The organism is Cupriavidus sp. UBA2010 (assembly GCF_002335265.1).
Lineage (GTDB): Bacteria > Pseudomonadota > Gammaproteobacteria > Burkholderiales > Burkholderiaceae > Cupriavidus > Cupriavidus metallidurans.
In genome coordinates this window covers 57,672-113,911 of record NZ_DDCI01000018.1, presented here as the reverse complement: position 1 = coordinate 113,911, position 56,240 = coordinate 57,672, and the positions used below count along the sequence as shown (strand labels likewise).

The following is a 56,240-nucleotide window of genomic DNA, read 5'->3' as shown; positions in this document are numbered from 1 at the left end:
TGTCGTGATCGATCTGCGGCACGATGCGCACCGCCCGCCCCTGCTGCTGCAGGCGCTCCGCAAGCAGCGACTGCCAGTGTTCCGGCATGTGATCGCGAAAGCCGGGAACGATCACGACCGTTGGCTGATTTCCGGATGTCATGGAATGCCCTTTTCTCTGTCTTCCAGCTCAGTACGGGATATCACCGACAATGCCGGCGCGTTCCATCTTGCGCGGTGCCGGATAGTAGTCGTTGACGGCGTAGTGCTGCGTGCTGCGGTTGTCCCACACCGCGACGTCACCCTCCTGCCAGGCCCAGCGCACCTGGTATTCCGGAATGGTGGCGCGGCTGGTCAGGTAGTTGAGCAGCAGCGAGGCGCCAGGCGATTTGTCGATGCCATGGCGCACGTTGGCTGGTGTGCTGTAGTTGGTGAAGTGCGTTGTGAACGAGGCGCCGACGAACAGGATTTTCTCCCCGGTCTCCGGATGGATGCGCACCACAGGATGCTCTACCGGTGGATGATCCTGCGCCAGCTTCGCGCGGTTCTCCGGTGTCATTACCGCCCCGAAGCTGTGTTCGATGCTGGCCCTCGCGCGCAAGCCGTCGATCTTCGACTTGATCTCATCGGGGAGTTCCTCGTACGCCTTCACCATGTTCACCCAGATGGTGTCGCCACCGATCTCGGGACATTCGAGGCAGCGCAGGACAGCCCCCATGGCGGGGTTGGGACGCCACAGACCGTCGCAGTGATAGCTGTTCTCGAAGCTGTGCGGGTTGTCGCTACGGTAGACCTTCACCAGGCCCGGGTAGTCCGGAACACTGCCAACCACGGGATGGTCTTCCAGCTTGCCGAAGCCGCTGGCGAAGGCCACGTGGTCTGCGCGCGTGATTTCCTGCTTGCGAAAGAAGAGGACCCGGTGCTTGAGCAGCGCCGCGCGGATCTCGGCGAAGACTGCCGGATCGCGCGCCGCCTCGCCGATGTTGACGCCGGAAATCTCGGCCCCGATGGCAGGGGTGATTTGCCTGATCTTCATTTCCATGTCTCCTGCTGTCTTGTAAGTGCCTGACAACGAGTATCTGGTGTTCCAGGCATCCATGCTTACTTCGGCAGGACATTCACTTTCCAATTCGCGACATTCCGGCCGTAGCAGCGGCCTGCGAAGGTCAAGTTCCGTAGCATGCGACATCGCACCGGGCAGTTCATTTTCGAGTGGAATAACGGAGGGCATCCACCATGGCAGCACCACAGAGCAAGGTGATCGTCACCTGCGCCGTGACAGGCAGTATTCACACCCCCACAATGTCGCCTTATCTCCCCATCACCGCGAGGGAGATCGAAGACGAGGCCGTTGCCGCGGCGGAGGCTGGCGCGGCCATTGTCCATCTCCATGCGCGAAACCCGGAGAATGGCCAGCCATCGCAAGACCCGGCCCTCTTTCGTGCGTTTCTCCCACGGATCGCGGCCCGTTCGGACGTCGTGATCAACCTCACGACTGGTGGCGCCCCCAACATGTCGGTGGAAGAACGCTTGCAGCCGGCGCTGCAACTCAAGCCCGAGGTTGCCTCGTTGAACATGGGGTCCATGAACTTCGGCCTCTATCCGATGCTCGCCCGGCACGCGACGTTCAAGCACGACTGGGAACGTCCGTACCTCGAAGGCTCCGAGGACCGCGTGTTCCGTAACACGTTCAAGGAAATCCGCTACATCCTCGAATCCTGCGCCGACAACGGCACACGCTTCGAGATCGAGTGCTACGACACGAGCCACCTCTACACGGCCGCGCACTTCATTGACCGCGGCATCCTCAAGCCGCCGTTCTTCATCCAGTCCGTGTTTGGCCTGTTGGGCGGGATCGGCACGCACGCCGACGATGTCATGCACATGCGCCGCACCGCGGAGCGCCTGTTCGGCAGGGACTACTACTGGTCCGTGCTCGGCGCCGGTCGCAGCCAGATGCCGATTGCGTCGATGGCGGCGGCCATGGGCGGAAACGTTCGCGTTGGCCTGGAGGATTCACTCTGGGAAGACCGCGGCAAGCTGTCGACCAGTAACGCCGAGCAGGTCAAACGCGTGGTTGGCATTCTGAAGTCGCTGAACCTTGACGTGGCATCGCCGGACGAGGCGCGCGACATGTTGCAGCTAAAGGGCCGCGATGCCGTCGCGTTCTGACCGGCCGATCTTCCCCAAGGGCTCACGAATAGTTTCTCCTGTCTTATCCAAGGAAACGCTCATGTCTCATCCTGTTGTCTTGATCACCGGCGCGACCGCCGGCATCGGCCGTGCGACGGCGCTGGCCTTTGCAGCCAAGGGCGCGCGACTGGTCTGTTCCGGGCGGAATGCCGCAGCCGGAGACGCCCTCATCTCCGAACTTCGGGAGATGGGTGCGGAAGCAGACTTCCTGGCGGCCGATGTCAGCCGTGAGGACGATGTCATGCGTCTTGTCAGTCATGCCATCGAGCGCTTTGGCGGCCTCGATATCGCAGTGAACAGTGCCGGGACGGAAGGCACACCGGGGTCGATCGTCGAGCAGACCGTCCAGTCGTACGCGACGACGTTCGATGCAAACGTTCTTGGGACGTTCCTTTGCATGAAGCACGAGCTGAAAGCGATGATCGCGCAACAGCGCGGAGTCGTTGTCAATCTGTCATCCACGATGGGCAGTCGTGGCAATCCGCGCAATCCGATGTATGTGGCGAGCAAGCACGCGATCGAGGGCCTGACCAAGTCCGCGGCCCTCGACGTCATCCAGGCGAATGTCCGCGTCAACGCCGTGGCGCCGGGCCCGATTGAAACGGCCATGCTCGGACGCATTGCCGGTGGCGCGGATCGGCTTGCCTCCGTCGCTGCGACGATCCCTGCCGGGCGCGTTGGCACGCCGGAAGAGGTCGCCGATGCAATTCTGTTCCTGGCATCCGATCAATCGACGTACATCACGGGGCAGATCCTTCATGTGAACGGCGGGAAGACCGCGGGGTAGGTCGGCGGTGTCCCGGGGCGCGGTCAAGGGCCCCGGGAATGCCGGGGCTTCGGCGCGCACTGCAGCGATCAGTAGCGATCAGTACCTGATGGTGCCAGGGCTCCCGCCAGCGACAGAAATGGCATCGCCATTGATCGCTACACTCACTGGCGATGCAAGGAATGCCACGACGGCCGCAACCTCGCGGGCTTCCACAATGCGGCCCAGCGAGTTCCTTGCCGCGGCCCAGGCTTCGAATGCCGCGTCGGTTGTCTCCGTCCGCGTCGCTCCGGGATGGACCGCCGTGACATTGATGCCCTTCGGCCCGAGTTCATCCGCCATATTCTTGGTGATCGCAGCCACGCCGACGTTGCGCAGCGTGGCAATGGGGCGGCCGGTGCGATAGATCGCCAAGCCACCAATGTTCACGATCCGTCCCCAGCCATTGGTGATCAGGTGTGGCGCGAGCGCTCGCGCGGTGCGCAGATAGCCGATCACCTTGATGTCGATATCTTCAATGGCTTGCGCATCGTCGATTTCATCGAGCCGGGAGGCCGATGAGATTCCACCAGGCAATGCCGCGGCGTTGACCAGGATGTCAATGCCGCCCAAGGCGGCGATCGCCTGCTTCACCATGCTATCCACGGACACCTTGCTGGAAGTGTCCACGGTGAGTGGCACGATCCGTCTTCCTGTCAGCGTCGCCAGCTCGGCAGCCGTCGCTTCCAACGCCGCGCGTCCACGGGCTGCCACTACCACGTCGACGCCTTCCTGCGCGAGCTGGAGTGCAATCGCCTTGCCGATCCCCCGGCTGCCACCAGTGACTATCGCTCGTTTGTCCTTCAGACCAAGATCCATGGTTCGCTCTCTCCAGTATGCGGACAACGTCAGTGAAGCCGGAAGTCGCCTCAAGTCGCCCCAAGTCGCATCAAGGCGCTTCCGGTCGAACGCTCAGAACACGTGTCGAATCCCCAATGCCGCGCCGAACATGGATTTCTGTCCGTTGGCCAGCGCATAGGAATTGCCCAACGCCAGGCTGGTCGCGAAGCCGCTCGCTGCCGATTCCATCGCCAGGCCGGCGTTCCTGCTGTATGCCGTGGTCAGATACACGTCGGTCCGCTTGGAGAAAGCATAGTCTGCGATCAGGGCAATCTGCCAGGGGTTGGCCACGCTGTTGTTGCCTCCCAGGTTCTTCACGTTCTGATAGTCATACTCGAGCGTGAAATCCAGCGCCGACGAGAACCGGTATTGGCCACCAATCCAGTAGAAGTCATCGCGCAAGATCGTCGTGCCGCCTGGATCCTTGTTCTGCCCCCATCGGTAGCCACCCATCAGTTTCGCCGTATCGTTGAACGCGTAGCTGGCCATGACAACGGCCTTCTTGAACGTGCCATTGCCCGTGCCGATGGTCGGATTCCACTGGTCGTAGCCAATACCCAGCCCGACCGGCCCAGCCAGATAGCTCAAGGCGGCACCATAGGCCGAATCGCGGCGGAACTGGCCCGGTACTTCACCGGCGCCACCCGCCGTCGGCACCGTGGGGTAGGTGGACGGCAGTGTCGTGCCAACCCCGAACGACCAGTCCGCCTGCGCGGTGAAGGGGCCGAACGTCCCGGAGTACTTGACCGTGTTGTCCTGGCGGAAGTTGGCTCCCGCCACCACGCCCGTCGGCTCATACTGCGTGGCATATCGCGCCGGGACGAAGTTGGCCATGGTGGAGAAAATCGATTGGTACTGCCGGCCGAACGTGAACACACCGAAGCGTGTGTCGAGGCCCACGAAGGCCTGGCGCCCAAACATGCGTCCACCCTGTTGCAGCGTGCCGGTATCGGCATTGAAGCCGTTTTCCAGCACGAAGATCGACTTCAGGCCGCCCCCGAGGTCTTCGACGCCGCGAAGACCCCAACGCGATCCGGAGTAGCCACCAGAATTCTCGCGAAACACCGTCTGGGGTGGGCCGGGGTTGTACCCGTTACCTGCCTGCGGCACGGCCCCGACGTGGTTGACGTACTCCACGTTCACATCGACCACACCGTACAAAGTCACGCTCGATTGCGCGTTGGCCGCACCACACGCACAAGCGGCAGCCAGGGCAAAAAGTCTCTTGTTCACCAGCACTCCTCCACGTTCATTGTTTTGGTTTCCAGGCTGGTGACGCGCGGGCGCCACCGGCATGGAACGTTGCCAGGGGTCCGAATCGAAGTCCGGTTCCCGTTCTTGCGCAGAACCCGCGCGTTTATCCATGGACGAGCACGGCTCTCGCCCTTTGTGTGAGCGATAGCGTTCGTCCTGTCTTGCGCTTGGATTTGCAGTAGGGCTACGGGCAAGGCAGATCAACGGCTTGCTCCGCTTTGCGTCGCGAATTCCACTCGCCGTCGACGCAAGACGCCGGGCACCGTGGGCGCCTGGCGGTCGTCAATCCACTAGTCGATCTGAATCCCCGCATCGGTGGCGATCTTCGACCAGACATCGAGGTCGTGGCTGACCGTCTCGCCGAATTGCACCGCTGTCTTCACAGGCGGGGGGCCAAAGTTCATGGCCTTCATCGTGGCTGCGAGATCCGGGGATGCCTGGGCCTTGTTGACCTCATCGGACAACCGTTTCACGATCGCCGGGTTGGTTCCGGCCGGTGCGAACATGCCGAACCAGCCCACCGCATCGAACGCGTAGCCCTGTTCCCCCATGGTCTTGACGTCCGGTAGCTGCGGCGCGCGAACGTTGCCGGCAATGGCAATGGCGCGGACCTTCCCGGAGCGCAGGAATGGGACTGGCGCGCCCGGGTCTGTCCAACCGATCTTCACGATTCCCGAGGACAGGTCGGTCAGCAACTGGGTCGAAGTCCGATACGGGACGTGATCGGTCTTCATGCCGGTCTGCTTCTTGAGCCATTCCATCATCAACTGGCCTGACGATCCCGTGGCCCAGGTTGCGTAGCCGTACTTGTCCGGGTTCGCCTTGAGCAGCTGGATGAGTTCCGGCAGGCTATGGACCGGCAGGTCGTTGCTCACCAGCAGTACCACGCCACCCGAGGCCGTCTCGGCGATGGGTACGAGGCTCTTCTTGGGGTTGTAGGGGATGGTCTTCAGTACGGCCGGGGCAACGACCATGTTCGATGCCGTGGTGTAAAGGATCGTGTATCCGTCAGCAGGCGCCTTGACGACCGCGTTGGTCCCGATGACGCCACTGCCGCCTGGCCGGTTATCGACAACGACAGGTTGCTTCAGCGCGATCGACAGGCGTTGCGCCATCAGGCGCGCCAGCGCATCGACTCCGGACCCCGCCGATGACGCCACGACCATCTGAATCGGGCGCGACGGCCAGACGTCCTCAGCCAGTGCCTGCGCTGAAGCGCACAGCGCCAGAAGCGCCGCGGTGCCCAGCACGACCGCAGCCGGTTTTTGCATGCGTAATGCCATTGTCTACCTCCATGTACTTGGTCTTTTGACGGTCGCTCAACCGATGCGTGAGGTCGATGCGTGAGGTCGACGCCAGCCCCGGGGGCAGGGGCTGGCGTCCGGCCCGGCTGGCTGACTTCAGGACGGCAGGTTCTCCTGCTTGCGCAGGAAGCCCTGGTTGGCGCCGTTACGATTCGGCGAGAAGCCATTGGCCTGAAGCGTCTCTTCCACGGTGTCGTAGAAGACCCCAAGCTTGAGGATTTCCCGTGTCTGCTTGGCTGTGGCGATGGGGCGACCAAACTCGCGGGAGATGCGTACCAACTGCTTGATTTGCTCGACCGAGCTCATCTTTCCAGTGCGGGACTGGTTCCAGAGCACGTCCTCGATGCCGCACCGAACGTGCAGGCCCAGCGCGATGCCAATCATATTGATGGGCAGCACGTTCAATACCGAGCTCTCCACCGTTACCACGGCGCCGTCCGGCACGGCACGCAGCATATTTGCCAGGTTGAAGATGTTCGCCTGATCCATGCCACCACTGATGGCCACCCAGTTCATCACCAGCGGCCCCTTGTAGACGCCGCGGCGAATCATTCGCTCGATCGTTTCGAAGCTATTGATGTTGTAGCACTGGAACTCGCTCTGGATGCCGGCAGCGGTCAGACGCCGGATGTGCTCCTCGGCCCAGCTTGGGTTCGAGGGCACGACCATGTCCTTGTAGGTCTTGTAGAGGTGCGGAAAACCGCGCGAGACACCCTTGAAGTCGTCGAGACCGGCGTGTTCCGTCACGTTCATCTGTGAAGTGTTGACGGTGACCGTTACCTGATCGGGTTTCGGATCGAGTTCGGCGAGCATGTGTCGCGTGTCATCGCTGAGCCATTTAGCGTCCTGGCCCTCTTCCGGCGCGAAGCTGATGGAGCCGCCCACCTGGATCACCATATCCGGCACGGCGGCGCGCACGCCCGCAATCAGCTCATTGAACATCGACAGACGCTTGCTGCCCTTGCCGTTGGCCTCGCGCACGTGCAGATGCAGCACTCTGGCGCCGGCTTCGTAGCAGTCCACCGCCTTCTGGATCTGTTCTTCCATGGTGACCGGAATGTCTTCCGGGAAATCTTCGGGAATCCAGCCCGGCGCATACGGTGCGGCGGTGATGATCAGCGGCTGCTGGTTCTCGGGGTACAGGTGGCCGTCAAGGAAATGCATGGTGATGGGTCTCCGGATGAATGATGAATAGCGGGGATGGCGAACGGGATGCTCCCCAGGGAAGGGCAACCGTCAGATGGCGAAAATGGACGAACCGACAATCTTGCGAGCCTCAAGGTCGCGATGCGCCTGCACGGCATCCTCCAGCGCGTAGCGGCGATTGATGTCGATGCGAATGCGGCCTGCGGCCACGTGGCCGAACAGTTCATCGACCAGCGCCGCCTTCTCGGCGGGATCGGCGATGTAGTCGGCCAGGGCCGGTCGCGTCAGATACGCGGAGCCCTTGCGGGCCAGAATTGCCGGGTCAAACGCCGGAACGGCTCCGGAGGCGAAGCCCACGCATACCAGCAGGCCACGGCGCTTGAGTGAGTCCAGCGACGACATAAAGGTGTCCTTGCCCACGCTGTCGAAGACCACGGACACGCCTGCGCCATCCGTCAGTTCCCGCACACGACTGGCCACGTCTTCATGGCTGTAGTTGATGGTGTGGTCGCAGCCATGGGCGCGCGCCACTTCGGCCTTGGCATCGGTGGAAACCGTTCCGATGACGGTCAGCCCCAGCAATTTGGCCCATTGCGAGAGGATCAGGCCGGCACCACCCGCGGCCGCATGGAGCAGGATGGTGTCGCCCGCCTTGAAGGGGTAGATCCGGCGCATCAGGTACGCGGCTGACAATCCCCGCATGGTCATGGCTGCCGCGACTTCGCAACTGATCGCTGCCGGCAGCTTGATCAGCGGGTCGGCGGAGATCAATCGCTCGGTACTGTAGGCGCCCAGCGTGGGTGTAAAGCCCGTGTAGGTCACGCGGTCGCCGACGGCAAGATGCGTGACGCCGCTACCTATGGCCTCGATCACGCCGGCGGCTTCGTTGCCAATGCTGCTGGGCAGTGGAACCTTGTAGAGACCGCTGCGAAAGTAGGTGTCGGCAAAGTTCAGGCCGACGGCCACGTGACGGACACGGACCTCGCCCGGTCCCGGCTCACCAACCGTGGCGTTCTCAAAACGAAGGACGTCGGGGCCGCCCGTTTCATAAATCCTGACGACTTTCGCCATGTGGTCTCCTGTCTGCTGTCGAATATGGAGGTCCACCTGTGGCGTGCGGATCGAGCGCGTCAGATGGACAACCTGTGTGGTGAATCATCTGATCTGGCCCAACTTTCCGCTTTTCCGTGCATGTCTTGAACTTTCCCTTTTGCGACAGGGATATGGCTGGCGTGGTCACGTTGGGGGAATCGGCTCGCGGGCGCGTTGCCGCCGTATTCGCCCCCGTCGACGTTGAGCGTGCCGGTCGCGGCGATGGTCTGGCATGTGCTGATTGCGTCATGCCGTCAGGCCGCTGAGCAGGGAAGGCGTGCAAGACGCGGCCGCGCATCTATAATCCGGCATGACTTCTTCAGCCCCTACCTCATTCGCCACGCTGCCGCTGTCCGCGGCCATGCAGGCTACCCTCGTCCAGCTTGGCTACGACGCCATGACGCCGATCCAGGCCGCCAGCCTGCCGCTCGCGCTGGCTGGTCACGACCTCATCGCCCAGGCCCGCACCGGCAGCGGCAAGACTGCGGCGTTCGGGCTCGCCCTGCTGCATCGTCTCGATCCGCGTCCGCTCGACGTACAGGCGCTGGTGCTCTGTCCCACGCGTGAACTGGCCGATCAGGTCACACAGGAGATCCGTCGTCTCGCCCGCGCCGAAGACAACGTCAAGGTGCTGACGCTCAGCGGCGGCTCGCCGATCCGGCCGCAGGTGGAGAGCCTTGCTCACGGCGCGCACGTTGTCGTAGGCACGCCGGGCCGCATCATCGATCACCTCGATCGCGGAAGCCTGAATATCGATGCGATCAACACGCTGGTGCTCGATGAAGCTGATCGCATGCTCGATATGGGCTTTCACGACGACATCGCATTTATCGCCAGCCACGCACCGAAGGACCGGCAGACGCTGCTGTTCTCGGCCACCTATCCGGCCGCCATCGACAAGCTCGCCCATCGCTTCCTGCGCCAGCCGAAGACGGTGAAGGTGGAAGAGGCGCACGACGCGGCCACCATCACCCAACGCTTCTACGAGGTGGAGGAGGGCGATCGGCTCAACGCCGTCGGCCGATTGCTCGACCATTTCCGCCCGGCTACCACTCTGGCCTTCTGCAATACGAAGGCGCGCTGCCGCGATCTGGCCGACCTGCTGCGCGCGCAGGGCTATGCCGCGCTTGAACTGCACGGCGACCTCGAACAGCGCGATCGCGACCAGGTGCTGGTGCAGTTTGCCAACCGGAGCTGCTCGGTGCTGGTCGCCACCGACGTGGCCGCACGCGGGCTCGACATCGCGCAGCTGGAAGCCGTGATCAACGTGGACGTGACACCCGACCCCGAGGTCCATGTCCACCGCGTCGGCCGTACCGGGCGCGCTGGCGAGGCAGGCTCGGCCTTCAGCCTCGTCAGCCTGGATGAAATGGGTCGCGTCGGCAACATCGAGCAGCACCAGGGCGGCGAGTTCGAATGGCACGCGCTTGAAGAACTGACGCCGTCAGGCGGCGGGCGCCTGCTGCCACCAATGGTCACGCTGCAGATGCTGGGCGGGCGCAAGGAGAAGATCCGGCCCGGCGACATCCTCGGCGCGCTGACCGGAGAGGCCGGCTTCACAAAGGAGCAGATCGGCAAGATCAGCGTGATGGAGATGTCGACCTATATCGCCGTGGACCGCGCCATCGGACGCGAGGCGGTGAAGCGGCTGAACGAAGGCAAGGTGAAGGGCCGCAAGGTGAGAGTGCGAATGCTGACGACCGATCAGCGGTAACTCGGCTGAGCCATCCCAGCGAGCCTGGCGCAGCGGTGATCAGGATAGGTGCGACTGATCCGATCGCAAACGCCAGGTCACCGGCGCTACCGTCACCACAAGGTCGCCACGCCGGGGTTCGAGGGCCGGTCTTGCTGCACCTGACCCCGTGATCCGGTGGGCTTAGAGGCACGATCAAAATGATTCTGGCGTCGTTGCGCGGCCTTGCCGTACTACTTGTACTGTCTGCGGCCGCGCGCCTAGCCAGAACCGCTTCGCTTCTTTTTGATAGCGCCTCTTAGTGCGGTATGGCCCCGTAGACGGCCCGGATTGCGGCGATAAAAGCTGCCGATGATTCCAGCGATCCATTGCGTGCCGCCACGGCTTTGCCCGCTTCTGCCGAAGCGCCGCGAGGCGCTGAATCAGGACTCGAAGAGAATTTCACTACGCTCAGTTCCTTTTTCGGATTGATGTAGATCTTCTGCCCGAACCGGCCGCTCGCCTCCACGGAGCCATCGCCGTCGTTCACCTGATACCAGTAGTCACCATATGCGTAACCCGGCCGGCCAGCCGCGAGGCGGCCCTTGGCGAACCCGGCCTGGTTTCCGCGCGGGCGCAATGCGGCACGGACAGCCTGAACGGGAATGCCCGCGTCGGCATCCCCGGCCTGCGCGCGCCGGACTGCGTCGGCAAAACGGGCCGCATCGCGCAAGGTCGTGCTCAGGCCACCGCTTGCCATTTCTGTTCCGAGTGAGTCGACCTGAATATAAGCGTCGTCCTGGGCCAGCTTCGACCAGACCGTTTCCTGCGCCAGTTCCGCCCACGATTTGCCAGAGATTCGGCGCATCGCCCATGCAACAGCTTCCGGCGATCCGTTCTGGTAGAACCAGTAGTCTCCAGTGACGGCCCCCTTGTCGGTGGAGACGGTCTTGAGGAAATCGTAGATATTGTCCGGCGCACCCGCGCGGCGCGGGATGATTCCGACCGCGCCGAACAACCCCAGATCGGGCGGAAGCTCTGGCGAATACGCGACGGGCACTTCCATGTCGAGGTTCTGCGCGAGCGTGGCGTCGCCGAATGGATTGCCCGCCAACTCGGGCACATAGGTGGCCAGCCTTGCTTCGGGGTCAAACTTGCCATCGACAATCAGCATGGCCGCCATCAGGCCCGTGAGCGATTTGGTCATCGACGCCCAGATGTGCGGCTGAGCGGGTCCGAAGCCATCCAGATACCGTTCGAAGACAATCTGCCCCTTGTGCAGCACGATGAAGCCATCGGTGTGGGTGTCCCGAAGGTAATCGGACAATTTGACTGCCTGTCCTTCCACATTGAATTGCAGGTTATCGAGACCTGCTGCCGGCCGCTCCGACAGCGTCATTGGCGTTGAAGCGTGCCGAACTCCCGCCGTCGGCGAGGTCTCGCGCGCATGACGGAAGGCCCAGCGCATATATGGTGGCTGGAATGCGTTGGTCTTGGTCACACGCATGGCTGGAGACGGGGGAAAGCCCTCCATGACACCGACGTCCTTCCGGTCGTTGCTCTGGTCGCGGCCCAGCGACTGTGCCGCGACCCCGCCCGTCACGGCGAGCAGCGCTATCGTGGCGATTGCCCTGCACTTACGCTGCCAATGAATGCGGTGGCGAGGCACGGTGTCCATTCTTTCTCCTTTGCAAAGCGTGCTCCGGAGTATGAAAGCGAGGATTCTGCCCCACAAGAAACCGAGGGGCATCGACTCATAACTGATGGGAATCCCTTGCGGTCCGGATTCAAGCGTCATTTCTTTTCAGGAAATGCCCCGCTTGCTACGCCGGAAGAATCATTTAGCGGATGGGCATCGTGCTACCTAGACTATCTGGGGGGCAATACCCCGCGTGTGAGTCTGTGCTCACAGTAAGGCACAAGAAGACACAAGAAGGCACAAGAACGCAAAAGAAGGGGGTGCCATGAAATCCGCAATTTCCTATCTGGCTGCCCAATTCTGCTTGCTCTTCACACTCGGGTGTCTGTCACCCGGCGGACTGGCGCAAGTCGCTCGGACCGAGGTCATTCCTGTACCGACTGTCACGATGTCGGACCAGGAATTTCTGGCCGGTGTCGAGGGCGGGCGGCCGGCAACGATTGCGGGCGAACTTCGGCTCCCCAAGGCCGGGGCGGACCGGCTCCCACTGGTGATTCTGCTGCATGGCTCAGGCGGTATCGGTAGTTCGGTGACCGACTGGGAGCAGGATCTTCTGGGGATGGGCGTCGCGACGTTTGTCCTTGACAGCTTTTCTGCCCGTGGCATCACCAGCACGATCAACGACCAGACCCAGCTACCTCGCCTGGCGCAAATGGAAGACGCCTTTCGCGCGCTCGCGATTCTTTCAAGGCACCCGCGTATCGACCCGACGAGAATCATGCTCGTGGGGTTTTCGCGAGGCGGGCAGAATGCGCTTTATGCAAGCCTGAAACGGTTTCACCGATTGCACGCGTCACCCGGAACCGAGTTCGCGGCCTATGTCGCCTTTTATCCCGACTGCTCCTATACGTATCGCGAAGACGATGACCTTGTTGCAAAGCCGTTAAGAATTCTCCAGGGCAGCGCAGACAACTACGACCCGGTTGGCCCGTGCCGCGCATATGTCGATCGGCTAAAGGCGAAGGGTAACGATGCGATGTTGATCGAGTATCCAAAGGCCAATCATGCCTTCGATTCGCGGGCGCTCGCGTCGGCCGTGCAGCTTCCGCGCGCGCAAACAACGCGGCATTGCAGGACGGTGGAGTTGGAGAATGGGTTGCTGGTCAACGCCCAGACCAGCAAGCCTTTTACCTACGATGACCCGTGCGTCGAGCGGGGAGTGACCGTCGCCTATGACGAGCAGGCAGCAAGGGAGGCGAGGCAGGCGCTTCACGAGTTGGTGATCGCGGTGCTAAAGCCGGGTGCCGTCGCAACCGTAACGCGCCCGTGATCGTTGTGGCAGTTGCCACGGAGGTGCGGTTGGACAGACGGCGCGGACGCGCTGAAGTGGTGCGGCTGTCGTCGGCCCGTCACCTGAGGCAGAACGCCCGGTGCGGCCTTTCGGCCGCACCGGGCGAGTTCATTGCGTCAAATGAGGGTTGAGGGCTACTTGTCGGAGTCGGACTTGGCGCCGTCCACGAAGGGGTCGAACTTGCCGGTGCGCGCGCCGTCGGTGTACGGGTCATACTTGCCCGCCTTCGCGCCCTCGGTGTACGGGTCGGCCTTCTGGTCCGGCACCAGATTGGATTGCGCCGACGTGTTCGCGCCCTGGGTGTAGGGATCGAACTTGTCGCCGGCCCTGGCGCCGTCGGTGTACGGGTTGTACTGGTCCGACTTCGCGCCTTGCGTGTAGGGGTCGAACTGCTTCTTGTCCTGGGCATGTGCCATCGGCGCGGCCACCACGGCCGCCGTGGCAACAATCAGGCTGGTGAGGAGGATCTTGCGCATAGTCGCCTCGCGAGATGGGCGCGAATCACTTGCCTGGCCGGGTGCGCCCAGAATGCCATCGGGCAGGCGGCATGACGCGGAGGTCAGTCCCTTGCAGCATAGTCGTTACAACGAAGAACGACGATCTCCGCGTGATGTCGCCGGAACGAATCTGCAACCGTTGGTTACGTCGATGACGCGGCCTTACCTTTGCGAGGATGCGGCGTCTCGCGGATGGACGATGCAGGAACGTCTTCCACCTCGCCCTTCGGTGCTGTGGCAGGCATATCGGTGAGGGCCGCTGGCATCAGTGACAACGGTGTTGGCAGCACCGGCAGTCCGAACATGTGACCCCAGGCATCCATCCATGCGCGCTGCGTGGAGGCCGTCAGTTCGATCATGGCCGTGGCGTAGCGCAGCGGGATCGACAGGAACGGGATCTGGCACGACCATTCGCGCACGTAAAAGTCCTCGGGGTCCTGCGGCACGAAGCACGATGCCCAGTCGAACTGGACTTCCTCGAACATCGAACGTGTGAAGTCGGCATTGAGGCCCATGAACTTGTGCCAGCCCTCCATTGCGGTGTGATCGAACGACGTCAAGGCCTGGAACGAGAATGTCGGCATCGGCCACAACGTTGCGGCAGCCGGTGGGGTGCTTTGCATGGTGGAAGCTCCGTTTGGGTACACGTGGTGATCAATAGCGTGGCAAGCGAGGACTGTGCCTGCCATCCGCCAGATGACGGTGCATGTGCGATGACGGTAGCGTCACCGCGCTGCACGGCGAGGACGATGTCGACATGCTCGACCATCGTGCCCACCCGGTCAACCCGCGTACAGGGCACAATACCGGGGGCTTGTGACAGGAGAGGAAATGGAACTGCGGCAGTTGCGCTACTTCGTGCATGTGGTGGAGCTTGGCAGCATGGGACAGGCGGCCCAGCGGCTTGGCGTCGTCACGTCCGCGTTGAGCCAGCAGATCAGTCGCCTCGAGAGCGAGCTATCCACGCGGCTGCTGCAGCGCACGTCGAGCGGCGTGGTGCCGACCGACGCGGGCCTGGCCTTCTGGCGTCAGGCGCAACTGGCGCTGCGCCACGCGGACGATGCTGCGCGCGCGGCGCGGACGGCGCGGCTGTCAGGCCACGTCAGCGTGGGCATGGCACCGAGCACGCTGGCGGTGCTGGGGCCTCCGTTCATGGTCGCGATGCGCGAGCGTTATCCCGATATCCGTCTTCATCTGGTCGAAAGCCTGTCAGGCAACCTGGCTTCGATGATTGGCGCACGCCAGCTCGACCTGGCCGTGCTGTTCCAGCTCGAAGCGGGTCAGCGCTGGAGCACCACGCCATTGCTCGAAGAGCGGCTTTTCCTGATCGCGCGCCCCGATCAGCCTGGGTTGCCAGCGGCGAATGCGGTGCGGCTCGAGGACATCGGCGACATCCCGCTGATTCTGCCCAGCAGCGCGCACGGCCTGCGCGCCGTGCTGAACGCGGCCGCGGCCCGTCACCAGCGTGCGCTGAACGTGGTGGCCGAAATCGACGGGCTGGCCGTCCTGATGGACGCCGTGCGTGCCGGCATTGGCGCGACGATTCAGCCTGGCGCCGCCGTGGCGCGCCATCTGGGCGACCCGCTGGCGCTGATCGAGATCGCCGATGCCAGCGTCAGGCGTCCGAACCTGCTGGTCAGCCTGTCGGACGACGAGCTGTCGCCGGCCGGCCTGGCAGCGCGAGGCGTGCTCGAATCGGTGGCCCGCCAACTGGTCACGGCCGAACGCTGGCCCGGTGCCACCCTTCACAAATCCTGAACACCTCCCGCCGGCACGGGGCTGGTGCAGGCTTCGCCACCTTCGTAAAGTCTCAGGGATCAGGCATTTCAGAATTCCATAGTTCCCCGAGGAGACTCGCATGACCCCATGCATGGCGCGCCGCACGGCGCTCAGGATGCTGGCGGGGGCGGCCATTGCCATGGCTGCCGTCCCGACCGGCTCCGCATTTGCCGCCGACCACTGGCCGTCGAAGCCGATCACGCTCGTTGTGCCGTTCGCGTCGGGCGGCACCACGGACATCATCGGCCGCGCAGTCGGACAACGGCTGGGCGAGGCGCTTGGCCAGCCCGTGGTGGTCGACAACCGTCCCGGCGCGGGTGGCACCATCGGCGGCGCGCTGGTAGCGCGTGCGAATCCGGACGGCTACACGTTCCTGCTGGCGACCGTGGCCCACACCATGGCCCCCGGCATCTACAAGACGCTGCCGTACGATTTCCAGAAGGATCTGGAACCGATCGGCATGGTGGCGCTGACGCCCAACGTCGTGCTGGTGAACACGTCGATTCCCGCCAAGAACGTGCAGGAACTGATCGCCTACATCAAGGCCAATCCGGGCAAGGTGAACTACGGTTCGGCGGGCATCGGCAGCACCGAGCACTTGTCCGGCGAGCTGTTCCGCTCGGCTACGGGCACCGATATCTCACACGTGCCCTACAAGGGCGGCGCGCCGATGATGACCGACCTGATCGCGGGCCAGATCCAGATGGCGATCGAGACCAGCCCGTCGGCAAATCCGCACGTGAAGAGCGGCAAGGTCAAGGCGCTGGCCGTCACGTCGGCCAAACGTTCGCCCGCCTATCCTGGTGTGCCGACGGTGGCGGAAAGCGGCGTGCCCGGCTACGAGGTGACCACGTGGTATGCGCTGATGGCGCCGCGCGGCACTCCGGAGCCGATTCGCCAGCGCATGAGCGCGGAACTTGCCAAGGTGCTGAAGCAGTCGGACGTGCAGAAGCGCTTCGACGATCAGGGCGTGACGGCTGGCGACATGACGCCGCCGCAGCTTGCCGCCTTCATCAAGACCGAAACCACCAAGTGGACCAAGGTGGCGAAGGATTCGGGCGCGAAGGCCGAGTAATCAGCGGTATGGCATCGGGGTGGTCATATCCCCGGTGCCGCCAGGGGTATAGGGCTACAGGGCGCGCCGGATTTCCGACACACCGAACGCGGCCAGCGCCACCCCGGCCGCGCGATCAATCCATTGGCGCACGCGCATCCCCAGCGCATGACGGGCGCCACTGACGATCGTCACCAGCACGCACCACCACAGGATCGAGCCGCAGAACACGCCGAGCACCGTCGTCATCGCGATCGGGGTCGAGAACGCGCCACGCGGCGCCAGTGTGGCGAACAACGCGGCGAACATGATGATCGTCTGCGGGTTGGTCAGTGTCAGCAGCAGCGCGCTGCCAAAGGCCCGTACGCCGTACCCGTTGCTGTTCAGCGTAGCCGCCTGGTCGGTCGGCTTCTGCAGGAACGTGCGCAGCCCCAGGTAGACCAGGAACAGCCCGGCGGCCAGGTGCAGTGGCTTGTCGTAGGCCAGCATGAATTGCGAGACGCCTACCAGCCCCAGCGCCGCCACCAGTCCGTAGATCGCGTCGCCGCAGGCAATGCCGAAGCCGATGGCCAGCCCGGCGCGGGGCCCGTCGGTCAGCGTCCGCCGGATGCAGAGCATTCCCATCGGGCCGACGGGGGCGGCCACGGCCAGGCCCACGCCGGCAGCGGTCAGGAACAGGGCGGGTAGCGACATGCGGCGGCTCCGGGGTCAATACGTTGGGAAACGATTCGGCGGCGTATCACCGGTGAGGTGGGTCGATTCTAGCCGTCAGGCCACGGCTTGCGGCGTGGCCCGCGTCATCAGTTGCGCCAGTTCCACAGCGGGCATGGGCCGCCCGAACAGCCAGCCCTGGCCGTAGTCGACGCCCTGCTCGCGCAGGAAGTCGGCCTGCATCTTGTCCTCGATGCCCTCAGCGATGACCTGCAGGCCGAGCGACTGCGCCATCGCGATGATGTGCGGCGCCACGGTACTCGACGCGGCCTCCTGACCGATCGTGTCGACGAACGACTTGTCGATCTTGAGCGCATCGACCTTGAAGCTCTGCAGGTAAGACAGGCTCGAATAGCCGGTGCCGAAGTCGTCGATATAGACCGGGTGTCCGGCATCGCGAAACGCCTGGATCGTGTCGCGGGCCACGTCGGGCTCCAGGAAGCCGCGCTCGGTGGCCTCGATGCGGATTTGCTGGGGCGCGATGCCTGAGCCGCGCAGTCGCGCATTGAGCACGCTCAGAAAGCGCCGGCTCTTGAGGTCTTCCACGCCGACGTTGATCGACACGTAGAACGACGGGAACCGGCGCAGCAGCGTGCCGAGTTCCGACAGGATAATGTCCAGCACCTGGTCGGTGATCTGCTGGATCAGTCCCGCGTTCTCCGCCATCGGAATAAACAGGTTGGGCCGCACGAGCCTGCCGTTGCGGCGCCAGCGGACCAGCGCCTCCACGCCCACCCAGTGGTTGTCCGACAGCGAGGCGATCGGCTGGTAATGCACCACCATCTCGTGGCGGCGCACGGCGCTGCGCAGTTCGCCTTCCAGGCTGAAGCGCCGCGTGGCGCGTCGCCAGACCAGGATACCGAGCGGCACGCCGGCGGACAGTCCCACCACGAGCCCGCCGATCAGCAGCGACTTCCAGTTGGCCAGCAACGCCGCGCGCGGGGCAAGCACCACGACCGCCAGCGGCATGTTGCGTGATTTACGCAGGACGATCGAGGCGTCGTCTTCCTGCGCGGCGTCGGCGCCTGACCCATATGAGTGTTCCGAGTAGGCCTGCTGCAGCCGCGTCAGGTTCGCGCCCTGCGTTGCCGAGAAGATACGGCCGGCATCGGTCTGCACCACGGCCAGCATCCGTGATTCGCGATCGACGACATCGACGAAGACCTGCGAGTCGAGCCCAACGTTGTTGCCGTTGCGGCCGATCAGCACCACGTGGCGCTGGGCGTTGAACGGAACGGGCTGGTCGAACCAATAGTCGAGCCCGTCAGGCGTGCGCCAGTCGGGCGGCGGCAGGGGGAACTGTCCAGGCTCGATGGGGCCAAGCAGCGCCGAGCAAAGCCGTTTGCCGGCGCGATAGATGCCGGCGTCCTGAATATAGGAATAGGTGTAGGTGATGCGGCGAAGCTGGACCAGGTTGGCGGGTGTGCATGGCTCGTCCCGGAGCATCTCCATATCCTGCAGCGCACTGATTGCCTGCGTCATGACCAGTTCAGCCCGCCGGGTCGCGGCATCGGCAAACACGCTCAGTTGGTCCGCCTCGCGCCGGTTCGCCTCGAGCTGCGCCATGAACACACCGATTCCCACGGGAAACAGCGTGGCCAACGTCGTCAGCGCGATCGTCACCACCAGGAACCAGCTTCGCTGCATCGGGGGCCCTCACGAGACTGCGCTGCACGCGGCGCCTTCGGTGGGCGCCATCCATTGACCAACTAGTACTGAGTGGAGGTGAGCTGCAACAGGGAAATCACTGCCGTTGTGGGGAGCATAGCGAACAATTGCCGATCATGTCTGATACTTTTTTCGGCGGCGGCAAGCGCCCCGAACGCCGCTACCACGGGTTTGGCGGCGGCAATCCGTACAGCGTAGGGGATTTGACTGCACCCGGTATATCCGTCATGCGGGTGAGACGGAACCGGGGCGGTGGGGCGGGATGCTACTTCTGGAGATGCTGGCCGGGGACGATCGCCTCGACGCGGGCCATGCCTTCGGCAGGCACCGTGGGTTCGCCGAAACCGCCGGGTGCGCCAGGTGCGCCCGGTGGAAGGCCGGGCGGTGGCCCCGGCGGATGGCCTGGCTCGCGTGGCGGCGTGGCGGCGGGATCGACCACCAGCGTCAGCGTGATCACGTAGCGGTCGCGGGCTTCGCGCACGGCGCCCAGCACGGTATCACCGGCCATCAGCGCGATACCGTCATTGCGGTTGAGGACTTCGCGCACGCCCTTGCGGCGGTACGTCGGCAGTTGCGTATAGAGATACTCGCTGAGCGCATCGGGCAGGAAACACTGCGTAGTCAGCAAAGTACGGCTGCCGTCGAATACCTTCATATGCAGATGCGTGGCGCGCCCGGCGTACCAGCCGGGGTAGATGGTGCGGAACACCGCCACGCCGTCGGCGCCCGCCGGCTGGCTTCCGCGCAGGAATGTGCGGTCCCGCATGGACACGCGCTGGCCATGGTCATCCACCTGGCCCGCATAGCCGGAATAGACCCCCGAGGCATTGCAGTGCCAGAGGTCGACGCGCCTGCCCGCGAGCGGCCGGCCGTGCATGTCGACCACCGTGAAGCGGACTTCCACCGGCACGCCGGGCTGGCCTTCGGTGATGTCCTGGCGGACCTTGCCGGCATCGAAGTAGAACGGCCCCTCGGTGGTCTGCGCGGTGAGGGACAGAAGCGCGGCAGGCGTTTGCGCCGTGGCCATGCGCGATGCGGCCATCAGGCCGGCGCCGCCAAGTCCCATGGCCAGCAGATGACGGCGGCGCCCCGAGGGCCGGGGCCGAGAGTCTTCGGGCATCACACGTTCCGTTAGGGCGATGAAGATGTGGGATGCCAGTGTAGTCCGGGCCGGGGCGCGCAGTATTTCTGCCTGGTGTCGACCCGGCTACACTTCGGGCGACGACGTCAGACGGCGGATTTCAGCACCGCGCCGGTGGCGAAGAAGCTCTGGAGGTTGTCGAACACCAGATCGGCCATGGCGGCACGGGTCTCGTGCGTGCCGCTGGCCACGTGCGGCAGCAGCACCACGTTGTCGAGCGCGAACAATGCTTCGGGCACGTGCGGCTCGCGCTCGAACACGTCGAGTCCCGCGCCCGCGATGCGCTTGTCGGTCAGCGCGCTGACGAGCGCGGCTTCGTCCACCACCGTGCCGCGTGCGATGTTGATCAGATAGCCCTGCGGCCCGAGTGCCTCCAGCACGCTGGCCGAGATCAGGTGCCGCGTGGACGGGCCACCCGAGGTTGCCACCACCAGGAAGTCAGCCCAGCTCGCCAGCGCTTCGAGCGACGGCTCGAATCCGTAGTCCACGCCGTCCTGCGGCTTGCGGCCGAAGTAGCGCACCTCCATGTCGAATCCGATCGAACGCCTGGCGATGACCCGTCCGATGCGGCCCATACCGACGATGCCCAGGCGCTTGCCGCTGACGCGCGTGGTCAGCGGATACGGGCCCTTGGGCCATTCGCCGCGCCGCACGAAGCGGTCCGCGGCGCTGACCTGTCGCGCGGCGTCCATCAGCAGCGCGAACGCGGTGTCCGCCACGCAGTCGTTGAGCACGTCCGGCGTGTAGCCGACCGCGATGCCGCGCGCGCGGGCCGTCTCCAGATCAAGCTTGTCGGTGCCCACGCCAAAGCTCGAGATCACGCGCAGGTTCGGCAGCGCGGCCAGCATTGCGGCATCGACGCCAATCGCGGCGCGCGTGGTCATCGCCACGAACTCGCCACCGTGTTTTGCCAGATAGCCGGCGGGATCGGTCTCGGCCCAGAACGGATGGACATCGAACTGCTCGGCAAGCTGGGCTTCGGTCTTTTCCGGGAGTCGGCCATGCTGAAGGAGGCGGGGTTTCATGCGAGAAGAGTCCTTGTTATCGGTGTTTTGGCTGGGTGCGGGTCAGTCCGCGCTCAGATGATTATCGGCGATGATCTTTGCATAACGCTTTCGGTCCTGGGCGATGATGGCGGCGAACTGCTGCGGCGTATTGCCCACTGGAATCGCGCCTTGCTCGATCAGTTGCTTCTTCACGTCGGGCATGACCACCACCTGCTTCACGCTGGCGGCGATCTTGTCGACGATCTCCTTCGGCGTGCCGGCCGGCGCCAGCAGTCCCACCCATGAGCCCGACTCCGCGTTCTGGATGCCGGCTTCGGCCAGCGTCGGCACATCTGGCATCGACGGCGAGCGCACGGTGCCGGTCACGGCCAGCGCGCGCAGCTTGCCGGCCTTTACGTGGCCGGTAGTTTCGAGGATCGACGCGAACAACATGTCGACGTTGCCGGCCATCAGGTCGGTCATCGCCGCACCGCCGCCCTTGTATGGGACGTGGAGCATGTCGGTGCTGGTCGCCGCCTTGAAGATCTCGCCAGACAGATGCGGCGAGCCGCCGGTGCCGGAACTGGCAAACGTCAGCTTGCCCGGCTTGGCCTTGGCCAGCGCCACGAGTTCCTTCGGCGTATTCGCGGGCAGGCCCGGCGTGACCACGAGCGCAAATGGCAACTCGGCCATCATCGTCACCGGGACGAAGCCGTCAGGGTTGTAGGAGAGCTTCTTGTACAGGAACGGATTGATCGATTGCGTGCCGACGTTGCCCGCCACCAGCGTGTAGCCATCGGGTTTGGCGCGCGCGGTGAGTTCCAGTCCAACGTTGCCGGCCGCGCCGGGGCGGTTGTCGACGACCACCGGTTGTCCCCGGAGCTGCGACAGGCGCTGGGCTACAAGGCGCGTGCCGATGTCGGTGCCGCCACCGGGAGTGAACGGCACGATGATCGTCACGGCGCGTGTGGGCCAGTTTGTCTGCGCGGGGGCGGTGACGGAGAGCGTGGCGGCGCAAAGCGCCACGGCAAGGCGGGCTGTCTTCAACATGGGGTCTCCCGATCGTTATCGTTATCGTTTGTGATGCGCTCCCCTCGCCCACGTCGTAGGAGAGGAGAGATCGAACGCGTTACCGCCCGTGTTCCTTCCGCCAGACCGCGAAATCCTCACGCGCCTTTTCAGTGGTGGGCGGATACAGCCCGATGATCGAGCGGCCCTTGCGTACCTCCTCGGTCACGAAGTCCTCGAACGCCGTCATCTCCACCGCCTCGGCGGCGATGTCCTCCACCATTTCCTGCGGGATCACGACCACGCCTTCCGCGTCGCCGACGATCACGTCGCCGGGAAACACCGCCACATCGCCGCAACCGATCGGCACGTTGAATTCCAGCGCCTGGTGGAGCGTGAGATTGGTCGGAGCAGATGGGCGATGGTGATAGGCGGGCATCGCCATCTGGGCGATTTCAGGAGAATCGCGAAAGCCGCCGTCGGTAACGATGCCGGCGCCGCCACGTTGCATCAATCGGGTCACCAGGATCGAGCCCGCGGATGCGGCGCGCGCGTCTTTCCTGCTGTCGATCACCAGCACCGCGCCGGGCGGGCATTGCTCGATGGCCTGGCGTTGCGGATGGTTCGGATCCTGGAACACGGTGATCGGATTCAGGTCCTCGCGCGCCGGGATATAGCGCAGCGTGAACGCTTCGCCGACCATCGTGCCGGGGTTGGACTGGATCGGCCGCACGTCCTGGATGAACTGGTTGCGCAGTCCGCGCTTGAACAGCGCGGTGCACAGCGTGGCGGTGCTGACGGTTTTCAGCGCGGCGAGCAGGGCAGGGGTGAGCTCGGACATGGCGGGTTCAGTAGATGCTTGGTTCGCCGGCGGCTTCGCCGAAGTCGGTTTGCAGGAAATCGAAATCGCAGCCGTCGTTGGCCTGGCGGATATGGCGCGAGAACATCCAGCCGTAGCCGCGCGAGTAGCGGGGTGGCGGCGGTTGCCATGCCGCGCGGCGGCGTTCCAGTTCTTCGTCGGAGACTTCCAGATGGATGCTGCGCCGGTCGATGTCGACCGTGATCAGGTCGCCGGTTTGCACCAGCGCGAACGGCCCGCCGATGTACGCTTCCGGCGCCACGTGCAGGATGCAGGCGCCGTAGCTCGTGCCGCTCATCCGTGCGTCGGACATGCGCAGCATGTCGCGCACGCCCTGTTTCACCAGCTTCTTCGGAATCGGCAACATCCCCCACTCGGGCATTCCCGGTCCGCCCTGCGGCCCCGCGTTGCGCAGGATCAGCACATGATCGGCCGTAACGTCGAGGTCTTCGTTCTCGACCGCTGCCTTCATCGACGGGTAGTCGTCGAACACGAGCGCCGGACCGGTATGTTTGAAGAACCGCTTTTCGCACGCGCTCGGCTTGATCACGCAGCCGTCCGGTGCGATGTTGCCGCGCAGGACGGCCAGCGCGCCTTCCTGGTAGAGCGCGTTGTCGCGCGTGCGGATCACGTCGTCGTTGTAGACCTCGGCCCCGGCGATGTTCTCGCCCAGCGTGCGGCCGGTGACGGTCAGCGTGTCGAGATGCAGCTTGTCCCGGATGCGGCTCATCAGTGCGGGCAGCCCGCCCGCGTAGAAGAAGTCTTCCATCAGGTACTTGTCGCCGCTGGGCCGGATGTTGGCGATCACGGGCACGTGGCGGCTCATGCGGTCGAAATCGTCGAGGCCGATGTCATGGCCCGCGCGGCGCGCCATGCTGATGACGTGGATGATCGCGTTGGTCGAGCAGCCCATGGCCATGGCGACCGCGATGGCGTTCTCGAACGCGCGGTGCGTCTGGATGCGTGCCGGCGTCAGGTCTTCCCACACCATCTCCACGATGCGGCGACCCGATTCGGAGCACATACGGATGTGATTGGCGTCCGCCGCCGGAATCGACGACGCACCCGGCAGCGTCATGCCAATGGTCTCGGCGATCGCCGTCATCGTGCTGGCAGTGCCCATCGTCATGCACGTGCCGTGGCTGCGCGCGATGCCGCCCTCGATACCGATCCACTCGGCCTTGCTGATGTTGCCGGCGCGGCGTTCGTCCCAGTACTTCCATCCATCGGAACCGGAGCCGAGTACCGTGCCCTTGTAGTTGCCGCGCAGCATCGGCCCGGCCGGCACGTAGATCGCCGGCACGCCGGCGCTGGTGGCGCCCATCAGCAGGCCCGGCGTGGTCTTGTCGCAGCCACCCATCAGCACGGCCCCGTCGATCGGGTGGGAGCGGATCAGTTCCTCGGCCTCGATCGCCAGCAGGTTGCGGTAGAGCATGGTGGTCGGCTTGACCGAGCTCTCGGACAAAGAAATGGCCGGTAGCTCCACGGGGAAACCACCGGCCTGCAGGATGCCGCGCTTGACGTCTTCCACGCGCTGCTTGAAGTGCGCGTGGCATGGGTTGATGTCGGACCACGTATTGATGATGGCGATGAGCGGCTTGCCCATCCATTCATCGGGCGAGTAGCCCATTTGCATGATCCGTGAGCGGTGCCCGGATGAGCGCAGATCGTCAGGCGCGAACCAGCGCGCGCTGCGGAGTGCGTCCGGCGTCTTTCTATGAGCCGTCATCTTGTCTCTTCCACGTTGGTATTCGTCATAGTCGTCAGTTGTCATACGACTATTGGCTGGCACAGTGTACTCACCGACGCAACCGGGCGTCAATGCAAGTCAGATATGTGGCGGTTGGGATTGCGCGACAGAAAATTCGCCCGATGCGCCACATTCATGGCGTGTCGGGCGTGAAAATTTGTCATGAATATCTCGAAATTGATAGATTTCAGATATTCATTTCTCGGTAATCAATGATGTCGAGAGTCGTGATTTCGAGCAGCGAGCAGCTCGGCCAGGTGCTTCAGGGCGCGCGGAAGATCGCGGGCCTTTCCCAGGCAGATGCCGCAGCCCGGCTGGCTATCAGCCAGAGCCGCATCTCGCACCTGGAACTCAACCCCGAGACGATCAGCGTGGCGCAACTACTGGCGCTGCTGGCTGCCTATGACTTCGATCTGTTCGTGGAGCCGCGCGCGTTGGACGACAAACCGGACGACAAGCCGGACCACAAATCGGACCACAAGCCGGGCACCACCTTGAGCGACGCGGAGATCGACCGGTTGGAGTGGTGAGGTCGTGAGGTCGTGAGTTGTGCGGTCAGGGGGCTGAGTGGTTCAGGGCAGGTAGCCCAGCAGGCGCCACCAGAGATAGTCCAGCGGCAGCAGCGCCACGATCGTGATGGCCGCCATGGTCAGGCACAGGCGCGTGCCGTGCCGCAGGCCTACGCCGCCCAGCTGCATTGCGATCATGATCGGCGGTGACTGGTACGGAAAGAACACGGTAGAGAACACCGGCACCTGCAGCATCAGCACGGATTCAAGCGGCAGTCCGGTGGCCTTCGCCAGATCGGCGGCAAGCGGCGTCAGCACGGCCGGCAGGGCCGGCAGCGTGGACAACATGCCGATGACGGCGCCCATCGCGCCAATCGTGCCGACATTCGCCGCAGTGTGACCGGGCGTCATCGGCAGCCAGTGCAGCAGCCCCGCGCTGATCGCGCTGCCCAGGCCCGTCGATTCGACCACCGCGCCCAGCCCCAGGAAGCCAGCCACGTAGATCAGCGGTACCAGGTGGACCTGCTCGGTCATGGCCTTGGGCGATACCAGCCCGATGCCCGGCAGCAGGCAGATGATGCACGCTGCCAGCGAGATCCACGCGGGCGAAACGCCATGCCAGGCATCCGTGGCGAAGCCCGCCACGGCCAGCGCCAGGATGATGGCCAGCGCACGCTCCTGCGGCCCCATCTGCGTGCGGACGCTGGCGGCTTGCGGCGCGATCGGCCCGCTTTCCGGGAACATGCGGCAGATTACCCAGATCAGCACCACGGTCTTCAGCACGCCGAGCACCGGGAAATGCAGCAGCAGATAGCTGCCGTAGCTCAGGTTGATGCCATAGAGCGAACTGGCAGCGCCCAACAGCACGCTGTTCGGAATATTGGCGGGCAGGATCGACGTGGGCGGCATGTAGCTGGCGGCCGCCACGGTCAGCACCATGCCGATGCGGCCGTTGGAGCCGGGCGCGAAGCCAAGGCGGTCGGCCAGCGCCAGCACGATCGGCATCAGCAGCAGCACGCGGCCCGTGGTGGAGGGCATCAGGAAGGCCAGGCCCACCGCGCTGAGCGCCACCGTGGTGATCACCTGCGGATAGGTGCCAACGCGCTTGTGGAAGATGATGTCGGCCAGCCGCAGCGCCAGTCCCGTGTTGCGCAACGCCACGCCGGTGACGGCGCCACCAAACATCAGCCACCACGCGGTGGACGTGAATCCCGAGAACACCACCGTTGGCGGGGCGATATGGAACACCACTGCGGCAAGGAAGAACAGCAGCGTGGCGGTGGGCTCCGGTAGCGCCCCGACCGCCCAGCAGCACACCGTCGACAACACCAGCGCGCCGGCCCAGATCAGCGCGGGCGGCGCCTGCAGCCACTGCCCTGCGATCCATACCACGCTGATGCACGCGGCGATCAGCAATGCGGCGCGGATCGAATCGGCCGGGCGGCCGCCGAGCGGCGCAGGTTTGGGTGGTGGGGTTTCCTGTCGTGGCGCGGTGTTGTCGGGCTGGCCGGTATGGCCGGGAGAAGCTGACATCGGGGTTGTCTCGCTGGCTGCCGGGCGCAACGTGGCGCCGGCCTTGTTCTGAAGATGGTGCGGAGCCGCTATCGTAGTGGTTGTCCTGGTGTGCAGGCAACTGCCCATGCGATCCCGCGTAACTGGCAGGTCTTGGGTCTTGCTTAGCGGGTCTTGCGAAACGTCAGGTTGATTCGCTCGCTTCCGGTCAACGCATGATCGCCGTCGGCCAGTGGGGCGATGCCGTGGAAGACGAGCCGGGACGGCCCACCCCAGACCACCACGTCACCATGCGCGAGCCGGAATCGGTCCGGCCGGTCGGCGCGACGCAATCCACCCCAGAGGAAGACGGCCGGCAGGCCCAGTGAGACAGAAACGATCGGTGCGCGCAGATCGAGTTCGTCACGATCCTGATGCAGCGACAGGCGCGTGCCCGGCAGATAGCGGTTGATCAGGCAGGCATCGGGCGCGAAGCCGGGATAGCCAGCCGCTTCCGCCGCGTGTTCGGCCAACGACCGGAACACGGCAGGCATGGCCGGCCAGGGCCGTCCTGACTCCGGATCGACCGCATCGTAGCGATACCCAGTGCGATCGGACACCCAGCCACGCTCGCCGCAATTGGTCATGGCCACGGACATACGCAGGCCGCCCGGCGTAATCAGATGGCGGAACGGCGCTTCGGCACTGATCGTCTGCACGGCGGCGAGCAGTTCCGGCCCCGTATCCCGCGCGAATCCATGCAACACCACGGCGCCCGGCGCAAGCGTCTCCACGGCAGGCGGGGCGTTGGAATCAGCGGGAAGGGCGTCGAAGAGGTCGAAGGTCATGGCGGGCATTTCGGGTACCTGGGATGGTACTCGGGATCGCAGTTGCCGTTTTCCTGCCAGCCACGCCTACTTCCCACCCACCTTCGCCAACCCTTCCAGCAACGCCTTGTGGAACGCCTGCGGATCCTGCATCTGCGGTGCGTGGCCCATGTCGGGGAATTCGACCAGTGTCGTGTTCGGAATCGCCCTGGCGGTCGCTTTCGCCAGTTCGGGGTAGTGGCCGAGCTTCGCCTGCACGTCCGGCGGCGCGGCGTCCTTGGCGATGGCGGTGGTGTCCCGGTCTCCGATCATCAGCAGGGTCGGGGCCTGGATCGCACTTATTTCATAGACCACGGGTTGCGTGAAGATCATGTCGTAGAGCAGTGCCGAGTTCCACGCAACGATCTGCTTGCCCGGGCCACGGTTCATGCCGGCCAGCATCTGCACCCAGGGCTCGTATTCGGGCTTCCACTGGTTCACGTAGTACGTCGATTTCTCGTAGTTGCGAATCCGCTCGGCCGTCACGTTGAGTTCGCGCGCGTACCACTGGTCCACCGACAGCGACGGCACGCCCTTGGCCTTCCAGTCCTCCAGGCCGATCGGGTTGACCAGCACCAGTTGCGCGGTTTCCTTCGGATACATCAATGCATAGCGCATCGCCAGCATGCCGCCCGTGGAATGGCCCATCACGGTGACGTCGTGCACGCCGATCGAGGCCAGCAGATCGTGGGTATTGCGCGCGAGTTGCTGGAACGAATACTGATAGTGCGGCGGTTTGGTCGATTTGCAGAAGCCGATCTGATCGGGGGCGATCACGCGGTAGCCGGCGGCGGTGAGCTGCTGGATGCTCTCCTGCCACGTGGCAGCGCAAAAATTCTTGCCATGCAGCAGTACCACGGCGCGGCCGTTCGGCTTCTCCGGCTTGACGTCCATGTAGGCCATCTCGAGCGGCTGCCCTTGCGAACTGAAGCGATATTGCTGAACCGGATAGGGGTAATCGAATCCCTCGAGTTGGGGACCGTAGGCCGGGCCGCTATCGGCGGTCTGGGCAGCGTGGGCAGCTTGGGCGAGTGGGACGGAGAGGGCGATGGCTGCGAGCAGCAGCGGACGGACTTTGAGCATGGTGCGCAGGGGGCGTGCGGATCGGGAGGGGAATCGTCGCACAAATGCCCATGTCGTGCTTGGGCGGCCCCTCGGCCTTCTGCCCTCGTGGGCGAGGGAGTGCGCGCCGGCGCACGCATCAAGCGCGAGTTGTGTTCTCCCTCTCTCCCATGAAATGGGAGAGAGGGAGAACCCGTGGCGCAGTCGAATCAGGCAAACGTATCGACTTCCCCACGCGCCAGCACGCGCGGTGCGCGAGGCGCTGCCACCGTTGCCTGGACCGGCGCATCCTGCGTCAGCCCGGCGGCCTGCGCGAATGCGCTGCCGCTGCCCGGTTGGCGTTGTTGCTGCTGGCCGCCGTTGCCAGCCTGGGCGAAGCCATCGCTGCCGACAGACGTTTGGCCAAGCTGGATACCGGCTTCGGCCATCGACGTGCGCAGGTGCGGCAGCGCGGCTTCCACCGCGGCGCGCACGGCCTGGTGCGGCGAGACGAACTGGGCCTGGGCCTGATCGTTGACCACATTGAGCACGACCTTGAGCGGGCCGAGGTTCGGCGGGTTCAGGTCGAGTTCGGCGGTCTGGCTGCCTTGCGTGGAGAGTCGCACCATCTGCTGGCCCAGTGCCTGAGCCCACTGGCTGTCGCCAAGATTCGGTGCGACTGCCGGGCGCGCCGCTGCTGCGGCGGCCGTGGTCTGTGCGGCGTTCGCCTGGGATTGCGCGGACAGGGCCGATGCCAGCATGGCAGCGCTGCTCGGATTCGTGGCGCCGGTGTCGGTGCCTTCACCCGTGCGTGCGCTGGCCTGCGCAATGGCATATGGCGTGGCGACGGGCGTCTGGCTGGCTTGCGTCGAGTCGGCTTGCAAGGTCGGTTGCGCGCCGTGGCCGAGGCCGGTCTGTTGCTGGCCCGCGTTTTGGCCGCGCGCGTCCTGCGCGCCCGTCTGCGCCGGGGTGTTGAGCGCGGCGGCGATCTTGTCAGCGGCGGTCGGCGTGCTGTTCTGCGCAGCCGCGCGCTGCTGGGCGATCGTGGCCAGCGTGTCCGCCGGGCTTGGCGCGGTTCCCTTGGCGGCAGTGCCGGCGGTAGTCGTGGCCGATTGCGCGTCGGCGGCCTGGGCCAACAGCGTGGCGGCATCGGTGGCCGGGTTTGCTTGCGTGGCGGTCGCGGTCGCCGCGGTCTGAGCGGCGAGCGGGAGGCCGTTGGCACCGGCTAGTCTGGCTGCATCCGCGGCTGCATTGGCCGCTGCATCGGCGGCTGCGCCACCAGTCAGTGCCGTCGTGGCGGGTGCGGCCTGCTGTGCCAGCATCGCAGCGGCCAGGGCTGCTGCTGCTGCCTGCGCGTCGCTCGAAGGCGTCGAGCCATCGTCGCTGGCTTGCGTGCTGTCGTCCTTCTTGCCGGTCGTGGCGTTGGTCTTGCCGTTGTCTTTCTGCTGCGGTGTGCTGGAAGCGCCCGACGTACTGGCCTGCGTAGTCTGCTGCCGCGTGTTCTGCGATGCGTCTTCCTTCGGCGCGCTGGTCTGGCTTGAATCCTTGGGCTTGCTGGCGACCGGTTGCGCGCTCTGCGGGGCGCTATCGCGCGCGCGCGATAGCGCGTCCTGGAATGCCTTGGCGTCCGCGGCGGCGGCGCTGGCGGCATTGGACTGCGTCAGGGTCTTGAGGGCGGCGTTGGCGGTGTTACCGATAAGCTGGCTGATATCGATCATGGTCTCTTCGTCGGATCAGGTTCGGCCGGCCGCCGGCTGGCGGGCGATGCGGGCCGCGTATTCGTCGTTGGCGCGCTGCTCGCGCCGGGCGGAGACTTGCTGCTCGCGTGTTTCCGCCCGCGTGATCAACGTATCGAACGAGTTCTGGCGGCGCTTCTGCTGCTGCCAGTTGGCGCGTCCGGCCAGCAGGTCGGCCTCGGCCTTGGCCAGCGCATTGGTCTGCTGACGGATGGCGTGGTCAAGCGAATCGAGGAAGCGCGAGAAGTCGTGCCAGCGGCTCGACGACATGCCTTCGGCGGCGATCGCTTGCATCCGGACGCGGTACTCCTGACGGTACTGTGTCAGCGCGTTGAGCTGTTGCTCGGCCTGGGTGCGCAGCCCCTGCAGTCGACCCAGTTCGCGCGCGGCCTTGTCCGTGTCGTCCTGGGCCAGGTCGGCCAGCGTATTCAGCGGATTGTGCTTAACCATGATGCGTCCTCTCGAAGAGATCGTGCAACTGGGCGATCGAGGCGTCGTAGCCGGCGCGTTCGTGAATGTCCTGCTGCAGGAAGGCCTCCATGCGCGGATACATGCGAATCGCGAGATCGAGCTCCGGATCGCTGCCGGGCACGTAGGCCCCGACACTGATCAGGTCGCGGTTGCGCTGGTAGCGCGACATCAACTGCTTGAAACGCCGCACGGAGGCAAACTGCGGCGCGTCGATCAGCGCAGTCATGGCGCGGCTGATCGACGCTTCCACGTCGATGGCCGGATAGTGGCCGGCTTCGGCAAGGCTGCGGGACAGCACGATATGGCCGTCCAGAATGGCGCGGGCGGAGTCGGCGATCGGATCCTGCTGGTCGTCGCCCTCGGTCAGCACCGTATAGAACGCGGTAATCGAGCCGCCGCCTTCGGGGCCGTTGCCGGTGCGTTCCACCAGCGTCGGCAATTTGGCGAACACCGAGGGCGGGTAGCCTTTGGTGGCGGGCGGCTCGCCGATAGCCAGCGCAATTTCGCGCTGCGCCATCGCGTAACGGGTCAGCGAGTCCATGATCAGCAGCACGTGCTGGCCCTTGTCGCGGAAATATTCGGCCAGGCGCGTCGCGTAGGCAGCGCCCTGCATGCGCAGTAGCGGCGAGGTGTCAGCCGGCGCGGCCACCACCACCGAACGCTTGCGGCCTTCCTCGCCGAGGATGTTCTCGATGAATTCCTTCACCTCGCGGCCGCGTTCGCCGATCAGGCCGACCACGATCACGTCCGCATTGGTGTAGCGCGCCATCATGCCCAGCAGCACGCTCTTGCCCACGCCGGAACCGGCGAACAGGCCCATCCGTTGGCCGCGACCGACGGTCAACATGCCATTGATCGCGCGCACGCCGGTGTCGAGCACGGTCTCGATCGGCGCGCGTGTCAGCGGGTTGATCTGCGTGCCGGCCAGCGGAACTTCGCTGGCAGCGGTAATCGGGCCGAGGCCATCGAGCGGCCGTCCGGCCGCATCGAGCACACGGCCGAGCAGGCCATCGCCAACCGGCAGCCGCTTCGATCCCTGCTCGCGCGGCGCGCCGGCGCCGACCATGCCGTTGGGCAGCGGCGACGGCTCCAGCGGATAGACGCGCGCGCCCGGTACCAGGCCGGCCACGTCCGATTGCGGCATCAGGTAGAGACGGTCCGCGCCAAAACCGACCACTTCGGCTTCTGCCGTGCGCGGGCCGCCATGCGAATGCTGTCCGGTGGGCAGTTCGATCAGGCAGTCACTCCCCACGGGCAGACGCAGCCCCACGGCTTCCAGCACGAGTCCGGCGGCACGCGTCAGGCGGCCACAGGTGCGCTTGCTGTCGATTTCGCTGACGCCGGCCGATGCGGCTGCCAGTGCGTCGCGCCAATGGCTGACATGCGGGCCGACGTGCGCGGCGGGGGCGTCGGGCGCGGTGGCCTGCGCTGGCTCGTCACGCATGGGGCGGCTCCCACGGATCGTTGCGGCCCAGCGCCTTGACCACGCGCTGCCAGCGCGTGGACAGGCTGGCGTCCATCTCGCCGCTTGCGGCGCTGGCGATGCAGCCACCGCGTGCGATCGACGGGTCGGCCCGCAGCGTCCAGCCGGCGGCTTCGAGTTCGCCGCACAGGTGTGTTTCCACCAGCGCGATGTCTTCCGGGTTCAGCAGCAGGCAAGGCGCGCCGGAGAGCGGTGGCTCGGCGGTCAGCAGTTCCCGCGCAGCCGGCAGCAATGCGGCCGGATCGAGCTCGACGGTCTTGCGCACGAGCTGGCGGGCCACGTCCAGCGCCAGGCCGATCAGCGCGTTGGAGATATCGTTGTCGACGCGGCCAAGCGCGTCGTGGAAGTTGGCGGCAAGCTGCTGCAGGCGGGCCGCTTCATTGCGTGCCGCTTCAAGCCCGCGTGCGTAGCCTTCGCGGTGCCCATCGCCATAACCTTGCGTCTGGCCCTGGTTGTAGCCCTGCGCGTAGCCCTCCTTGCGGGCCCCGTCGCGCATTGCGTCCAGCGCTTCGAAATCGATTGCCGGGGGTGGTGGCGGTTCGGCGGGCAACTGGGCCGCCAGCGCCTTGCGCAGGACATCGCGCGGATCCAGCGACTCCATCTGCCAACGCTGCCAGCTTTCGCCGCGCGAGCGTGGACGGGCAGGGGGCTGGAAGCCCTGGAAGCCGTCGTCGCTCTCGTGCAGGTTGGTCAGGCCGCCGGTCGCGCCCTTGGAGGGCGCGCCGAAGAACCCTGGATCGCCGTGGCCCGGGCCACGGCCAGCGGAAAAACCGCGGTCAAACGTAGGCATCGTCGCCTCCGCCAATCTGGATTTCGCCGGCCTCGGCCAGACGTCTCACGACCTGCAGGATGGCCTTCTGCTCGGCCTCGACCTGCGACACGCGCACCGGTCCCAGTGCCTCGAGGTCCTCGCGCAGCATCTCGCCGGCACGCGTCGACATGTTGCGGATGAACTTGTCGCGCAGCTCCTGCGGCGCGCCCTTGAGCGCGACGATGAGCGATTCGGTGGCCACTTCCTTGAGCACGCGCTGGATGCCGCGGTCTTCGATCTCCAGCAGGTTCTCGAACAGGAACATCTCGTCGATGATCTTCTGCGCCAGGTCGGCGTCGTGCGTGCGCACGCCGTCGATGACCGCTTCCTCGTGGGCCGTGCTCATCAGGTTGATGATCTCGGCCGCCGTGCGGACGCCGCCCATGCGGCTGCGCTTCAGGCTCTGGCCGGCCAGCAGCTTGGTCAGCACGTCGGTCAGTTCCTGCAGCGCGCCCGGCTGCACGCCACCGAAGGTGGCGATACGCAGGATCACGTCGTTGCGCAGGCGTTCGGTGAAGAAGCCCAGCACTTCCGAAGACTTCTGGCGGTCCAGGTGGATCAGGATCGTGGCGATGATCTGCGGGTGTTCGTCCTTGATCAGTTCTGCCACCGAAGTCGAATCCATCCAGTTCAGCGAGTCGATGCCGCCGCCCGGATCGCGCGATTCGAGGATGTCCTCGATCACGGACAGCGCGCGCTCCTCGCCCAGCGCCTTGTTCAGCACGCTCTTGATGAACGTGCTCGAATCGACGTCCAGTGCCAGGTACTGTTCGGTCTCGTTGCGGAACTCGGACAGGACCTCGGACATTTCCTCGCGCGTCACCGATGACAGGTTGGCCATCGCCGAACCGAGTTGCTGCACTTCGCGCGGCGACAGGTGCTTGAAGACTTCGGCGGCTGCATCCTCGCCCACGGCCATCATCAGGATGGCGCTCTTCTGCAGGCCCTTTTCGGGCACTCCCTTGTTAGCCTTCGTCATTTGCCATCCAAGTCTTGATTACGCTGGCGACCAGGCGCGGGTCGCGTTGCGCGGCGTCGCGCACCAGGGCGAGATCGCTTTCATATTTCGCGGCCAGGCGCAGCACTTCCGGATTGGTTTCCTCTTCCGGCGGCAGCAGAACGGCTTCGGTGGCGGCTGCCGTCTCGGTAGGCGCGGGCAGCGGCGGCGCGGTGTACTTGCGCAGCACCGGACGCGCCACCTTGAACCACAGGAACACGGCCAGCAGGGCCAGCAGCAGGTAGCCGACGCCGGTCTTGGCCAGGTCGATCATCTGCGGCTGCTTCCACACCGGCACTTCCGGCTCCGTCTTGACGTCGCTCGTGAACGGGCTGTTGACCACGTTCAGCGAGTCGCCGCGGTCGGCGGAGAAGCCCATCGCTTCCTTGGTCAGGTTTTCGATCTGGGCCAGTTCCTTGGCTGACAGCGCCTCCGTCACCGGCTTGCCCTTGGCATCGACCTTGGTGCGGTAGTTCACCACCACGGCCACCGACAGACGCTTCACACCGCCTGCTGCCTGCTGGACGTGGCGCACCACGCGGTCGAGTTCGTAGTTGGTGGTGGAGTCGCGGCGGCTGTTGCTCGGGCCGGTCTTCTCGGCCGTCTGGGTCGTCTGCGCGGGCTGGTTGGCCTGTGCGGGCGGATTCGGCTGGCCGGGCTGGCGCGGCGGTTGCGGCGTGGTCACCGGGGCCACGGCGGCGGCCGGCGGCTGGTTCGACAACGCACCGGGCACGCCACCTACAGGCGTGCCACCCTGCGAGTTCGATTCGCTGGTCTGCTGGCTGCGGATCGCGGCCTTGGTCGGGTCCTGGTTCGGTTTGTAGCTCTCGTCGGTATGCTCGACCGACGAGAAATCGACATCGGCCGTGACCTGGGCGTGGATGTTGTCCTTGCCGAGGATCGGCGCGAGGATCGACTCCACGCGCTTGACGTAGCCCTGCTCGACCTGTTGGACGTACTTGAGCTGGCTGGCATCGAGCGAACGATCGTTGGTGCCGGACAGCAGGTTGCCCTGCTGGTCGACGATCGAGATCGACTTCGGCGTCAGTTCCGGCACGCTGGAAGACACCAGGTGCGTGATCGCGGCCACCTGGCCTTCATCGACGGCGCGCCCCGGGTAGAGTTGCAGCACCACGGAGGCGGTGGGCTTCTGGCGCTCACGTACGAACAGCGTGGGCTTGGGAATCGCCAGGTGCACACGGGCCGACTGCACTGCGCCGATCGATTCGATCGAACGGGCCAGTTCGCCTTCCAGCCCGCGTTGATAGTTGACCTGTTCAGCGAACTGGCTGATGCCGAACTTCTGGTTGTCCATCAGTTCCATGCCGGTCGTGCCGCTTTTCGGCAGGCCCTGGCTGGCCAGCCGCAGGCGCGTCTCGGCCACCTTGTCAGCCGGCACCATGACCGCGCCACCACCTTCGGCGAACTTGTACGGCACGTTCATCTGCTGGAGCGACTGGATCACGGCACCGCCGTCACGCTCCGACAGATTGGAATACAGCACCTTGTAATCCGGCGCGCGGGACCACATCACACCCACGGCGATTGCGGCGACCAGCGCGGCCCCGCCCAGCATCATGGGCAGGCGCGGATTGGCCTTGACCTTTTCGAGCAGGGCCGTGCCGTTCGGCAGGGTTGCGGTCGCGTTCATGCGCGCGTCTCCGGCTTGGCTGGGCAGAATCCGCCCTTGCCACTCTGGCCTTTGCTGCCGTTAATCTTCCCGGCACGGCTCAAATCACGCTGCAGAAAAAACACGCGCACTCCCCGCGATAGTTGATGTTCATGGCCGGGGGCGGGCTGCAATGGTCGCGGCTGTTCCGCCAGATCCGGCACGGTAGCGATGATCGGGCAGAAGGGCCAACGACAATCGGCTGAATAGGGGAGGTTTTCCTGTCGATTTCGTGCTTTGGTCGGCACGGGCGGATGGGTACAGTGCGAGGACTGAAACTGGATGGCGTGTGACTCATTAGGCGCGTCGTCCGTTCGCCTCTCTCTTCAAGTTCAAGGACCCGGACGCGTCATGACCATTTCTTCCATCGAGGGCATGCTCCAGCAAATGCGCGCCACCGCGCAGGTGGCCGGCGGCGGCGCCGCGCCCCAGGAGGCATCGGCGGCAACCGAAAGCTTCGCGGGCGAGCTGCAGCGCTCGCTGCAACGCCTGAATGCCACGCAGGACCGTGCCTACGGCAAGGCCGAGGCATTCGAAATGGGCAAGGCCGGTGTGTCGCTCAACGACGTGATGATCGACATGCAGAAGGCCAACATCTCGTTCCAGACCGCCGTGCAGGTGCGCAACCGCCTGACCGCTGCGTATCAGGAAATGATGAACATGCCTGTCTAAGAAGCCGCTTCAAAAAGATTCTGGAATCGTTGCGGGGCCTTGCCGTACGACTTGTACTGTCTGCGGTCCCGCCCTTGCAGGGCGCGCATGTGCTCGCAGGCACATGCCGTTCCGCAGGCGGCTCGCACAGGAGCCGAAATCCCTGCTTCACCCTAGCCAGAACCGCTTCGCTTCATTCTGGAACGGCTTCCAAGGGCGCAGGTCCTGAGGGCATAGGGGCAGCCTGGGGGTAGCCGCTTAGATGTGGAAGACCTCTTCCACGTATCGATGGCTGCGCGGCTTGAAGGCGAGTTCGCCGCCCTCCGCGCCGAAGACCATGCAGTCTCCCGGCGTATCGCGGTTCACGACCTGTGTGCCGATCGAGATCGTCGATAGCCCGCCTATGCGGCTGCGGCCGATGATGGAGCTACCCGGATACATGACCACCCCTTCGCCCAGCACCGGCGCCACGTCGTGATTCCGACCGACCGTGCAGTTCTGGTGAAGGATCAGGTAATTGCCGTAGGTGGCCTTGGTCAGCACGATTCCCGTTGAATGGCCGAGGATGAAGATGTCCGGCATGGCGATCTCGTAGAACAGATCGATGCCGTTCAGCGCCTTGTTGAGCAGGAACAGTCGGGTGCAGGTATCCGTGTCGCCACCGTTGCGCCAGATGGTGTTGGACAGGTAGTACAGGAACAGGCAGTACTGCGCCGAATGCAGGTAGTTGAACCTGCCGTGTGGCCATACGCGATTGGCATTCAGGCAACGCTCCACCCGCGCCATCGCCTCGGCGAAATCTTGCGTGATCGCGCCGCGAACGTCCGCGCCATCCGGGAAGAACGTGCCAATCTGAGCGCAAACATAATCGATCAGGCTCGCGCGGGTATGGTTGATCAGCTCCACGGCGGAACGCTCCATGTGGTGACGAACAATGCGCCAGGGACTCGTGACGCCACATGATACGCATCATCGCCCGGGGCCAGAGTCGGTGATTGGTAGAAAAGCTGCCGTTTTTCGCCGAAGTTTGCCGGATGGGGATGGGCGGCGCGGCAGTAATCTGCGCAGACTCCAATCAGGAGCGCGCGCGCGAAATGTCGCGCGGCACCGGCGATCGACCCAAATCATGCACGACAGCTATCATGCCGTGAAGGCATCCAACTCCCTTGCCAAGGCGGAAGCGAGTTTCAAGGCGCACCAGTATGACGAGTGCATTCGCAATGCGGAGCGTGCCGACAAGCATGGTAGCGATTCGCCGCGGGCGTACTTCCTGCGCGCCGTAAGCTGTCTGAGACTTGGCAATCGCAATGAAGCGCTGCGGCTGAGCGAGCAGGGGCTCGCGCGGTTTCCCGAGGACATCGAACTGCGCGTGGTCATGGGCGAGACCCTCATGACGATCGGCCGCTACCCGCAAGCGCGTGCGGCACTCGAGCCGGTGATTGCCCAGAACCCGCCGATGTGGCAGGCGTGGGCCACCTGGTCAAGCGTGCTCTATGGCCTGCAAGACTATCCAGGCGCACGTGACGCCGCACTGCGCGGGCGCGCACTGGCGCCGAAGGAAGTGAGCACGCTGACCGCGTACGCCAACGCCATGAAGGAGACCGGCAAGGTTGGCGAGGCCGTTGGCGCGCTGCGCGAGGCGATTGCCATTGCACCGGATCAGCTTCTGCTGCGCTTCAACCTGCTGTTCACGATGTTGTTCGACGAGAACACCACCGGCTTGGATCTTCGACATGAAGCCGAGCGTTGCGCGCAACTGATGATGCCGGCAAAGCGCGGTGCCAGGGCACTGCATCCGTCTGCGGACAATGGCCGTATCAGGCTGGGGCTTATGTCCAACGACCTGATGAGCCACGCTTGCGCCTATTTTGTCATTCCATTCCTCGCAAACCTGGATCACACCCGTGTCGAAGTCTTTGTCTACTCGCTAAACGGGCACGCGGACAACATCACGGAGAAGGTCCGTTACTTTGCCGGACACTTTGTCGAGCTGGCCGGCAAGACCGTGAAAGAGGTTGTGGACATCGTGCGGGCTGACCAGCTCGACGTACTGTTCGACCTCGGCGGATACACGCGCAATACCCCGCTGACCTACATGGCGCATGGTCTTGCCATGAAGCAACTGACATGGATCGGATACCCCGGCACCACCGGCATGCCCGGCATGGACTACCGCCTCACCGAGGCGATGGCCGACCCCGAGGGCAATGAGGCGTTCTGTACGGAAGAACTGTTGCATGCCCCGGCGATTGCCTCGTACTTTCCGCTCGTTGCGCGTCCGCTTGATGCTTATGCGGCCGCATACCGGGTGCGGCCGACGCCCGCGCTGGAGAACGGTCACATCACGTTCGGTTGCTGCATCAACCTGGCAAAGATCAGCGCGCGCACGCTCAGGCTCTGGAGTGGCGTGCTGGCACGCTGCCCTGGCAGCCGGCTGCTGGTGGAGTGCTCGGGTCTCGACAACGACGCCGTGCGCGTACCGTTGCTCGAGCGCATGGCGGCTGCGGGGATTGCTGCGGAGCGCGTCATCTGTGTGCCGCGCGAGGGCAAGAACCAGTACGTGCTCTATCACCGTATCGACGTACTGCTCGACACCGCGCCATTGACTGCGGGCGCCAATGCATGTGATGCCCTTTGGATGGGCGTGCCCCTTGTCACGATCGCCGGCCAGGCCTTCCATGAGCGCATATCGGCGTCGTTCCTCAATACCATCGGCTTGCCCGGGCTGATCTGCACGACGGACGATCAATACATCGAGACCGCGGTGGCCCTGGCATCGGACGTCGCGCAGCTTGACGCGCTGCGCATGTCGATCCGGACGCGGTTCGAAGGCAGCGCGCTGTCCGATGCTGCCGGGCTGTGCCGCTGGCTGGAGGAAGAAATGGCCAAATGGGTGTCCGCGTATCGCACGCCCGGCCAGATTGCGCGGCCCGATGGTGAGGGCTTGTTCTTCGGCGGCCGGTGGATCTCGATGGAGGAAATCGCCACGTCGCTGGTCGGTATCATGGCTACGTACGACACGGACGCTCTGGCGAACCTGCTGGAGAACGTCTCCGCAAAGTGGAGCAAGCACTGGCTGGTGGCTTATGCATTGTCCGAGCTGCTCTATCAGCAAGGCGACAAGGCTGGCGCGCTGGACCTGCTGATCGACAGTGCCATGCTGCGCAAGTACTCGCTGCCACTCTACCGCCTGCTGCTGGCGCGCCTGGACGAACTTGGGCAGGACAAGTCGGCGCTTGCGGCTTTCCTGCAGGAATCGTTCGGCCTGGATGCGGCGGTTGTCGAGGCGATGCCGGTTCCCACGATCCACGAGATCACGGGCGTGCCCGCCCGTGCGGAGCAGGCCGACGAGGTGGCGGCATGAAGGCTGTCATCCTGGCTGGCGGCCTCGGCACGCGCATCTCCGAGGAGTCGCACCTGCGCCCAAAGCCGATGATCGAGATCGGCGGCAAGCCGATTCTCTGGCACATCATGAAGACGTACTCGCACTACGGCATCAATGACTTCGTGATCTGCCTGGGCTACAAGGGCTACATCATCAAGGAGTACTTCGCCAACTACTTCCTGCACATGTCGGACGTGAGCTTCGACATGAAGAACAACCGCATGGAAGTGCTGCAACGGCACGTGGAGCCGTGGCGCGTCACGCTGGTGGATACGGGCGAGTACACGATTACCGGCGGCCGTCTCAAGCGCGTGCGCGAGTACCTCGACAACGAGCCGTTCTGCTTTACCTATGGCGATGGGGTATCGGACGTCAACATACGCGCGTTGCTCGACTTTCACCTCAGCCACGGCAAGCCCGCCACCGTGACGGCGATCCAGCCACCGGGCCGCTATGGCGCGCTCGACATGCATGGATCGGAAGTGCGCAATTTCCAGGAGAAGCCCGCAGGCGACGGTGCCTGGATCAATGGTGGCTACTTCGTGCTGGAGCCGTCGGTGATCGACCTGATCGACGGGGACGGCACCGCGTGGGAAGCCGAGCCGATGATCCAGCTCGCGCGGCGGGGCGATCTTCAGGCGTTTTCGCATCGTGGCTTCTGGCAGGCCATGGATACGCTGCGCGACAAAAATCTGCTGGAACAGCTCTGGGCGTCGGGCAATCCGCCATGGAAGGTCTGGAAGTGACGCACTTCGGTGATATCTACCGGAGACGCCGCGTGCTCGTGACCGGGCACACCGGATTCAAGGGTAGCTGGCTCGCGCAGTGGCTCCATCTGCTTGGTGCCGAGGTGACCGGTGTTGCGCTGGACCCGGCCACCACGCCGAGTCTCTGGGGCGAACTGGACCTGACCCATGCGGAGCGTTGCATCGATCTGCGTGGCGACGTACGCGAGTCGCGAACCGTCGATGCCGCGCTCACGCGCGGCAATCCAGAGATTGTGTTTCACCTGGCGGCACAGCCACTGGTGCGCCGCTCGTATCGCGATCCGCTGGAAAGCTGGTCGACCAATGTGATGGGCACCGCCAATGTGCTCGACGCCTGCCGTCGCATCCCCGGTGTGCGCGCAGTGGTCGTGGTGACCACCGACAAGGTCTACGCGAACCGCGAGTGGTCATGGGGATACCGCGAGTCCGACCGGCTTGGCGGACACGATCCTTATGCCGCGTCGAAGGCGGCATCGGAGCTGGTGGCCACCAGCTATCGGCAGAGTTTCTTCGCGCAACCGGACGCACCATTCCTGGCCACGGCGCGTGCCGGCAACGTGATCGGCGGTGGGGACTGGTCCGAGGACCGGTTGATTCCAGATCTCGTGCGTGCGACCTCGCGTGGGGAATCGCTGGAGATCCGTTCACCGGGCGCGACACGTCCGTGGCAGCACGTGCTCGACTGCCTGTCCGGGTATCTGCTGCTAGGACAGCGGCTGTTGCAGGGCGATGCGGCGTGCGCCGATGCCTGGAACTTCGGCCCGTCCGCGCATGACAACCGGACGGTCGAGGCCGTGCTCGGCATGATGCGCTGCCACTGGCCGGCGCTCGAATGGCATGTGAGTGCCACGCCGCGCCCGCACGAGGCGAACCTGCTGTATCTCGATAGCGCGCGGGCACGCAGTGAGCTTGGCTGGCAGCCGGTGTGGCAGCTCGAGCAGGCGCTGGCGGCCACGGCGGGCTGGTACCGGACTTCGCAGGATGGCATGGCAAGCATCACGCGCCGCCAGATCGAGGACTACATGATCGCCGCCGCGGCTGCCGGCGTGTGCTGGGCAACGCCATGATCGTTACACCGCTGCCCATCGCCGGCGCGGCGATCGTAGACACCCGGCGGATCGAAGATCAGCGCGGCGCGTTCGCCCGGCTGTTCTGCGCGGACGCGCTGGCGCCCGTGCTGGGCGATCGCCGGATCGTGCAGGCCAATCATTCGCATACGCGCGAGGTCGGCGCGTTGCGCGGGCTTCATTTCCAGTTGGCGCCACATGCGGAGATGAAGCTTGTGCGCTGCCTGGCCGGCCGCGTATGGGACGTCATGGTGGACCTGCGCGCGGGATCGCCAACATTCCTGTGGTGGCATGCGGAAGAGCTAAGTGCGGAGAATGCCCGCATGATGGTGATTCCGGAGGGCTGCGCGCACGGGTTCCAGGTACTGGAACCGGACAGCGAACTGATGTACCTCCATACCGCAGCCTACGCGCCGCAGGCCGAACGTGGCCTGCGTCATGACGACCCCATGCTTGGCATCCAATGGCCGCTGCCGGTGGGGGAACTCTCCGCCCGCGATGCCTCCCACCCACTTCTCAGTGCCGGCTTTGCCGGCATCGTGCCATGAACTGCCGACACTGCAACGCCGAACTTCGGCACGTGTTTCTGGATCTCGGCTTCGCGCCGCCGTCCAATGCCTATCTGGATCACGCCGAACTGAGTGCGCCGGAAACGCATTTCCCGCTCAAGCTCTTTGTCTGCGATACCTGCTGGCTGGTCCAGACTGAAGACTACGCGCAGGCCGACGCGCTCTTCCGGCCCGACTACGCATATTTCTCGTCCACATCGCGGACGTGGCTCGAGCACGCGGCGTGCTATGCGGCCGACATCACGCGGCGGCTGTCGCTGGGACCTGACAGCCTCGTGATCGAGGTAGCCTCCAATGACGGTTACCTGCTGCGGAACTTTGTGGCTGGCGGCATTCCGTGCCTGGGCATCGAGCCGACGACGAGCACCGCAGATGCCGCCCAGGCGATCGGCGTGCCGACGCTGCGCGAGTTCTTCGGCGAAGCGCTGGCGCGACGGCTGGTCGCGCAGGGCAAGCGTGCCGACCTGATCGCGGGCAATAACGTCTATGCCCATGTGCCGGACATCAACGATTTCACGCGCGGCCTGAAGGTCGCGTTGAAGCCGGGTGGCACCATCACGCTGGAATTCCCGCATCTGATGCGGCTGATCGAGCAGACCCAGTTCGACACGGTCTATCACGAGCATTTTTCGTATCTGTCGCTGTACACGGTGTCACGCATCTTCGCGCAGGCGGGGCTGCGCGTGTTCGACGTGGAGCGGCTGAGCACGCACGGCGGCAGTCTGCGTGTCTATGGCTGCCATGACGATGACGCTCGCGTAATGTTGCCCTCGGTGGCCGGGTTGATCGAGGAAGAGGAGACATTCGGCTTGCGCAGCCTGGACATCTATCTCGCGTTCCAGGCCCGTGCCGATGCTGTCAAGGATGGCCTGCTGGCGTTCCTGCTCGAAGAGAAGCGGGCCGGCCGTCGGGTGGCCGCGTACGGCGCTGCCGCCAAGGGCAATACATTGCTCAACTACGCGGGCGTGCGGCCCGACCTGCTGCCGTTTGTCTGCGACGCAGCCGCCTCCAAGCAGGGAAAATTCCTGCCCGGCAGCCATATTCCCATCTGCGCGCCGTCAGAACTCGATGCCCGCAGGCCCGATACCGTGCTGATCCTGCCATGGAACATTGCCGATGAAGTGGTGGCGCAGAACCACCGCGTTGCGGAGTGGGGAGGGACCTTTGCTGTGGCGGTGCCGGAGATCCGGAGACTGCCATCATGAGTACGGCGCCGCATACAGGCTCCATGGACACCACGGGCACGCTCGTGGTGTCCCAGCCGATGTACTTCCCCTGGGTCGGCATGCTCGAGCAGATTCGCCTGTGCGACACCTACGTCTTCTATGACGACGTGCAGTTCGCGCGCGGCTTCATCAACCGCGTTCAGGTCAAGACCCGCGATGGCGTGCGCTGGTTGACCGTGCCGCTACGCGACCGCCATCGCCACAGCCTGATCTCTGACCTCAAGATCGACGACAACACCGACTGGCGCAGCCGGCATCGCGATGTGCTGCGCCAGGCGTACCTGGGCACGCCGCATCTGGATGACATGCTGGCGCTGGTCGATGCGGTCTTCTCGCAGAACGCGACGACGCTGGCGGCGCTGTCGCGCGCGTCTGTCATGGCGCTGGCGCATTACTTCGGGCTCGATGCCGGACGGCAATTCCTGGACGCGTCGGCGCTCGGCGTTGGCGGGGAGAGCAGCGGCAGGTTGCTGGCGCTGTGCGGGCATTTTGGTGCCAGCCGTTATGTCACCGGACACGGGGCGAGGCACTACCTGGACCACGAGCGCTTCGAGCGCGCCGGCGTGGTGGTCGAGTATATGGACTATCAACTGCGTGCCTATCCGCAGCGCCACGGCGCGTTCACGCCCTACGTCAGCGCGCTCGATCTCGTCGCCAACTGTGGTCGCGAGGGTGCGCAGTACATTTGCTCCCGCACGGTGTCCTGGCAAGCCGCAAGCGCAGAGGCTGTATCAGCCGATGCCATCCTAACGCCCGCACTGGAGGTCACACTGCCATGAAACGTATCCCTGTCTCGGGGCCCTCCATCAGCGAGAAGGAAATCGCATACGTCACCGACGCTGTGACCAATGCCTGGTACGCCAACGCCAACGTGTACCACGAGCGCTTCGAGCGCGCCTTCGCCGAATATCACGGCGTCAGGCATGCCGTGGCCTTGCCATCCTGCACCTCGGCGCTGCATCTTTCCTTGCTCGCGCTCGGCATCGGACCCGGCGACGAAGTCATCGTCCCGGATTCCACGTGGATCGCCAGCGCGGCACCGATCCAGTATGTGGGGGCGACGGCGGTGTTTGCGGATATCGACCCGCAGAGCTGGTGTCTGTCGGCGGAATCGGTAGAGGCATATGTAACGCCGCGTACCCGCGCCATGATCCCGGTGGACCTGTACGGCAACGTGCCCGACTACGCTGCATTGCAGGCCATCGCACGCCGGCATGATCTGGCAGTGATCGAGGATGCGGCCGAGGCGGCCGGAACCTGGTCCCACGGTCGACCAGCCGGAACCTTCGGCGCAACCGGGACGTTCAGCTTCCATGGTTCGAAAACCCTGACCACCGGGGAAGGCGGGATGCTGATCACCGATGACGATGCCATCCACCAGCGGGTGCTCGTGCTGCGCGATCACGGACGTGCGCCTGGTGACACCATGTTCATGAATCGCGAGGTGGGCTACAAGTACAAGATGAGCAGCATGCAGGCCGCGCTTGGCCTGGCTCAAACGGAGCGCATCGAGGAGCTCGTGGCGCGCAAACGGGTGATTTTCGGCTGGTATCGCGAGGAGCTGGGCGATTGCGAAGAGGTCATGCTGAACCACGAAGCCGAAGGCGTACGTAGCAGCTACTGGATGACGACGGCAATTCTGCCGGATCGACTGGGCGGAAAAGCCGAAGTCATCCGTCGTCTCGCCGGCGAGGGGATTGATTGCCGACCTTTCTTCAGTCCGTTAAGCAGTCTGGAAGCGTATGCGCAAACGCAGCCAGCTTCGATGGCACGCGAATGCAATATGGTGGCTTACCGGCTGGGCGCGCATGGCGTGAACCTGCCATCGGGTCTCAATCTCGAGCGGGACGACGTGGCGCGCGTTGGTGCCGCCGTGCGCGAGCTACTTTCCCAACGCTGATGGGGTCCCTGACCGTCTGCTACGGCAGGCGGTACAGCGAAATCTTCCGTTCCTGATTCCGGTAGATGGTTTCGAACCCGAAACGTACCAGTGTCATGCGCTGCACGTCGTTGGCATAGGCAATGACGGAGCGATGCTGGCGGAAGTGATCGAGGTTATGCCTGACGAAGCGTTCGAGGATCACGTCGTCGAACGGATTGAACATGAAAACGATGTTGTTGCCAGATGGGAGACTGAATCCTGTGGCATCGGCATTGACGAACGAGATGTTGTCGGCACCGAACCGGCGTTGGTTGCGGCTGGAGACGTCGATCAGGGTGCTGGAAAACTCCACGCCCACGATATTTCGGAACGGCTGCCGCGTGTGCGCGTAGAAGCAGGCTTTGCCCTTCCCCGAACCGATGTCCACGAAATTGTCGAAACGATGCCCAGTGCGCCGCGCCTCCCGGAACAACTCGCGGAGGTTGCGACACCACACGGCATGGTAGGTGGACGCATGTGCGATCGGGAGGCTGGTGTCGTCCATCAGGTCCTTGACCGGGACTACGCCGCCCAGATCGAGTCCATACCGCTTCTCGAACAGATAGTCCTCGAAGTCGAACCAGCCCCATTTGAGGGATTCCAGGAATGGCTTGGTGCGAATGGTTGACTGTGTCATGCGGTGATGTCGGTTGGTCTGCTATGCGCTTTGCATCATACGAAATGGCAAGGCACTGCAAGACGCCGAAGAAAGGCCTGTTTTCCGGGCTATTGCGGCAATGGCGCTTATTACTTGGCCGAGGATTGCCCCGTCTCGTGCTCGATCTGATGCAGCCACGCCAGCAATTGGGCCACCGCCAGATAGAGCTGGGGGGGAATCTGGGAGTCCATGTCCACCTGCATCAGCAGGTTGACCAGCGCCGGAGAATTGTGGACATAGACTCCGGCTTCCTGGGCGCGCGCGATGATCGATTCGGCCGTGACGCCGTAGCCCTTGGCCACCACGCGTGGGGCCTTCTCACCTTCTTCATATGACAGCGCCACCGCGGCGCCGCGCGACGTGTCGCTCATGACGGGACTCCCGCTGCCGTTGGTGCCGTATCGGTGCGTGCCGTAATCTGGCCCACCACGAAGCCGCTGGCCGCCAGACGCCCGTGCAGATCGGGAATGGCCGCATGAAGCCTTGCGGCAGTGTCATCCAGCGGTGCATTGACTCGCACGTCCAGCATCGACGGCGATAGCGTCAGGCTGGCTTCGACCGTGCCCATGCCAGGCATCTGCACGACCAGCCGTGTGGTCCAGCTCCGCGCCTGGTGCTGCGTGCCGGATCCATCCTCGTCAACGGGAGTCGGCGACACTTCCCACGACATCTGTGTGCCGGACCAGGCTTCGCCCTGCCAGCGGAACTGCTGGGCGGCCAGCAGTTCGAGTTGCTGGCGCATCAGGCCCTCCGTCGCCGGGTGCACGATCTGGCCTTGCGCTGGGGGCGGTGCGGCGGGCGGTTCGGATGTCGACGCGTGCGTGGCCAGCAGAGACGCGCGTGGCGCATTGCCCGCGTCGGCAACGCTGGCATATGACTGGGCGGCCTGCAGTGATTGCGTGCGCGCGCCGTCGGGCGCGGGAATCGGATCGCCGACGGTGATGGTGCGGGTGACAGGCGGGTGGCGGCCGAATGATGAAACATCGGCGGCCCGATTCGCGGCCATGCCGCCTGCGCTGCCCGTTCCGTTGGCAGTGCCTGCGCCGTGTGCGGCGTTTCCTGCCCGGCCGGTGGCGTCGCCATCAGGGGCATCGGGAAGGCCCACCGCTGCAAGCATCGCCGCACGCGCCGCATCGGCGGCCCGAGGGGAATAGGGCAACGCCAGCAACTGACGCAGCGGCTCATCGGGAGGTGGCGGGTTGGCGCCGTTGGCGGTGGCTCGTGCCAGCACGGCCTGGGGCTCGCGCGCGATGTCCTTGAGCGTACGCGCACCGCTCACCCATTCGGCGAGATGCGCTTCATAGAACATGCCACTCTGGTCGAGCAGGCTGGCAAGCTTGGTGGCCAGCAGCGGCGCGGATTGCATTTCCGTGCGCGTGGCGAGTGGTGAGGCCGACTTCAGCGCGGCGGCGGCCTCGTCGGCATTCGCGAACAGGTCGAGGATCGTGCGCGCTGCGAAGCTCAGCGTTTCGCGCGTCGAAGTGACGACGGCGCCGGCGGTATTGCCGGCCGATGCTTCGCCGGGCCGCGCACCGGGCACGCGGCCAGCGGTGCCGAGATCGGTGCTGGTGTCACGCGAACTGGTCTCGTTCGTGTCCTGGACCGGCATCAGCGCGGCCAGCTTGTCGACCGCCAGCGCCGTGCGCTGTGTCAGCAGATCGTTACGTGCGAGCTGGCCAGCGTCAGGCTGGGAATGAATCGGAATCGACATGGAACGGGCCGTGACATGGGGCGTTACGGATGCGTGAGCTCAAGGCCCGCATTGGCGCCACGCCGGGCGCCCTGTGAACGTATCTCTCAGGCGGAAACGCCGTAGGCCTCGTTGACGTCGCGGCGGCGGCGGGCGTTGCCGAGCAGTTCCCCGAGGCGTTGCAATTGCGGCATCACCAGATCGCGGATCGCGGCGTCGTGAGCCAGCAGCTTGGCCAGCAGGGCCTGGCGCTGCATACGTTCCTGAAGCGTCGCGGGCGGGTGCGTGTCCTTGCCGCGGAGTGCTTCCACCTGAGCCACGTAAACGCGCTGGACTTCGGTCATTGCGTCCCAATTGCCATGGCGGGCGGCTTCGAGCATCTGCTCCGAGAGCAGGACGAGTTCCTCGTAGATCTGGATGACCGACGGGGTGGCAGGCATGTTGGAGTACATCGTCTCAGTTCCGGAAGGTAGTCACGAGTTGGCAGCGATCGGCTGTGCGGCCAGCGTGCCGTTGGCGGCTGGATTGCCGATCTGCGCCCAGGCGCTGGAGAGGTCCTGCAGCAGGCTGTCGACCTGGTCGAGCAGCGCTTCGTCATTGCGCAGGTTGGCCAGCATGAGCTGGCGCGACATGTAGTCGTACAGCCGTTCCAGGTCCGCGGCAACGTCGCCGCCGGCATTGTGGTCGAGCACAGCGCGCAGGCCATTGTCGATGATGTCGATCGACTTCGAGATGGCGTTGCCCTTGGCTGCGACGTCGCCGGCCGCCAGGTGGAACTTGGCACGTGCGATGGCCGCGCGTGCGCCGTCGTAGAGCATGACGATCAGCTGGTGCGGACTGGCACTCATGGCTCCGGTTTCGACACCCACCTGGGCGTAGGCATTGACGGCATTGCGGCGCGCGAACATGTGGACTCCTGCTGTTGGCTGACGTTACTTCTTGCTACTGCTTGTGCCGTTCATGGCGCTGAACTGCTGCGTCAGGTACGAACTGGTGTTCTGCATCTGCGACATGATGACGTCGAGCTGCGTGAACTGCGTCTTGTAATTGGCGATGACCGCATCGATGCGGGTCTGCGTTTCATCGTACTGATTGCTCAGATCCTTGAGCGTGTTGTTGATGCCGGCCGTGGCCGTCGTCAGCGCGCCGTTGCTGCTGGTCAGGTTCTTGACCAGTGTGCTGATCTGGTTGCCGTAGCCGCTCACGCCGTTGGCGTTGCCAAACAGCCCCGCAACCGCGCCTGGGTTGTTGTTCAGCGCCGAGGTCAACTTGGTGGTGTCGAGAGCAAGCGTGCCGTCGTTCTGGAACGAGATGCCGATCTGTGACAGCGTGGTGAGCGCGTTGCCTGTCTGCGGCGTGTTCATCACGCTGCGCATCTGGGACTGGATGATGCTCAACGTGGAATCGCCCGTCAGCGGAGAGCCGGTCTTGGTGCTCGGGTCGTAGGCTGACAGCGAGGCAGCGGTGTTCTGGAGATTGTTGTAAGCCGCGACGAAGGCTTGCAGACCGGTGACGATGGAACTGTTGTCGCGCTGCACCGCCACGTTGCTCGTGCCGGTCTGGTTCAGATTGAGCGTGACGCCCGGCACCGCGTCGGTGACGGCGTTGCTCTTGCTCTGGATGGCGATATTGTTGACCGTCAGTTTGGCATCCTGCGCGGCCACGGTCTGGGTCATGTTCTGCGTGCCGGCTGGATCGTAGGCTACGAGATCCGAAAGCGCCGTGCCGCCATCGTTCTCGTTCACGGACAGGCGCACGCTGTTCGTGGCGCCCGTTGCGTTCGAGTTGATGACCAGCCGGTACGGCGTGCCCGATCCATCATTGATGATACTGGCGGTCACCCCGGCATTGGACTTGTTGATCGCGTCACGAACGCCCTGCAGCGTGTTGTTGCTGCTGTCGATCGTGATGTCGACGCCGGTGGAGCCGCTGTTGGCCGTGAAGGTGGCGCCGGTGTACTTGCCGTAGGTCGGGCTGGCCGGGTTGTTGTCCAGCGTGCCACCCGTGATCGCACCGAAATCAATATGGATCGTGCCGGTGCCGACGGCGGCAGTCTGCGATGCCTGCCCGGTGGAAACCACCGACTGCGACTGCGCCAGTTGCGTGACGTTGACCGAGTAGGTGCCTGGTGCCGCAGTGGCACTACCAGTAGCGCTCAGTACCGAGGTGTTGCTTGCGCTTGCCGTGGTGGCCTGGAAGAACGTGGGGTTCGACAACTGGTTGGCCGATGCCTGGAACGCCGCGAGCATGCTCTGCAACTGCCCGTACGCGGACAGTTTGGTCTGGTAGCTGCTCTGCTGGGTCTTGATCGCGGTGAGCGGTGCCTGTTCAGCCGTGGTGAGCTGATCGAGCAGGCTGCTCAGGTCGAGACCGGAGCCGACGCCGAGGTTGGAGATCGTAGTCATTTCTTGTTTTCCAGGGGGCTTCTGGTTGGAGCTGCGCCGATGTCAGGCGGTCTGGTTGACGAACAGCCCTTGCAACTGGGCCAGCGCGTCGGCGATACGCACGACTTCCTCTGTGGGAATCTGTCGGATGATTTCGCCGTTGGCCTTGTCGACGATCTTGGTCACGACGCGGTTGGTCTCGCGGTCGATTTCAAACTGGACGCTGACCGATGCAGCGCGCAGGGCCTCGGTCAGTTTCCTGACTGCCGCATCCGTGCTGGGGCGCGCCGCCGGATGGTCAGGCGCCGGTGCGGCCGGCGTGGCGGCTGCCGGTGCTTGTGATGCATCCGCAGGCGTGGCGGACGTACGCAGGCCGGGCTGCGGCAGGGACACGCCGACTGCCGCTTGCACTACGCCCGACGATGGAGCAGCTTGGGTTGCCATGATTGTCCTGACTCGGTCATCTCGAAATGTTTTCCCAGAGCCGAAGCCCTGGGAAAATACTCCGGGCGCAAGAAAGCCGGACACGAGGTCCGGCCTTCCTGCTTACGCGTTGCGATTAACGCAGCAGCGACAGCACGCCTTGCGTGGTCTGGTTCGCTTGAGCCAGCACCGAGGTACCAGCTTGTTGCAGGATGTTCGCGCGGGTCATGTTCGACACTTCCGTTGCGTAGTCAGCATCCTGAATGCGCGAGCGCGACGACGACAGGTTGGTGATGGTCGTGCCCAGGTTCGAGATCGTCGAATCCAGACGGTTCTGGATAGCACCCAGCGAGCTGCGCAGGCTGTTCACCGTTTGCAGGGCGGAGTCGACCGTCGCCAGCGGGCTGGACGAGGCGCCAGCCGTCAGGTTGGCGGCCGTGACCTTGCTCGTGTCGAACGAGAAGGCAGCGGTGCCAGCGGTCGTCGTCGTGTCGGCCGTAGCCGGGTCCAGCGCAACGTACGTGTACATCGTCGTGCCGCTGACTGCGCCGTTCATGCCTTGGTTCTTCAGGGCCTGGGCTTCGGTCTGGCTGGCCGGGGTGATCGCGACCTGAGCGAACCAGTTGCCGTTCTTGTCGACCACGGCGTTGGCGCCAACCGCCACGCTACCGGCAGCAATGCCCAGCGTGGTGGCCAGCGTACCGGCGGCCTTTTCCGACACGGTCGAGGTCGTCACGTTGGTCGTGGAGCCGAAGGCCTTCTGGAAGTCGGCGGTGCTGGCGTCAGCCACACCAACCATGTTGGTCGCGCCATCAAACGTGGCGGCGCCGTTGGCGACCGGGCCGTTCACGTTGAAGCTGGTCAGACCCAGGGTCTTCGTGCTGATTTCTTGCAGGTTCACGGCGATGGTCTGGCCGTCTTGCGCGCCAACCTGGATGTTCACGCTCTTGGCGCTCGACGACAGCACCTTCACGCCGTTGAAGTCGGTCTGGGCCGACAGGCGGTCGATTTCCGACATACGCTGCGTGATTTCGTCCTGGATCGACTTCAGGTCGGACGACGAGTTCGTGCCGCTGGCGGCTTGCACCGACAGGTCACGGATACGTTGCAGGTTGTTCGTGACTTCGGTCAGCGCGCCTTCCGTCGTTTGCGCCAGCGAGATGCCGTCGTTGGCGTTACGCTGGGCAACGGTCAGGCCGTTGATGTTCGACGTGAAGCGGCTCGCAATTGCCAGGCCGGCGGCGTCGTCCTTTGCGCTGTTGATGCGCAGGCCCGACGACAGGCGCTGAATAGCGGTATTCAGTGCCGATTGCGAGGTGTTCATGTTGTTCTGAGTCATCAGAGACAACGAGTTGGTATTAATGACTTGCGCCATGGTACGACTCCTATTTGCAATGTTTTAGGCATTCCGGCGGGTGCCGTAACGTTGGCTGCCTGCGTTGCAGGGCGTAGAGTGCCTCCGTTGCAAAGGTTATCGACCGGGCTCGGGGAGACTTTAGAGTGATCTTTGCGGGGGTTGCGCGCGCAACTTGACCGGGCGTTCGCGTGGTCGTGGGCCCGCATCTATATAGAAGGGCGTCACGACTTGCTGCGTCTCTCAGCGGCCCTTGCGCGTGCGCGGGGTGTAAAGGCGCACGAAGTCCGGCGACGTTTCGGCGTCGAGCAGCACCGACGCCGTTTCGGGCGCGTGGGCGGGCGTCACGACGGTAATCGCGCGCTTGTAGATCAGCGTGGGGGTGGGGTCTTCTGCGCTTTGCCCGAGCAGGACCATATAGTTGTCCGATGCCAGGACGACACCGGTCAACCTCGTGCCGTTCGACAGATGGACGATGACTGCGTTGCGGCTTGCGCCGTGGGCTGCGTAATGCAGGTGCTGCAGTTTCCGGCTGGGTCTTGGAGCCTTTTTTTCCTTCTTCACAACTTCTCCGGAAGAACCCGCGAGGGATCTGGCGGCTGACAACGGTCCGATGACCACATGATTTGATCTGTAACGCACTATGGGTGACGTTTTGTGCGCTCAGATCGTGGGGCGCTTTGAAACATTCGCTCTCGGAGCCGGAGGTGGCGCAGGAACTGGCCAGCATGACTGCGGCGGGCAGACGATTCGCGAATATCGGGGGCGCTGCCCGGCCACCACGTCCAATCGGCGCTGCCAGGAGAGAAGGGAAATACTTCAGACGGGGAGAGTAACAAAGTTTTACAAGCATTGACTGAGCGGCTGCTTGTCTTCGGCTAGAGTCATTACTCTATTTGTGATGTTGTCGCGTGGAGTGAGTTGTGGCAAGCACTTGCGGTGCGCTGCCATCGGAACGCCCGTCCAGATGCCGCCAACCCGCGCCAGCTAATGCTTTGCGGGGAATTGCCGATATCTGACGAAGAGCCCGCACGTGACTTTTGCGCTACTGCGAAGCCATCAAGTGATCTTCGGATTACACCCGCCATCAGGGGAATCCCTGATAGAAGCGCGATTTACACCTCATGTAAGCGGGTTTATATTCGAGCGCTGGACCGGGTACAGCCGGTCCTTCAGAGCAGTCCTGGAAAGCCTACGAGCACCCCGCGCGTAGGCTTTTTTTTCGCACTGGCTGGTCGGGCCGACGATGGTCTGACGCCGTGTGTCTGGTCTCCGATGCCGGTGCGCATTGCGCAGATGGATTAGATGCCATTTGTTGTGCAGTCAATCCACCGAATACCTGCTGATTTCCCCCTCAATTCGTTTTCGTGCTCAAGTCCGTCCGCGATGCCGCCGATAGGAGGCCGTGCGATGCCCGGTTTCGGGCGGATATCGCTCGTACGAACAATCGGATCACAAGAGAAAGGTACGAAGTGATGGGCTTGCGAAAAATGGGGATCGGGGCGCGGCTGACCTTTGCTTTCAGTCTCGTGGTGCTGCTGCTCGCCGCGGTTGCCGCGGTTGGGGTGTCGGCGCTGGGCAGCATGAACGATGCCATGCACATGGCGGTGGAGAAGCGGCTGCTGCGGGTGATCGACCTGAATCACGCCAAGGCGCACGTGCTGACGATCGGTCTGATGGTGCGCGATGCGGCATTGACCGAGGATGCCGCGCTGGTCACCGCGAACGCGGCGAAGATCGCCCGGTTCCGCGAGGAAATCGACGCGACGCTCGAACCGATTGGCAAGACCCTGGCGGCGTCGGGCAACGCGGAATGGAAAGCCGTGTTCGAACAACTGACGCAGGCACGCGCCACCTACGACGGCCAGCTCGACCTGGTCATGCGCCAGCTGGGCGCAGGGGAATACGATGGCGCCCGCGCCGGGCTGACTGCCACGCTGCCGTCATCGCAGGCCGCGTACTTCGACAAGCTGGACGTGATCGCCCAGCTTGGCCAGAAGCTGGCCGTGGAGGCGGTGGAGGATGCAACAGCGCGCTACGCTTTTACGCGTAACCTTCTGATCGGCATGGCGGCCCTGGCGGCGATCATTGCCGCGCTGCTCGGTATCGGCATGACACGCTCGGTGACGCGTCCGGCCCGGCAGGCGCTTGACGCTGCCGAGGCGCTGGAGCAGGGCCAGCTTGCGCACGCCATCGAAGTACGCAGCCAGGACGAGATGGGCCGGATGCTCGGCGCGCTTGAGCGCGCCTTTGGCCAGCTTGGCACGCTGGTTCGCGGCATCCAGCACGCGGCCGGCTCGATCGATACCGCCGCGCGCGAGATCTCCAGTGGCAATACCGATCTGTCCCGCCGTACCGAGCAGCAAGCGGCATCGCTGGAGCAGACTGCCGCGTCGATGGAGCAGTTGACGTCCACCGTGCGCCAGAACGCCGAGAACGCGCGACAAGCCAACCAGCTTGCCGCGAACGCATCAGATGTCGCCACCGAAGGCGGCCGTGTGGTGCGCAGCGTGGTGGATACGATGGACGGCATTACCCAGTCCTCGGCGCGCGTGGCCGAGATCATTGGCGTCATCGAAGGCATCGCATTCCAGACCAACATTCTTGCGTTGAACGCGGCCGTGGAAGCGGCGCGTGCCGGCGAGCAAGGTCGCGGCTTCAGCGTTGTGGCGGCCGAGGTGCGCAGCCTGGCGCAGCGTTCGTCGTCGGCGGCCAAGGAAATTGGCGATCTGATCAACGGCTCCGTGCGGCAGGTAAAGGAAGGCGCGCGCCAGGTCGAAGTGGCCGGCAAGACGATGGATGACATCGTCGGCGCGGTGCGCCGCGTTACGGACATCATGGGCGAGATCACCGCCGCCAGCGAGGAGCAGAGCGCTGGCATCGAGCAGGTGGGCCTGGCGATTGCGCAGATGGAAACCGTGACGCAGCAGAATGCCGCGCTGGTGGAAGAAGCCAGTGCGGCCGCCGAAAGCCTGATGCAGCAGGCCGGCGGGCTGGTGACGGAAGTCGCGCGCTTCGATCTGGGCCAGCAACAGCAGCGCGAAGTGCAGCGCGTGCCGGGGCCAGTGGCAGTCGTTGCGCAGCCGGTTCAGCCGGCGCCACGCTTGCCTGCAGCTGCGCCGAAGCCCTTGGCGCCGAGGCCATCGCCGCAGAAGGTATCGCCTGCGAAGGCATTGCCTCAGAAGGTATCGCCCCAGAAGGCATCGCCCCAGACGGCATCGACCCAGACGGCCGCCGCTGCCCCGCAGCGCCCGGTGCAGCCATCACGCCCATTGCGCGCGCCCGCAGTGCCTGCCGCCGTGCGACCGCCCGTGGTTCGCAAGACCTCGGCGGCCCCGGTACTGGCGCGCCAGCCAGCCACGCCAGCCAAGGCCCGCCAGCCGGTCACCCATCAGCGCAAGGAACCCGTACTGGCCACGCCGTCGAGCCGTCGGCCCGTGGCAAAGGCGAGGCCATCGGCCGCACCGGTGCCCGCGACGGCCGATAGCGGCGATTGGGAAACGTTCTGAGCGCGCGCCGGTGCGGGGCGATCAGCGTTAGCGCGGATTGACCCGAATTAGCCCGGATGTCGCCGGGCGCCGAAGCCCAGGCCCGGCGACATGACTTCGGTGTCGCCATCGCGCAGTGTGACAGTCGATATGCGGCCGTGACCTAGCGCCGCTTCGGCAAACTCGCCCAGCTTGCGTACCTTCGCTGCGGGTACCCCGCGCGTGGCCAGGCGCTCCTCGAGTTCGTCAGCGCGCAGCATTTGCAGGCGTTGCGCGATGATCGTTTTCAGGGCGGCGGGGTCGCGTGAGCGCACGAAGGTGGTGGGGGACTCCGCGTCCAGTGGTTCGGCAAAGTAGGTCGGGTCGGCGGCAAGCTCGGACAGTTCCAGGACTTCGAGAAGGCGCAGCAACTGGCGTGGGGTGTTGGCGCCGAGTGCAATCCAGCCGTCGGTCGTGGGGAAGAAGTCCGCCGTCGGACTGCCCGAGTAGCCCCGGTTGCCCACGCGAGAGGGCGACGTGCCATCCGTCAATGCCTCGCAGGCAAAGCCATACATGAGCTGCATCGCTGCGCCGGTCATGGAGATGTCGAGCTGAATGGCGCAGCCGCAGCGATCGCGCTCGCGCAGACCGGCCAGAATGGAGAGCGCAGCCTGCATACCCGTTGCAGCGTCGACGACAGGGAATCCGGTCTTGATCGGCGGGTCGTTCTCGTTGCCCGCCAGAAAGGTCATGCCTGTGGCCGCCTGAATGACATGGTCGTATGCGGGGCGGCCCGACCAGTCGGCACTGCCGCGACCAAAGCCCGAAATCGAGCAATACACCACGCGCGGATTCACCGCCCGCACCGCTTCGAAG

At 64.6% G+C, this 56,240-nt stretch carries 53 protein-coding genes (2 of these 53 cut by a window edge); 16 read left to right on the top strand and 37 right to left on the bottom strand.

Translation table 11 applies throughout. The annotated features are described in order from the left end of the window. Positions 1-142, bottom strand: the 5' portion of a protein-coding gene (locus B2246_RS14295) for an RBBP9/YdeN family alpha/beta hydrolase (protein WP_008644150.1). The gene continues 428 nt to the left of window position 1, outside the view; only the first 142 of its 570 coding nucleotides appear in the window; the start codon lies at positions 140-142; its stop codon lies off the left edge, out of view. Between the two features lie 27 nt (positions 143-169). Further along, the gene (locus B2246_RS14290; protein WP_011519696.1) at positions 170-1,015 is read right to left on the bottom strand and encodes a TauD/TfdA dioxygenase family protein; all 846 of its coding nucleotides are present in this window, start codon (positions 1,013-1,015) and stop codon (positions 170-172) included. Positions 1,016-1,215: 200 nt separating this feature from the next. Here B2246_RS14290 and B2246_RS14285 point away from each other — a divergent pair, with 200 nt between their 5' ends. Beyond that, complete coding sequence (locus tag B2246_RS14285; protein ID WP_286882344.1) at positions 1,216-2,151, top strand: 3-keto-5-aminohexanoate cleavage protein; 936 nt, start codon at positions 1,216-1,218, stop codon at positions 2,149-2,151. A gap of 61 nt (positions 2,152-2,212) precedes the next feature. Continuing rightward, positions 2,213-2,959: an SDR family NAD(P)-dependent oxidoreductase gene (locus B2246_RS14280; protein WP_186426833.1), complete on the top strand. Its 747-nt coding sequence runs from the start codon at positions 2,213-2,215 to the stop codon at positions 2,957-2,959. Positions 2,960-3,037: 78 nt separating this feature from the next. Here B2246_RS14280 and B2246_RS14275 read toward each other — a convergent pair whose 3' ends face one another. The 5 genes from B2246_RS14275 to B2246_RS14255 form a co-directional block, all read right to left on the bottom strand. Then, a complete protein-coding gene (locus B2246_RS14275; RefSeq protein WP_286882343.1) occupies positions 3,038-3,796 on the bottom strand; it encodes an SDR family NAD(P)-dependent oxidoreductase in 759 nt (252 codons plus the stop codon). A gap of 93 nt (positions 3,797-3,889) precedes the next feature. Beyond that, on the bottom strand, positions 3,890-5,050 hold the full coding sequence (locus B2246_RS14270; RefSeq protein ID WP_035884168.1) for a porin: 1,161 nt from the start codon (positions 5,048-5,050) through the stop codon (positions 3,890-3,892). Positions 5,051-5,361: 311 nt separating this feature from the next. After that, complete coding sequence (locus tag B2246_RS14265) at positions 5,362-6,354, bottom strand: Bug family tripartite tricarboxylate transporter substrate binding protein (RefSeq protein WP_286882342.1); 993 nt, start codon at positions 6,352-6,354, stop codon at positions 5,362-5,364. A gap of 117 nt (positions 6,355-6,471) precedes the next feature. Further along, entirely contained in the window at positions 6,472-7,539 is a 1,068-nt protein-coding gene (locus B2246_RS14260) for a 3-keto-5-aminohexanoate cleavage protein (RefSeq protein ID WP_008644170.1), read from the bottom strand. Positions 7,540-7,611: 72 nt separating this feature from the next. After that, positions 7,612-8,592, bottom strand: coding sequence for a quinone oxidoreductase family protein (locus B2246_RS14255; protein WP_035884104.1), 981 nt, complete (start codon positions 8,590-8,592; stop codon positions 7,612-7,614). A gap of 331 nt (positions 8,593-8,923) precedes the next feature. Here B2246_RS14255 and dbpA point away from each other — a divergent pair, with 331 nt between their 5' ends. After that, entirely contained in the window at positions 8,924-10,327 is a 1,404-nt protein-coding gene (gene dbpA / locus B2246_RS14250) for an ATP-dependent RNA helicase DbpA (protein WP_035884102.1), read from the top strand. A 277-nt stretch (positions 10,328-10,604) separates the two neighbouring features. On the opposite strand, the gene B2246_RS14245 is transcribed toward dbpA, so the two are convergent. Then, positions 10,605-11,963, bottom strand: coding sequence for a serine hydrolase domain-containing protein (locus tag B2246_RS14245; protein WP_035884101.1), 1,359 nt, complete (start codon positions 11,961-11,963; stop codon positions 10,605-10,607). A 286-nt stretch (positions 11,964-12,249) separates the two neighbouring features. Between B2246_RS14245 and B2246_RS14240 the strand changes: the two genes are divergently transcribed. Beyond that, the gene (locus tag B2246_RS14240; RefSeq protein ID WP_035884100.1) at positions 12,250-13,254 is read left to right on the top strand and encodes a dienelactone hydrolase family protein; all 1,005 of its coding nucleotides are present in this window, start codon (positions 12,250-12,252) and stop codon (positions 13,252-13,254) included. A gap of 155 nt (positions 13,255-13,409) precedes the next feature. On the opposite strand, the gene B2246_RS14235 is transcribed toward B2246_RS14240, so the two are convergent. Further along, a complete protein-coding gene (locus B2246_RS14235; protein ID WP_035884099.1) occupies positions 13,410-13,751 on the bottom strand; it encodes a hypothetical protein in 342 nt (113 codons plus the stop codon). 164 nt (positions 13,752-13,915) lie between these two features. Beyond that, positions 13,916-14,395: a polyhydroxyalkanoate granule-associated phasin gene (locus B2246_RS14230; protein ID WP_008644178.1), complete on the bottom strand. Its 480-nt coding sequence runs from the start codon at positions 14,393-14,395 to the stop codon at positions 13,916-13,918. 208 nt (positions 14,396-14,603) lie between these two features. On the opposite strand from B2246_RS14230, the gene B2246_RS14225 reads away from it, so the two are divergent. Further along, the gene (locus B2246_RS14225; protein ID WP_011519684.1) at positions 14,604-15,530 is read left to right on the top strand and encodes a LysR family transcriptional regulator; all 927 of its coding nucleotides are present in this window, start codon (positions 14,604-14,606) and stop codon (positions 15,528-15,530) included. A gap of 100 nt (positions 15,531-15,630) precedes the next feature. Then, on the top strand, positions 15,631-16,626 hold the full coding sequence (locus tag B2246_RS14220; RefSeq protein ID WP_017512405.1) for a Bug family tripartite tricarboxylate transporter substrate binding protein: 996 nt from the start codon (positions 15,631-15,633) through the stop codon (positions 16,624-16,626). A gap of 54 nt (positions 16,627-16,680) precedes the next feature. Here B2246_RS14220 and B2246_RS14215 read toward each other — a convergent pair whose 3' ends face one another. From B2246_RS14215 to araD, 7 genes are all read right to left on the bottom strand, one after another. Next, complete coding sequence (locus tag B2246_RS14215; protein ID WP_008648762.1) at positions 16,681-17,298, bottom strand: LysE family translocator; 618 nt, start codon at positions 17,296-17,298, stop codon at positions 16,681-16,683. A gap of 75 nt (positions 17,299-17,373) precedes the next feature. Next, positions 17,374-18,963, bottom strand: a complete 1,590-nt coding sequence (locus tag B2246_RS14210) for an EAL domain-containing protein (protein WP_286882341.1) — start codon at positions 18,961-18,963, stop codon at positions 17,374-17,376. Positions 18,964-19,249: 286 nt separating this feature from the next. Further along, complete coding sequence (locus B2246_RS14205; protein WP_286882340.1) at positions 19,250-20,104, bottom strand: intradiol ring-cleavage dioxygenase; 855 nt, start codon at positions 20,102-20,104, stop codon at positions 19,250-19,252. Between the two features lie 107 nt (positions 20,105-20,211). Further along, positions 20,212-21,150 (bottom strand): 2-hydroxyacid dehydrogenase, encoded by a 939-nt coding sequence (locus B2246_RS14200; protein WP_029307084.1) that lies wholly within the window; start codon positions 21,148-21,150, stop codon positions 20,212-20,214. A 42-nt stretch (positions 21,151-21,192) separates the two neighbouring features. Next, positions 21,193-22,161 carry a Bug family tripartite tricarboxylate transporter substrate binding protein gene (locus B2246_RS14195; RefSeq protein ID WP_286882339.1) on the bottom strand — a complete coding sequence of 323 codons (969 nt, stop codon included), beginning with the start codon at positions 22,159-22,161 and terminating at the stop codon, positions 21,193-21,195. A gap of 79 nt (positions 22,162-22,240) precedes the next feature. Further along, complete coding sequence (locus tag B2246_RS14190; RefSeq protein WP_008647180.1) at positions 22,241-22,960, bottom strand: ribonuclease activity regulator RraA; 720 nt, start codon at positions 22,958-22,960, stop codon at positions 22,241-22,243. Positions 22,961-22,967: 7 nt separating this feature from the next. Continuing rightward, positions 22,968-24,707 carry an L-arabinonate dehydratase gene (gene araD, locus B2246_RS14185; protein ID WP_035884093.1) on the bottom strand — a complete coding sequence of 580 codons (1,740 nt, stop codon included), beginning with the start codon at positions 24,705-24,707 and terminating at the stop codon, positions 22,968-22,970. A 248-nt stretch (positions 24,708-24,955) separates the two neighbouring features. Here araD and B2246_RS14180 point away from each other — a divergent pair, with 248 nt between their 5' ends. Further along, the gene (locus B2246_RS14180) at positions 24,956-25,258 is read left to right on the top strand and encodes a helix-turn-helix transcriptional regulator (protein WP_324608912.1); all 303 of its coding nucleotides are present in this window, start codon (positions 24,956-24,958) and stop codon (positions 25,256-25,258) included. A 42-nt stretch (positions 25,259-25,300) separates the two neighbouring features. Here the strand turns inward: B2246_RS14180 and B2246_RS14175 are convergent, their stop codons facing one another. The 9 genes from B2246_RS14175 to fliF all read right to left on the bottom strand — a co-directional run bounded on the left by B2246_RS14175 (position 25,301) and on the right by fliF (position 35,784). Then, positions 25,301-26,770, bottom strand: coding sequence for an SLC13 family permease (locus B2246_RS14175; RefSeq protein WP_008647186.1), 1,470 nt, complete (start codon positions 26,768-26,770; stop codon positions 25,301-25,303). A 143-nt stretch (positions 26,771-26,913) separates the two neighbouring features. Beyond that, entirely contained in the window at positions 26,914-27,576 is a 663-nt protein-coding gene (alkB, locus tag B2246_RS14170) for a DNA oxidative demethylase AlkB (RefSeq protein WP_008647188.1), read from the bottom strand. Positions 27,577-27,642: 66 nt separating this feature from the next. Further along, entirely contained in the window at positions 27,643-28,677 is a 1,035-nt protein-coding gene (locus B2246_RS14165) for an alpha/beta fold hydrolase (protein WP_008647191.1), read from the bottom strand. Positions 28,678-28,865: 188 nt separating this feature from the next. Beyond that, a complete protein-coding gene (locus B2246_RS14160) occupies positions 28,866-30,353 on the bottom strand; it encodes a flagellar hook-length control protein FliK (protein ID WP_286882338.1) in 1,488 nt (495 codons plus the stop codon). Between the two features lie 15 nt (positions 30,354-30,368). Then, entirely contained in the window at positions 30,369-30,821 is a 453-nt protein-coding gene (gene fliJ / locus B2246_RS14155; protein ID WP_008649006.1) for a flagellar export protein FliJ, read from the bottom strand. Next, entirely contained in the window at positions 30,814-32,286 is a 1,473-nt protein-coding gene (fliI, locus tag B2246_RS14150; RefSeq protein WP_286882337.1) for a flagellar protein export ATPase FliI, read from the bottom strand. Before fliI ends, fliJ begins: the two co-directional genes overlap by 8 nt. After that, positions 32,279-33,115: a flagellar assembly protein FliH gene (gene fliH, locus B2246_RS14145; protein WP_286882336.1), complete on the bottom strand. Its 837-nt coding sequence runs from the start codon at positions 33,113-33,115 to the stop codon at positions 32,279-32,281. Before fliH ends, fliI begins: the two co-directional genes overlap by 8 nt. After that, positions 33,102-34,115 carry a flagellar motor switch protein FliG gene (gene fliG, locus B2246_RS14140; protein WP_011519667.1) on the bottom strand — a complete coding sequence of 338 codons (1,014 nt, stop codon included), beginning with the start codon at positions 34,113-34,115 and terminating at the stop codon, positions 33,102-33,104. The genes fliH and fliG overlap by 14 nt, the downstream gene beginning before the upstream one ends. Then, positions 34,102-35,784, bottom strand: a complete 1,683-nt coding sequence (fliF, locus tag B2246_RS14135) for a flagellar basal-body MS-ring/collar protein FliF (RefSeq protein ID WP_017511937.1) — start codon at positions 35,782-35,784, stop codon at positions 34,102-34,104. The genes fliG and fliF overlap by 14 nt, the downstream gene beginning before the upstream one ends. 369 nt (positions 35,785-36,153) lie before the next feature. Here fliF and fliE point away from each other — a divergent pair, with 369 nt between their 5' ends. Continuing rightward, a complete protein-coding gene (gene fliE / locus B2246_RS14130; RefSeq protein ID WP_011519664.1) occupies positions 36,154-36,474 on the top strand; it encodes a flagellar hook-basal body complex protein FliE in 321 nt (106 codons plus the stop codon). 237 nt (positions 36,475-36,711) lie between these two features. Here the strand turns inward: fliE and B2246_RS14125 are convergent, their stop codons facing one another. Further along, a complete protein-coding gene (locus B2246_RS14125; RefSeq protein WP_286882334.1) occupies positions 36,712-37,374 on the bottom strand; it encodes a hypothetical protein in 663 nt (220 codons plus the stop codon). A 205-nt stretch (positions 37,375-37,579) separates the two neighbouring features. On the opposite strand from B2246_RS14125, the gene B2246_RS14120 reads away from it, so the two are divergent. From B2246_RS14120 to B2246_RS14090, 7 genes are read left to right on the top strand one after another with little or no spacing between them, the layout of a single operon-like run. Continuing rightward, on the top strand, positions 37,580-39,817 hold the full coding sequence (locus B2246_RS14120) for a tetratricopeptide repeat protein (protein ID WP_035884085.1): 2,238 nt from the start codon (positions 37,580-37,582) through the stop codon (positions 39,815-39,817). Continuing rightward, a complete protein-coding gene (gene rfbF, locus B2246_RS14115) occupies positions 39,814-40,584 on the top strand; it encodes a glucose-1-phosphate cytidylyltransferase (protein WP_008646656.1) in 771 nt (256 codons plus the stop codon). Before B2246_RS14120 ends, rfbF begins: the two co-directional genes overlap by 4 nt. Next, on the top strand, positions 40,566-41,672 hold the full coding sequence (gene rfbG, locus B2246_RS14110; RefSeq protein WP_286882333.1) for a CDP-glucose 4,6-dehydratase: 1,107 nt from the start codon (positions 40,566-40,568) through the stop codon (positions 41,670-41,672). The genes rfbF and rfbG overlap by 19 nt, the downstream gene beginning before the upstream one ends. After that, a complete protein-coding gene (locus B2246_RS14105) occupies positions 41,669-42,220 on the top strand; it encodes a dTDP-4-dehydrorhamnose 3,5-epimerase family protein (protein ID WP_035884166.1) in 552 nt (183 codons plus the stop codon). The genes rfbG and B2246_RS14105 overlap by 4 nt, the downstream gene beginning before the upstream one ends. Further along, a complete protein-coding gene (locus B2246_RS14100) occupies positions 42,217-43,446 on the top strand; it encodes a class I SAM-dependent methyltransferase (protein WP_286882331.1) in 1,230 nt (409 codons plus the stop codon). The genes B2246_RS14105 and B2246_RS14100 overlap by 4 nt, the downstream gene beginning before the upstream one ends. Next, positions 43,443-44,246: a WbqC family protein gene (locus B2246_RS14095; protein ID WP_008646662.1), complete on the top strand. Its 804-nt coding sequence runs from the start codon at positions 43,443-43,445 to the stop codon at positions 44,244-44,246. Before B2246_RS14100 ends, B2246_RS14095 begins: the two co-directional genes overlap by 4 nt. Beyond that, a complete protein-coding gene (locus B2246_RS14090; protein WP_008646665.1) occupies positions 44,243-45,367 on the top strand; it encodes a DegT/DnrJ/EryC1/StrS family aminotransferase in 1,125 nt (374 codons plus the stop codon). Before B2246_RS14095 ends, B2246_RS14090 begins: the two co-directional genes overlap by 4 nt. Before the next feature lie 19 nt (positions 45,368-45,386). Here the strand turns inward: B2246_RS14090 and B2246_RS14085 are convergent, their stop codons facing one another. The 9 genes from B2246_RS14085 to B2246_RS14045 form a co-directional block, all read right to left on the bottom strand. Next, positions 45,387-46,025 carry a methyltransferase domain-containing protein gene (locus B2246_RS14085; RefSeq protein ID WP_286882329.1) on the bottom strand — a complete coding sequence of 213 codons (639 nt, stop codon included), beginning with the start codon at positions 46,023-46,025 and terminating at the stop codon, positions 45,387-45,389. Positions 46,026-46,135: 110 nt separating this feature from the next. Further along, positions 46,136-46,417 (bottom strand): EscU/YscU/HrcU family type III secretion system export apparatus switch protein, encoded by a 282-nt coding sequence (locus B2246_RS14080; RefSeq protein WP_008646668.1) that lies wholly within the window; start codon positions 46,415-46,417, stop codon positions 46,136-46,138. Beyond that, positions 46,414-47,757, bottom strand: coding sequence for a flagellar hook-length control protein FliK (locus tag B2246_RS14075; protein WP_035884080.1), 1,344 nt, complete (start codon positions 47,755-47,757; stop codon positions 46,414-46,416). Before B2246_RS14075 ends, B2246_RS14080 begins: the two co-directional genes overlap by 4 nt. A gap of 86 nt (positions 47,758-47,843) precedes the next feature. Further along, positions 47,844-48,188 (bottom strand): flagellar protein FliT, encoded by a 345-nt coding sequence (locus tag B2246_RS14070; RefSeq protein WP_008646672.1) that lies wholly within the window; start codon positions 48,186-48,188, stop codon positions 47,844-47,846. 21 nt (positions 48,189-48,209) lie between these two features. Next, positions 48,210-48,644, bottom strand: a complete 435-nt coding sequence (gene fliS, locus B2246_RS14065) for a flagellar export chaperone FliS (RefSeq protein ID WP_008646675.1) — start codon at positions 48,642-48,644, stop codon at positions 48,210-48,212. Between the two features lie 24 nt (positions 48,645-48,668). Continuing rightward, entirely contained in the window at positions 48,669-50,141 is a 1,473-nt protein-coding gene (gene fliD, locus B2246_RS14060) for a flagellar filament capping protein FliD (RefSeq protein ID WP_008646676.1), read from the bottom strand. Positions 50,142-50,183: 42 nt separating this feature from the next. Then, positions 50,184-50,564 carry a flagellar protein FlaG gene (locus B2246_RS14055; RefSeq protein ID WP_286882328.1) on the bottom strand — a complete coding sequence of 127 codons (381 nt, stop codon included), beginning with the start codon at positions 50,562-50,564 and terminating at the stop codon, positions 50,184-50,186. A 115-nt stretch (positions 50,565-50,679) separates the two neighbouring features. Beyond that, entirely contained in the window at positions 50,680-51,918 is a 1,239-nt protein-coding gene (locus B2246_RS14050) for a flagellin FliC (protein ID WP_008646678.1), read from the bottom strand. A gap of 222 nt (positions 51,919-52,140) precedes the next feature. Continuing rightward, positions 52,141-52,461, bottom strand: coding sequence for an RNA chaperone Hfq (locus B2246_RS14045; RefSeq protein WP_286882327.1), 321 nt, complete (start codon positions 52,459-52,461; stop codon positions 52,141-52,143). Positions 52,462-53,372: 911 nt separating this feature from the next. Between B2246_RS14045 and B2246_RS14040 the strand changes: the two genes are divergently transcribed. After that, on the top strand, positions 53,373-55,406 hold the full coding sequence (locus tag B2246_RS14040; protein ID WP_286882326.1) for a methyl-accepting chemotaxis protein: 2,034 nt from the start codon (positions 53,373-53,375) through the stop codon (positions 55,404-55,406). Between the two features lie 47 nt (positions 55,407-55,453). Here B2246_RS14040 and B2246_RS14035 read toward each other — a convergent pair whose 3' ends face one another. Then, positions 55,454-56,240: the 3' portion of a CoA transferase gene (locus B2246_RS14035; protein WP_024570037.1), read on the bottom strand. The gene runs 326 nt beyond the window's last position; 787 of the gene's 1,113 nt are visible here — the last part of the coding sequence; its start codon lies beyond the right edge, outside the window; it ends in the stop codon at positions 55,454-55,456.

Coding starts and splice junctions, on each gene's coding strand:
- fliG (WP_011519667.1), bottom strand. CDS start 34,115: ATGACGAAGGCTAACAAGGGAGTGCCCGAAAAGGGCCTGCAGAAGAGC.
- B2246_RS14285 (WP_286882344.1), top strand. CDS start 1,216: ATGGCAGCACCACAGAGCAAGGTGATCGTCACCTGCGCCGTGACAGGC.
- B2246_RS14175 (WP_008647186.1), bottom strand. CDS start 26,770: ATGTCAGCTTCTCCCGGCCATACCGGCCAGCCCGACAACACCGCGCCA.
- B2246_RS14235 (WP_035884099.1), bottom strand. CDS start 13,751: ATGCGCAAGATCCTCCTCACCAGCCTGATTGTTGCCACGGCGGCCGTG.
- B2246_RS14165 (WP_008647191.1), bottom strand. CDS start 28,677: ATGCTCAAAGTCCGTCCGCTGCTGCTCGCAGCCATCGCCCTCTCCGTC.
- B2246_RS14120 (WP_035884085.1), top strand. CDS start 37,580: ATGCACGACAGCTATCATGCCGTGAAGGCATCCAACTCCCTTGCCAAG.
- B2246_RS14085 (WP_286882329.1), bottom strand. CDS start 46,025: ATGACACAGTCAACCATTCGCACCAAGCCATTCCTGGAATCCCTCAAA.
- dbpA (WP_035884102.1), top strand. CDS start 8,924: ATGACTTCTTCAGCCCCTACCTCATTCGCCACGCTGCCGCTGTCCGCG.
- B2246_RS14290 (WP_011519696.1), bottom strand. CDS start 1,015: ATGAAGATCAGGCAAATCACCCCTGCCATCGGGGCCGAGATTTCCGGC.
- B2246_RS14095 (WP_008646662.1), top strand. CDS start 43,443: ATGAGTACGGCGCCGCATACAGGCTCCATGGACACCACGGGCACGCTC.
- B2246_RS14100 (WP_286882331.1), top strand. CDS start 42,217: ATGAACTGCCGACACTGCAACGCCGAACTTCGGCACGTGTTTCTGGAT.
- B2246_RS14245 (WP_035884101.1), bottom strand. CDS start 11,963: ATGGACACCGTGCCTCGCCACCGCATTCATTGGCAGCGTAAGTGCAGG.
- rfbF (WP_008646656.1), top strand. CDS start 39,814: ATGAAGGCTGTCATCCTGGCTGGCGGCCTCGGCACGCGCATCTCCGAG.
- alkB (WP_008647188.1), bottom strand. CDS start 27,576: ATGACCTTCGACCTCTTCGACGCCCTTCCCGCTGATTCCAACGCCCCG.
- B2246_RS14240 (WP_035884100.1), top strand. CDS start 12,250: ATGAAATCCGCAATTTCCTATCTGGCTGCCCAATTCTGCTTGCTCTTC.
- B2246_RS14070 (WP_008646672.1), bottom strand. CDS start 48,188: ATGTACTCCAACATGCCTGCCACCCCGTCGGTCATCCAGATCTACGAG.
- fliF (WP_017511937.1), bottom strand. CDS start 35,784: ATGAACGCGACCGCAACCCTGCCGAACGGCACGGCCCTGCTCGAAAAG.
- B2246_RS14075 (WP_035884080.1), bottom strand. CDS start 47,757: ATGTCGATTCCGATTCATTCCCAGCCTGACGCTGGCCAGCTCGCACGT.
- B2246_RS14195 (WP_286882339.1), bottom strand. CDS start 22,161: ATGTTGAAGACAGCCCGCCTTGCCGTGGCGCTTTGCGCCGCCACGCTC.
- B2246_RS14210 (WP_286882341.1), bottom strand. CDS start 18,963: ATGCAGCGAAGCTGGTTCCTGGTGGTGACGATCGCGCTGACGACGTTG.
- B2246_RS14040 (WP_286882326.1), top strand. CDS start 53,373: ATGGGCTTGCGAAAAATGGGGATCGGGGCGCGGCTGACCTTTGCTTTC.
- B2246_RS14090 (WP_008646665.1), top strand. CDS start 44,243: ATGAAACGTATCCCTGTCTCGGGGCCCTCCATCAGCGAGAAGGAAATC.
- fliJ (WP_008649006.1), bottom strand. CDS start 30,821: ATGGTTAAGCACAATCCGCTGAATACGCTGGCCGACCTGGCCCAGGAC.
- B2246_RS14275 (WP_286882343.1), bottom strand. CDS start 3,796: ATGGATCTTGGTCTGAAGGACAAACGAGCGATAGTCACTGGTGGCAGC.
- B2246_RS14205 (WP_286882340.1), bottom strand. CDS start 20,104: ATGCCCGAAGACTCTCGGCCCCGGCCCTCGGGGCGCCGCCGTCATCTG.
- B2246_RS14255 (WP_035884104.1), bottom strand. CDS start 8,592: ATGGCGAAAGTCGTCAGGATTTATGAAACGGGCGGCCCCGACGTCCTT.
- fliI (WP_286882337.1), bottom strand. CDS start 32,286: ATGCGTGACGAGCCAGCGCAGGCCACCGCGCCCGACGCCCCCGCCGCG.
- fliH (WP_286882336.1), bottom strand. CDS start 33,115: ATGCCTACGTTTGACCGCGGTTTTTCCGCTGGCCGTGGCCCGGGCCAC.
- araD (WP_035884093.1), bottom strand. CDS start 24,707: ATGACGGCTCATAGAAAGACGCCGGACGCACTCCGCAGCGCGCGCTGG.
- B2246_RS14265 (WP_286882342.1), bottom strand. CDS start 6,354: ATGGCATTACGCATGCAAAAACCGGCTGCGGTCGTGCTGGGCACCGCG.
- B2246_RS14260 (WP_008644170.1), bottom strand. CDS start 7,539: ATGCATTTCCTTGACGGCCACCTGTACCCCGAGAACCAGCAGCCGCTG.
- B2246_RS14215 (WP_008648762.1), bottom strand. CDS start 17,298: ATGTCGCTACCCGCCCTGTTCCTGACCGCTGCCGGCGTGGGCCTGGCC.
- B2246_RS14225 (WP_011519684.1), top strand. CDS start 14,604: ATGGAACTGCGGCAGTTGCGCTACTTCGTGCATGTGGTGGAGCTTGGC.
- fliD (WP_008646676.1), bottom strand. CDS start 50,141: ATGACTACGATCTCCAACCTCGGCGTCGGCTCCGGTCTCGACCTGAGC.
- B2246_RS14220 (WP_017512405.1), top strand. CDS start 15,631: ATGACCCCATGCATGGCGCGCCGCACGGCGCTCAGGATGCTGGCGGGG.
- fliS (WP_008646675.1), bottom strand. CDS start 48,644: ATGTTCGCGCGCCGCAATGCCGTCAATGCCTACGCCCAGGTGGGTGTC.
- fliE (WP_011519664.1), top strand. CDS start 36,154: ATGACCATTTCTTCCATCGAGGGCATGCTCCAGCAAATGCGCGCCACC.
- B2246_RS14230 (WP_008644178.1), bottom strand. CDS start 14,395: ATGCAAAGCACCCCACCGGCTGCCGCAACGTTGTGGCCGATGCCGACA.
- B2246_RS14280 (WP_186426833.1), top strand. CDS start 2,213: ATGTCTCATCCTGTTGTCTTGATCACCGGCGCGACCGCCGGCATCGGC.
- B2246_RS14050 (WP_008646678.1), bottom strand. CDS start 51,918: ATGGCGCAAGTCATTAATACCAACTCGTTGTCTCTGATGACTCAGAAC.
- B2246_RS14080 (WP_008646668.1), bottom strand. CDS start 46,417: ATGAGCGACACGTCGCGCGGCGCCGCGGTGGCGCTGTCATATGAAGAA.
- B2246_RS14055 (WP_286882328.1), bottom strand. CDS start 50,564: ATGGCAACCCAAGCTGCTCCATCGTCGGGCGTAGTGCAAGCGGCAGTC.
- B2246_RS14125 (WP_286882334.1), bottom strand. CDS start 37,374: ATGGAGCGTTCCGCCGTGGAGCTGATCAACCATACCCGCGCGAGCCTG.
- B2246_RS14200 (WP_029307084.1), bottom strand. CDS start 21,150: ATGAAACCCCGCCTCCTTCAGCATGGCCGACTCCCGGAAAAGACCGAA.
- rfbG (WP_286882333.1), top strand. CDS start 40,566: ATGGAAGGTCTGGAAGTGACGCACTTCGGTGATATCTACCGGAGACGC.
- B2246_RS14160 (WP_286882338.1), bottom strand. CDS start 30,353: ATGATCGATATCAGCCAGCTTATCGGTAACACCGCCAACGCCGCCCTC.
- B2246_RS14105 (WP_035884166.1), top strand. CDS start 41,669: ATGATCGTTACACCGCTGCCCATCGCCGGCGCGGCGATCGTAGACACC.
- B2246_RS14190 (WP_008647180.1), bottom strand. CDS start 22,960: ATGTCCGAGCTCACCCCTGCCCTGCTCGCCGCGCTGAAAACCGTCAGC.